Origin of the sequence: Stappia albiluteola, assembly GCF_014050225.1 — a bacterium.
GTDB lineage: Bacteria > Pseudomonadota > Alphaproteobacteria > Rhizobiales > Stappiaceae > Hongsoonwoonella > Hongsoonwoonella albiluteola.
Genome location: NZ_JACFXV010000065.1, coordinates 1 through 56728 on the forward strand (window position 1 = coordinate 1; position 56728 = coordinate 56728).

The 56728-nt window shown below is 63.6% G+C and carries 53 protein-coding genes and 1 riboswitch (1 of these 54 cut by a window edge); of the genes, 35 read left to right on the top strand and 18 right to left on the bottom strand.

Annotation, left to right across the window (positions count from 1 at the left end):
- The first annotated feature begins 1176 nt into the window (after nt 1–1176).
- Complete coding sequence (locus tag H2509_RS17825) at nt 1177–2079, top strand: pirin family protein (protein WP_182167819.1); 903 nt, start codon at nt 1177–1179, stop codon at nt 2077–2079.
- Between the two features lie 383 nt (nt 2080–2462).
- Here the strand turns inward: H2509_RS17825 and H2509_RS17830 are convergent, their stop codons facing one another.
- Nucleotides 2463–4019 (bottom strand): 2-isopropylmalate synthase, encoded by a 1557-nt coding sequence (locus H2509_RS17830; RefSeq protein ID WP_182167820.1) that lies wholly within the window; start codon nt 4017–4019, stop codon nt 2463–2465.
- Between the two features lie 560 nt (nt 4020–4579).
- Here H2509_RS17830 and H2509_RS17835 point away from each other — a divergent pair.
- The 6 genes from H2509_RS17835 (at nt 4580) to H2509_RS17860 (ending at nt 9366) form a co-directional block, all read left to right on the top strand.
- On the top strand, nt 4580–5857 hold the full coding sequence (locus tag H2509_RS17835; protein ID WP_182167821.1) for a GGDEF domain-containing protein: 1278 nt from the start codon (nt 4580–4582) through the stop codon (nt 5855–5857).
- A gap of 85 nt (nt 5858–5942) precedes the next feature.
- Nucleotides 5943–6200: a type II toxin-antitoxin system Phd/YefM family antitoxin gene (locus H2509_RS17840; RefSeq protein ID WP_182167822.1), complete on the top strand. Its 258-nt coding sequence runs from the start codon at nt 5943–5945 to the stop codon at nt 6198–6200.
- Nucleotides 6197–6592 (top strand): type II toxin-antitoxin system VapC family toxin, encoded by a 396-nt coding sequence (locus H2509_RS17845; RefSeq protein ID WP_182167823.1) that lies wholly within the window; start codon nt 6197–6199, stop codon nt 6590–6592. Before H2509_RS17840 ends, H2509_RS17845 begins: the two co-directional genes overlap by 4 nt.
- Nucleotides 6593–6610: 18 nt before the next feature.
- A complete protein-coding gene (ubiA, locus tag H2509_RS17850) occupies nt 6611–7561 on the top strand; it encodes a 4-hydroxybenzoate octaprenyltransferase (RefSeq protein ID WP_182167824.1) in 951 nt (316 codons plus the stop codon).
- A 77-nt stretch (nt 7562–7638) separates the two neighbouring features.
- Nucleotides 7639–8511 carry a patatin-like phospholipase family protein gene (locus tag H2509_RS17855; RefSeq protein ID WP_182167825.1) on the top strand — a complete coding sequence of 291 codons (873 nt, stop codon included), beginning with the start codon at nt 7639–7641 and terminating at the stop codon, nt 8509–8511.
- A gap of 51 nt (nt 8512–8562) precedes the next feature.
- A complete protein-coding gene (locus H2509_RS17860) occupies nt 8563–9366 on the top strand; it encodes an MBL fold metallo-hydrolase (protein ID WP_182167826.1) in 804 nt (267 codons plus the stop codon).
- Between the two features lie 22 nt (nt 9367–9388).
- Here the strand turns inward: H2509_RS17860 and H2509_RS17865 are convergent, their stop codons facing one another.
- On the bottom strand, nt 9389–9733 hold the full coding sequence (locus tag H2509_RS17865; RefSeq protein ID WP_182167827.1) for an antibiotic biosynthesis monooxygenase family protein: 345 nt from the start codon (nt 9731–9733) through the stop codon (nt 9389–9391).
- Between the two features lie 73 nt (nt 9734–9806).
- The gene (locus tag H2509_RS17870) at nt 9807–10235 is read right to left on the bottom strand and encodes a nucleoside deaminase (RefSeq protein ID WP_182167828.1); all 429 of its coding nucleotides are present in this window, start codon (nt 10233–10235) and stop codon (nt 9807–9809) included.
- A 154-nt stretch (nt 10236–10389) separates the two neighbouring features.
- Between H2509_RS17870 and H2509_RS21200 the strand changes: the two genes are divergently transcribed.
- From H2509_RS21200 to H2509_RS17890, 4 genes are all read left to right on the top strand, one after another.
- Nucleotides 10390–11988: a pseudouridine synthase gene (locus H2509_RS21200; RefSeq protein WP_182167829.1), complete on the top strand. Its 1599-nt coding sequence runs from the start codon at nt 10390–10392 to the stop codon at nt 11986–11988.
- Entirely contained in the window at nt 11985–12545 is a 561-nt protein-coding gene (gene rsmD, locus H2509_RS17880) for a 16S rRNA (guanine(966)-N(2))-methyltransferase RsmD (protein ID WP_182167830.1), read from the top strand. Before H2509_RS21200 ends, rsmD begins: the two co-directional genes overlap by 4 nt.
- A 126-nt stretch (nt 12546–12671) precedes the next feature.
- Nucleotides 12672–13409 (top strand): autoinducer binding domain-containing protein, encoded by a 738-nt coding sequence (locus tag H2509_RS17885; protein WP_182167831.1) that lies wholly within the window; start codon nt 12672–12674, stop codon nt 13407–13409.
- Between the two features lie 158 nt (nt 13410–13567).
- Complete coding sequence (locus H2509_RS17890; protein ID WP_182167832.1) at nt 13568–13966, top strand: helix-turn-helix domain-containing protein; 399 nt, start codon at nt 13568–13570, stop codon at nt 13964–13966.
- Nucleotides 13967–13995: 29 nt separating this feature from the next.
- Here the strand turns inward: H2509_RS17890 and mutL are convergent, their stop codons facing one another.
- The gene (mutL, locus tag H2509_RS17895; RefSeq protein ID WP_182167833.1) at nt 13996–15843 is read right to left on the bottom strand and encodes a DNA mismatch repair endonuclease MutL; all 1848 of its coding nucleotides are present in this window, start codon (nt 15841–15843) and stop codon (nt 13996–13998) included.
- A 151-nt stretch (nt 15844–15994) separates the two neighbouring features.
- Between mutL and H2509_RS17900 the strand changes: the two genes are divergently transcribed.
- Nucleotides 15995–16867, top strand: a complete 873-nt coding sequence (locus H2509_RS17900) for a TIGR01459 family HAD-type hydrolase (protein WP_182167834.1) — start codon at nt 15995–15997, stop codon at nt 16865–16867.
- 137 nt (nt 16868–17004) lie between these two features.
- The gene (locus H2509_RS17905) at nt 17005–18735 is read left to right on the top strand and encodes an alkaline phosphatase family protein (RefSeq protein ID WP_182167835.1); all 1731 of its coding nucleotides are present in this window, start codon (nt 17005–17007) and stop codon (nt 18733–18735) included.
- A 16-nt stretch (nt 18736–18751) separates the two neighbouring features.
- Here H2509_RS17905 and H2509_RS17910 read toward each other — a convergent pair whose 3' ends face one another.
- Together H2509_RS17910 and H2509_RS17915 are read right to left on the bottom strand one after the other, a co-directional pair.
- Complete coding sequence (locus H2509_RS17910; RefSeq protein WP_182167836.1) at nt 18752–19432, bottom strand: protein phosphatase CheZ; 681 nt, start codon at nt 19430–19432, stop codon at nt 18752–18754.
- A 207-nt stretch (nt 19433–19639) separates the two neighbouring features.
- A complete protein-coding gene (locus tag H2509_RS17915; protein ID WP_182167837.1) occupies nt 19640–20023 on the bottom strand; it encodes a response regulator in 384 nt (127 codons plus the stop codon).
- A 347-nt stretch (nt 20024–20370) separates the two neighbouring features.
- Between H2509_RS17915 and H2509_RS17920 the strand changes: the two genes are divergently transcribed.
- The 9 genes from H2509_RS17920 to H2509_RS17960 all read left to right on the top strand — a co-directional run bounded on the left by H2509_RS17920 (nt 20371) and on the right by H2509_RS17960 (nt 31049).
- A complete protein-coding gene (locus tag H2509_RS17920) occupies nt 20371–20811 on the top strand; it encodes a MaoC family dehydratase (protein WP_182167838.1) in 441 nt (146 codons plus the stop codon).
- 114 nt (nt 20812–20925) lie between these two features.
- Nucleotides 20926–21927 carry a bifunctional riboflavin kinase/FAD synthetase gene (locus tag H2509_RS17925; RefSeq protein WP_182167839.1) on the top strand — a complete coding sequence of 334 codons (1002 nt, stop codon included), beginning with the start codon at nt 20926–20928 and terminating at the stop codon, nt 21925–21927.
- On the top strand, nt 21924–22898 hold the full coding sequence (locus H2509_RS17930; RefSeq protein ID WP_182167840.1) for a DMT family transporter: 975 nt from the start codon (nt 21924–21926) through the stop codon (nt 22896–22898). The genes H2509_RS17925 and H2509_RS17930 overlap by 4 nt, the downstream gene beginning before the upstream one ends.
- A 38-nt stretch (nt 22899–22936) precedes the next feature.
- The gene (locus tag H2509_RS17935) at nt 22937–23380 is read left to right on the top strand and encodes a MaoC family dehydratase (RefSeq protein WP_182167841.1); all 444 of its coding nucleotides are present in this window, start codon (nt 22937–22939) and stop codon (nt 23378–23380) included.
- A 271-nt stretch (nt 23381–23651) separates the two neighbouring features.
- Nucleotides 23652–26639, top strand: coding sequence for an isoleucine--tRNA ligase (gene ileS / locus H2509_RS17940; RefSeq protein WP_182167842.1), 2988 nt, complete (start codon nt 23652–23654; stop codon nt 26637–26639).
- A gap of 23 nt (nt 26640–26662) precedes the next feature.
- On the top strand, nt 26663–27328 hold the full coding sequence (gene lspA / locus H2509_RS17945) for a signal peptidase II (protein WP_182167843.1): 666 nt from the start codon (nt 26663–26665) through the stop codon (nt 27326–27328).
- Nucleotides 27312–28028 carry a hypothetical protein gene (locus H2509_RS17950; RefSeq protein ID WP_182167844.1) on the top strand — a complete coding sequence of 239 codons (717 nt, stop codon included), beginning with the start codon at nt 27312–27314 and terminating at the stop codon, nt 28026–28028. The genes lspA and H2509_RS17950 overlap by 17 nt, the downstream gene beginning before the upstream one ends.
- Before the next feature lie 166 nt (nt 28029–28194).
- Nucleotides 28195–29652, top strand: a complete 1458-nt coding sequence (locus tag H2509_RS17955; RefSeq protein WP_328805118.1) for a M16 family metallopeptidase — start codon at nt 28195–28197, stop codon at nt 29650–29652.
- Nucleotides 29653–29684: 32 nt separating this feature from the next.
- Nucleotides 29685–31049 (top strand): M16 family metallopeptidase, encoded by a 1365-nt coding sequence (locus H2509_RS17960; protein WP_235975092.1) that lies wholly within the window; start codon nt 29685–29687, stop codon nt 31047–31049.
- A gap of 26 nt (nt 31050–31075) precedes the next feature.
- Here H2509_RS17960 and H2509_RS17965 read toward each other — a convergent pair whose 3' ends face one another.
- On the bottom strand, nt 31076–32509 hold the full coding sequence (locus H2509_RS17965) for an EAL domain-containing protein (protein ID WP_182167845.1): 1434 nt from the start codon (nt 32507–32509) through the stop codon (nt 31076–31078).
- A gap of 246 nt (nt 32510–32755) precedes the next feature.
- On the opposite strand from H2509_RS17965, the gene H2509_RS17970 reads away from it, so the two are divergent.
- The 3 genes from H2509_RS17970 (at nt 32756) to H2509_RS17980 (ending at nt 35365) form a co-directional block, all read left to right on the top strand.
- The gene (locus H2509_RS17970; RefSeq protein ID WP_182167846.1) at nt 32756–32962 is read left to right on the top strand and encodes a heavy-metal-associated domain-containing protein; all 207 of its coding nucleotides are present in this window, start codon (nt 32756–32758) and stop codon (nt 32960–32962) included.
- A 122-nt stretch (nt 32963–33084) separates the two neighbouring features.
- A complete protein-coding gene (locus H2509_RS17975) occupies nt 33085–34512 on the top strand; it encodes a sigma-54-dependent transcriptional regulator (RefSeq protein ID WP_182167847.1) in 1428 nt (475 codons plus the stop codon).
- 280 nt (nt 34513–34792) lie between these two features.
- Complete coding sequence (locus H2509_RS17980; RefSeq protein ID WP_182167848.1) at nt 34793–35365, top strand: hypothetical protein; 573 nt, start codon at nt 34793–34795, stop codon at nt 35363–35365.
- 67 nt (nt 35366–35432) lie between these two features.
- Here H2509_RS17980 and H2509_RS17985 read toward each other — a convergent pair whose 3' ends face one another.
- Nucleotides 35433–37052, bottom strand: a complete 1620-nt coding sequence (locus tag H2509_RS17985; RefSeq protein ID WP_182167849.1) for a pilus assembly protein TadG-related protein — start codon at nt 37050–37052, stop codon at nt 35433–35435.
- A gap of 368 nt (nt 37053–37420) precedes the next feature.
- On the opposite strand from H2509_RS17985, the gene groES reads away from it, so the two are divergent.
- The 5 genes from groES to H2509_RS18010 all read left to right on the top strand — a co-directional run bounded on the left by groES (nt 37421) and on the right by H2509_RS18010 (nt 41970).
- Nucleotides 37421–37708, top strand: coding sequence for a co-chaperone GroES (groES, locus tag H2509_RS17990; protein WP_182167850.1), 288 nt, complete (start codon nt 37421–37423; stop codon nt 37706–37708).
- 240 nt (nt 37709–37948) lie between these two features.
- Nucleotides 37949–39583 (top strand): chaperonin GroEL, encoded by a 1635-nt coding sequence (groL, locus tag H2509_RS17995; protein WP_182167851.1) that lies wholly within the window; start codon nt 37949–37951, stop codon nt 39581–39583.
- A gap of 155 nt (nt 39584–39738) precedes the next feature.
- Nucleotides 39739–39951, top strand: a complete 213-nt coding sequence (locus H2509_RS18000) for a SlyX family protein (RefSeq protein WP_182167852.1) — start codon at nt 39739–39741, stop codon at nt 39949–39951.
- 174 nt (nt 39952–40125) lie between these two features.
- Nucleotides 40126–41397, top strand: coding sequence for an MFS transporter (locus H2509_RS18005; protein ID WP_182167853.1), 1272 nt, complete (start codon nt 40126–40128; stop codon nt 41395–41397).
- Between the two features lie 77 nt (nt 41398–41474).
- Nucleotides 41475–41581: riboswitch (SAM-I-IV-variant riboswitch) on the top strand.
- A 56-nt stretch (nt 41582–41637) separates the two neighbouring features.
- Nucleotides 41638–41970 (top strand): hypothetical protein, encoded by a 333-nt coding sequence (locus H2509_RS18010; protein WP_182167854.1) that lies wholly within the window; start codon nt 41638–41640, stop codon nt 41968–41970.
- On the opposite strand, the gene H2509_RS18015 is transcribed toward H2509_RS18010, so the two are convergent.
- Together H2509_RS18015 and H2509_RS18020 are read right to left on the bottom strand one after the other, a co-directional pair.
- Entirely contained in the window at nt 41963–42355 is a 393-nt protein-coding gene (locus tag H2509_RS18015; protein WP_209002047.1) for an acyl-CoA thioesterase, read from the bottom strand. The genes H2509_RS18010 and H2509_RS18015 overlap by 8 nt on opposite strands.
- A gap of 85 nt (nt 42356–42440) precedes the next feature.
- Nucleotides 42441–42887: a group III truncated hemoglobin gene (locus tag H2509_RS18020; protein ID WP_182167855.1), complete on the bottom strand. Its 447-nt coding sequence runs from the start codon at nt 42885–42887 to the stop codon at nt 42441–42443.
- A 102-nt stretch (nt 42888–42989) separates the two neighbouring features.
- On the opposite strand from H2509_RS18020, the gene H2509_RS18025 reads away from it, so the two are divergent.
- Nucleotides 42990–43427, top strand: a complete 438-nt coding sequence (locus tag H2509_RS18025) for an Rrf2 family transcriptional regulator (RefSeq protein ID WP_182167856.1) — start codon at nt 42990–42992, stop codon at nt 43425–43427.
- Nucleotides 43428–43448: 21 nt separating this feature from the next.
- Here the strand turns inward: H2509_RS18025 and H2509_RS18030 are convergent, their stop codons facing one another.
- The 4 genes from H2509_RS18030 to H2509_RS18045 form a co-directional block, all read right to left on the bottom strand.
- A complete protein-coding gene (locus tag H2509_RS18030; protein ID WP_182167857.1) occupies nt 43449–44138 on the bottom strand; it encodes a Crp/Fnr family transcriptional regulator in 690 nt (229 codons plus the stop codon).
- A 286-nt stretch (nt 44139–44424) separates the two neighbouring features.
- Entirely contained in the window at nt 44425–45213 is a 789-nt protein-coding gene (locus tag H2509_RS18035) for a ChbG/HpnK family deacetylase (protein ID WP_182167858.1), read from the bottom strand.
- 49 nt (nt 45214–45262) lie between these two features.
- Nucleotides 45263–46774, bottom strand: a complete 1512-nt coding sequence (locus H2509_RS18040; RefSeq protein WP_182167859.1) for a glycosyltransferase family 39 protein — start codon at nt 46772–46774, stop codon at nt 45263–45265.
- Nucleotides 46771–47919 carry a glycosyltransferase gene (locus tag H2509_RS18045; RefSeq protein ID WP_182167860.1) on the bottom strand — a complete coding sequence of 383 codons (1149 nt, stop codon included), beginning with the start codon at nt 47917–47919 and terminating at the stop codon, nt 46771–46773. The genes H2509_RS18040 and H2509_RS18045 overlap by 4 nt, the downstream gene beginning before the upstream one ends.
- Before the next feature lie 193 nt (nt 47920–48112).
- On the opposite strand from H2509_RS18045, the gene hisS reads away from it, so the two are divergent.
- Genes hisS through H2509_RS18065 form a run of 4 tightly spaced genes read left to right on the top strand, consistent with a single transcriptional unit; the run spans nt 48113 to nt 53274 of the window.
- Nucleotides 48113–49717, top strand: a complete 1605-nt coding sequence (gene hisS / locus H2509_RS18050) for a histidine--tRNA ligase (protein ID WP_182167861.1) — start codon at nt 48113–48115, stop codon at nt 49715–49717.
- Between the two features lies 1 nt (nt 49718).
- Nucleotides 49719–50837 carry an ATP phosphoribosyltransferase regulatory subunit gene (locus tag H2509_RS18055; protein WP_182167862.1) on the top strand — a complete coding sequence of 373 codons (1119 nt, stop codon included), beginning with the start codon at nt 49719–49721 and terminating at the stop codon, nt 50835–50837.
- Between the two features lie 7 nt (nt 50838–50844).
- Nucleotides 50845–51819: an ATP phosphoribosyltransferase gene (hisG, locus tag H2509_RS18060; RefSeq protein WP_182167863.1), complete on the top strand. Its 975-nt coding sequence runs from the start codon at nt 50845–50847 to the stop codon at nt 51817–51819.
- Nucleotides 51820–51846: 27 nt separating this feature from the next.
- Nucleotides 51847–53274, top strand: coding sequence for an amidase (locus H2509_RS18065; protein WP_182167864.1), 1428 nt, complete (start codon nt 51847–51849; stop codon nt 53272–53274).
- On the opposite strand, the gene H2509_RS18070 is transcribed toward H2509_RS18065, so the two are convergent.
- The 4 genes in view from H2509_RS18070 to H2509_RS18085 are tightly spaced (at most 51 nt apart) and all read right to left on the bottom strand, a layout consistent with a single transcriptional unit that may run on beyond the window.
- Nucleotides 53271–54140: an isocitrate lyase/PEP mutase family protein gene (locus tag H2509_RS18070; protein ID WP_182167865.1), complete on the bottom strand. Its 870-nt coding sequence runs from the start codon at nt 54138–54140 to the stop codon at nt 53271–53273. The genes H2509_RS18065 and H2509_RS18070 overlap by 4 nt on opposite strands.
- A 20-nt stretch (nt 54141–54160) precedes the next feature.
- Complete coding sequence (locus H2509_RS18075) at nt 54161–55435, bottom strand: TRAP transporter large permease (RefSeq protein WP_182167866.1); 1275 nt, start codon at nt 55433–55435, stop codon at nt 54161–54163.
- Nucleotides 55436–55450: 15 nt separating this feature from the next.
- Complete coding sequence (locus tag H2509_RS18080; protein ID WP_182167867.1) at nt 55451–55957, bottom strand: TRAP transporter small permease; 507 nt, start codon at nt 55955–55957, stop codon at nt 55451–55453.
- Between the two features lie 51 nt (nt 55958–56008).
- Nucleotides 56009–56728 carry the 3' portion of a TRAP transporter substrate-binding protein gene (locus H2509_RS18085; protein ID WP_182167868.1) on the bottom strand. Its footprint extends 279 nt past the window's final position, so the window shows 720 of its 999 coding nt (coding positions 280–999); its start codon lies beyond the right edge, outside the window; its stop codon occupies nt 56009–56011.

The window sequence follows — 56728 nt, forward strand, 5'->3', positions numbered from 1 at the left end:
GTTACTGGATGCCCGGTCGAGCCGGGCATGACAGGATATGCTGCGGCCTTCGGGTGGATCGCCGGATCTGGGCCCGGCGAAGACGAGCGGAGAGGCACTCCCCCAACACATGCGCCCGAATGAATGTGACCACCAACCGGGAGTTGCGCTTTTCTCCGTATATTTCTCAGGATAGAATGCGCACAGGGTCGGCGAAAAAGGCTGGCCCGGGGGCTTAGCAACCCCTACCACAACGGCTGGCATCAGCCGTATTGATGCCTCCTCGACCTCAGGGGTCCAAACCCTCATGGCCGGGGAGGCGATGGCGCATGTCCAAGGGCTTGCCCTAAAGGCCATCGCGGCCGCCTTGTGGTCGGCTTGCTAACTCCCCGGTCGCCAGAGGTCTTCCTCTGGCGTTCACCGTTTCATTCGGGGAGGAAAGCCATGGCCGTCACCGCCTTTGGCATCACCACCATTTCATTGGTCACCGCATGGCTCGACTACCGCCTGCGACGCTACCAACTCACCCTCGCCGACAAGCACCACGCACCGCCTGCTGAGGCGGCTGTCTCCTTTTCCCCTCACCCGGCGCATTCGCGCCGACCTCTCACCCAACCGGGGTGTTCCCCGGTTGGTCGATTGAAAAACCGAAGTCGGAAACATCCGACTTCGAATGGGAGAGGTGAGGAGTGCGTGGGGACCGCCCTTACGGAAATAGTCGGCCGCTCCGGTCTGGGAACTGCTGATTGAAGCCGGCCGTGCCTCCTGCGCCCCCTCTCCCGATCGGGAGAGGGTTGGGGTGAGGGGTTCCCTCTCCGCCAATTCACGAAACACGCCCTGACGGGCGAAGGAATCGTCATGTCCGGGTCTTGCCGGACACCCGCTCGCCCCATCGAACCACCCGCACCTCAACGGTGCACAACGAGCGGGTCGCCGGTCAATGGCCCGGCGATGACGACCCCGTCTTTTTTGCGGCGCACTGCTAATCCCTCGTATCCCTTCGATTCTTCATAGGTGGGCTCGACCCCCTGACCCTGTGGCCTGACCTCGGCCGGTAGGATCGCGGCGGGGCGGTGTGTGATGCCACGCCATCGCCGGTGAACACACCGTTCCCGTCCGTGCCACTGGAACGTCCTCCCGCCTTGCCCTACCTTTGCGCCAAGCTGCCCGCAGGGTGCCAAGAAGGAACCAAGGCCCATGTCCATCCGTCCCGTCCGCCAGATCTCGTCCGCTCAGGCCACCATGGAAGGCGCCGGCGTGCACCTGCATCGCGCCTTCGGCTTCCAGGATCCGACGATGGCCGATCCCTTCCTGCTGTTCGACGATTTCCGCAACGAGCGGCCGGCCGACTATATGGCGGGCTTCCCATGGCATCCCCATCGCGGCATCGAGACGATCACCTATGTGCTGGCGGGAACCGTCGATCACGGCGACAGCCTCGGCAATGCCGGAACGCTCGGCGCGGGCGACGTGCAGTGGATGACGGCCGGGCGCGGCATCCTGCATCAGGAAATGCCGAAGGGGGACCAGCAGGGCCGCATGCACGGTTTCCAGCTCTGGGCGAACCTGCCCTCCTCGCTGAAGATGACCGAGCCGCGCTACCAGGACGTCAAGGGCGCGGATATTCCGGTCATCGTCGACGATGACGGCACCATCGTGCGCGTCGTCTGCGGCGAGTTCTGGGGCAAGCGCGGGCCGGTCGACGGCATCGCCGCCGAGCCGCAATATCTCGACATCTTCGTGCCGGCCGGCAGGCGCAAGGCGTTTCCTGTAGACACGCGGCGGCAAGCCTTCGCCTATATTTTCGAGGGCTCCGGCAGCTTCCGCGATGCCTCCAATCCCTTCGGCGTGCTGACGGAAAAGGAATTCGCCGGCGAGGAACTGACGATCCGCGACGAGTCCGGCAACCGGACGCTCGTCCTCTTCGACGCCGGCGACGAGGTGGTCGTGCAGGCGGGCGAACAGGGCATCCGCTTCCTGCTCGTTTCCGGCGCGCCGATCCGCGAGCCGGTCGCCTGGCACGGGCCCATCGTCATGAACACCCGCGAAGAGCTGATCCAGGCGGTGACGGAACTGCGCAACGGCACGTTCATAAGGTAGGCGCCAGCCCTTCCGGTTTGCCTCACGTTCCCGTCATGCCGGACAAGCGAGGCGCAGCCGAGCGCCGATCCGGCGATCCACGGAAGGCTGCGGCTAGCCGAAGCGCTGCGTGGATACGCGGGTCAGGCCCGCGTATGACGACCCGGGAGGTTACGGCAAAAAGCGTCCGCAAACTCTGTCATGCCCGGCTCGGTCGGGCATCCAGTAACCGCCGTGGCCGGATATCCAGCCGCCAACCCATGTGTCTACTGGTTCCCCGCCTGCGCGGGGATGACACCCGAGTATAGGGCAAGCACCCTGCCACAAACTCCCGTCATGCCGGACCGCGTGCGCGGCAACGCGCATCGCTCGCCCGGGATGACGGCCAGGCGTGAGATCGCCCCTCAAATCGCCCTGAGTTCCTGATGGTCCGGGCGGTTCTGGCGGGCCAGCAGCTTGTTCAGCGCCGAGACATAGGCGCGGGCGGAAGCGACCAGCGTGTCGGTATCCGCGCCCTTGCCGGTGGTGATGCGGCCATTGGCTTCCAGCCGCACCGAAACCTCGGCCTGCGCGTCCGTGCCTTCGGTGACCGCGTGCACCTGATAGAGCGACAGCGTCGCCTGATGCGGCACGATCGCCTTGATCGCGTTGAATGTCGCGTCCACCGGGCCGTCGCCGGTTGCCTCGCGGGTCTCGTGGCGACCGTCGATATCCATGGTCAGGATCGCCTTCTGCGGCCCGCCGGTGCCGGCGATGACGGTCAGCGCGATCACCTTGATATGCTCGCCCTGGGTCGCGATCTCGGTCTCGACCAGCGCCTCGATATCCTCGTCATAGACGTGCTTCTTGCGGTCGGCCAGATCCTTGAAGCGGCGGAAGGCGTCCTCGAAGGCATTGTCGCCGATCTCGTAGCCCAGCTCCTTCAGCTTGTCGCGGAAGGCGTGGCGGCCGGAATGCTTGCCCATGACCAGCGAGGTCGACTTCACGCCCACATCTTCCGGCTTCATGATCTCGTAGGTCTCGGCATTCTTCAGCATGCCGTCCTGGTGGATGCCGCTTTCATGCGCGAAGGCATTCTTGCCGACGATCGCCTTGTTGTACTGGACCGGGAAGCCGGAGACGGCGGAGACCAGCTTGGAGGCGCGCGTCAGGAACTTCGGATCGATGCTGGTCGCGTAGGGCAAGGCGTCGCCGCGCGTGCGGATCGCCATCACGATCTCCTCCAGCGCCGCGTTGCCGGCCCGTTCGCCGAGACCGTTGACGGTGCATTCGATCTGCCGCGCGCCGCCGGCGACACCGGCCAGCGAATTGGCGACCGCCAGGCCCAGGTCGTCATGGCAATGCACGGAGAAGATCGCCTTGTCGGCATCCGGCACGCGGTTGCGGATCTCGACGAACATCGCCTTGTATTCGTCCGGCGTGGCGTAGCCGACCGTATCCGGCAGGTTGATCGTCGTGGCGCCCGCCCTGATCGCCGCTTCCACGCACTTGCACAGATAGTCGATCGGCGTGCGGGTGGCGTCCATGGCCGACCACTCGACGTCGTCGATCAGGTTGCGCGAGCGCGCCACCGTATCGGTGATGATGGCGAGCACCTGCTCTTCCGTCTTGTTCATCTGGTACTGCAGATGGATCGGCGAGGTGGAGACGAAGGTGTGGATGCGGCCGCGCTCGGCCAGGCGCACCGCCTCGCCGCAGCGGTCGATATCGGCGTGGATCGCGCGGGCCAAACCGGCCACGACGGAGTTGCGGGTGCGCTTGGCGATCTCGCTGACCGCCTCGAAATCGCCGTTGGAGGCGATCGGAAAGCCGGCCTCGATGATATCGACGCCCATTTCGTCGAGGATCTCGGCGACCTGCAGCTTCTCCTCCAGTGTCATGGAGGCGCCCGGCGACTGCTCGCCGTCGCGCAGGGTGGTGTCGAAGATGCGTACGTGGTCCTTGGTGCTGTCAACGCTCATGGATCGGTGTCCCTGGCTCTGGCGCCCTCGCCGCTTGCCGGCCATTCAGGCGGAGGGGACGGGCGCGAAAAATCGTGTCGGATGATTTCGGCTTCTCTCCCCTAAGTGCCCGCCTTCTCGAAACGAAGGCTGCCGACGCTCAGGGGCATCTAAGGAGAAGAAGGTCGCCGATAAGAAGAAGGCCGCGCGAAAGCCGCGCATCGATCGCGAAGGATGCGTCAATCGCAACAGCGGCAGAGCGGCCATCGGCGATCATCGTGCGATCTCGTTCCCTTCTCCGGCCTCGTCCGCCCGTCTTGAAATGGGGCACCGAGCCGTATCCATGCACTTGAACGGAGGCCGAAAGGCGCTGCCCGTTCCGGTTTCAACACTTCTGGTAACCGATCCCCGGCCGTTTCGCAAGACCGCTGCCGGCGCATGGCGCACCGCGGAATTCAAAAGCGAAGCAAACCGACATGTCAGACATACGAAGGCTTGCGGACGACTCGCGGGCATGCTGAACTCCGCGCAAATCACCAATGCCTGCCCTCCCGAATCCTTTTCCTTACGCAGTTGACGAGATGCAGTTCTACAATCTTCTCCTTCTTATCGGCCAGGCGATCCTCTATTTCACCGTCATGGTCTGCCTGTTGCAGTCACGTCACCGGATCGGGCTCGGCGTCTTCCTCTGTGCGCTCGGCGTGATGCACTTCCTGGAGACCTACCTCGCCAGCGTCTTCTACATCGCACTGCCCTTCGGCGTGATTTCGCCAGGCTCCACCGTGCTTTTCTCCGGCAAGCTGATGATGATCCTGCTCCTCTACATCAAGGAGGATGCGGCCATCGTCCGCCAGCCGATCTACGGCCTGCTGGTCGGCAATTTCCTGCTTGTCGGCCTGGTGATGATCCTGCGCAATCACCAGACGCTGCCGCTGATCGACGGCAAGGTGCCGGATATCGCCTTCATCGACGAGATCGGCTGGCTGATGATCTGGGGCACGACGCTGCTGTTCGTCGATTCGATCGGCATCATCCTGCTTTACGAACGCATCGGCTCGTGGTTTCGCGCCTTCCCGGCCTTGCGCATCCTCATTTGCGCCATGGCGGTGCTGACCTTCGACCAGCTCGGCTTCTACGTGGCGCTGCGGGTGATTTCCGGCGCGCCGATCGAAGTGCTCTATGGCGGCTGGATGGCCAAGATGGGCGCGGCAGCCGTCTATACCGTGCTCTTCGTGATTTTCCTGCGGCTGACGCGGCACCACGAGGCGCGCAGCGTCGTCAGCCTCGGCGTCGGCGACATCTTCCATGTGCTGACCTATCGCGAACGCTACGAGCAGTTGCTTGAGGCGGCGGGCCGCGACCACCTGACCGGGGCCTATGGCCGCAGCCGCTACGACGCCGAGGGCCCGCGCATCATCGAGGCCGCCGTCCGCCGGGGCCAGCCTCTCAGCATGCTGGTGATCGACATCGACAATTTCAAGCTGATCAACGACAGCCTCGGCCATACCGCCGGCGACCGTATCCTGAAGAAAGTGTCCGACGTGCTGATGGCCAATCTGCGCAGCGATGACCACCTGTTCCGCTACGGCGGCGAGGAATTCGTCGTGATCTGCGAGAGGCTGCCCAAGGAAGCGGCCCACTCCATGGCCGACCGGCTGCGGCGCACGATCAGCGACGCGATCCTGAAGGACGAAGGCAGCGAGGTCACGGTGAGCGTCGGCATCTCCGCCGCCCCCGCCGACGGCCGCAGCCTGCTGCAGCTCTTCGAGCATGCCGACCGCCGCCTCTACAGCGCCAAGCAGAGCGGCCGCGACCGCGTCTGCGCCGATGATGCCGCCTACGCGTCCGCCCCGGCGTGACGCCTGAAAATTGCAACACGATTGAATTGGACCATCTAATGGTCTATTTTTCTGTTTTGGGAACGACTCCGGAACAGGGCGAGCAATGCGCGTCTCCGTGACAGAGGCCAAAGGCCAACTGACCGAATTGGTGCGGCGCGCCGAAGCCGGGGATGAGGTCATCCTTACGCGGCATGGGCATGCAGCCGTGCGCCTTGTTCCGATGAAGGAGACGCCGGACCGCAAGTCACGCCGGGCCCTGCTTGAAGCGGTGAAGGCTGCGGGCGCTGCAAAGGCGGCGGCGGGGCCAAAGGCGGCCCGCAGCCAGGATTTCCTCTACGGCGACGACGGCATGCCCGAATGATTGCCGTCGACACGTCCGCGCTCATGGCGATCGTGCTCGGGGAAGCGGAAGCCGATGCCTGCATCGCCGCATTGGAAGCCGAGGACGAACTGCTGATTTCCGCCGGCACCGTCGCCGAAGCCCTGATCGTCGCCGCGCGGCGCAATGTCGGCGAGGAAATGCAGCGCCTGATCGATGGACTGGGCTTCGAAGTGGTGAGCGTGACGCCGGCCTCGGCCCGGCGCATCGCGCAGGCTTACGCCCGTTGGGGCAAGGGTGCCCATCCCGCCGCGCTGAATTTCGGCGACTGCTTTGCCTACGAAATTGCAAGCGAGCGCGCCTGCCCTCTCCTTTTCGTCGGCGGGGATTTCAGGGCCACGGATGTCAAAAGCGCTCTTTCGCCCGGCGCCTGAAAGGCTTATCACCGGAGCATGACCAGACAGTACGACACGTTCGGCGGGCGCGTTGCCGATGCGGTGAAGGGCCACTGGGTCGACACCCATGCGCCCGAATGGCTGCGCCCCTATGCAAGGCTCGCCCGCTGGGAACGGCCGATCGGCTGGTGGCTGCTTTTGTGGCCCTGCTGGTGGTCGGCGGCCCTTGCGGCGATCGCTTCCGGCAGCGCCATCCCCAATCCGTGGCATCTCGCGCTCTTCATGATCGGCGCCATTGCCATGCGCGGCGCGGGGTGCACCTACAACGATCTGGTCGACCAGGATATCGATGCGAAGGTCGCCCGCACCCGCTCGCGGCCGATCCCGTCCGGCCAGGTCACGCCCTTCATGGCCAAGGTGTTCCTCGTGGCGCAGGCGCTGGTCGGCCTCGCCGTGCTCCTGAGCTTCAACCGCTTCTCGATCATCCTGGGCTTCGCCTCGCTGCTGCCGGTCGCGATCTATCCCTTCATGAAGCGGGTGACGAACTGGCCGCAACTCTTTCTGGGTTTTGCCTTTTCCTGGGGCGCGCTGATGGGCTGGGCCGCCACGTTCGGCAGTCTCGGCCTTGCGCCCGTGCTGCTTTATGTGGGCGGCATCCTGTGGACGATCGGTTACGACACGATCTACGCGCATCAGGACAAGGAAGACGACGCGCTGGTCGGCGTCAGGTCCACCGCGCGCCTGTTCGGCGAGCGGACCAAACCCGCCCTCGTGCTGCTCTATGGCGGCGCGACCCTCCTCTTCACGCTCGCCGCTGCAGCCGCCGATGCGGGCCCGCTCGCCTTCGCGGGACTGGCTCTCGGCGCCTTGCATCTTGCCTACCAGGTCGTCCGGCTCGACATCGACGACGCGGACCAGTGCCTCGCCCTCTTCCGCTCCAACACCCGCTACGGCTGGATCGTCTTTGCGGGCTTCGTTCTGGACGCGATGGTCGCAAGGCTGCTTTAGGGTCCAAATTCCTTGCGCCCCGCCGACGCCGGTGTCACGCTTGGCTCCTCGCAAGTCAGCGATGAAGGCCAGCCCAGATGACCCAGCCACGGATTGGACTTGCCCTTGGCGGCGGCGGTGCGCGCGGCCTTGCCCATATCCCGGTGCTCGAGGCCTTCGACGACCTGGGCATCAGGCCGCACGCCATGGCGGGCACCTCCATCGGCGCGCTGCTGGGGGCGGCCTATGCGGGCGGAATGGCGGGCGAAGCGATGCGCAGCTTCGCGGAGGACACTTTCCGCGACCGCAATGCGGTGCTCGCCAAGCTGTGGAAGCTTCGGCCCAAGCGCTTCGCCGATCTATTCGGCGGCGGCGGGCTGATGCAGTTCGAGGCCCTCAAGGTGCTTGAGGTCTTCATCGGCGACGCCATCCCGGCGACCTTCGCCGACCTCAGGCTCCCGCTTGCCGTCATCGCCACCGATTTCTACGGCTGCAAGGAACTGGACCTGCGGACGGGCAACCTGCATGCGGCCGTCGCCGCGTCCATCGCCATACCCGCCCTTTTCCGCCCGGTCACCATCGACGGGCGCATCGTCATCGACGGGGGGGTGGTCAATCCCCTTCCCTTCGACGCCCTGCCGAAAACCTGCGACATTATCGTCGCCGTCGACGTGGTCGGCTCGCCGAGCCCGCGCCGCAAGCGCCAGAACCCGAGCGCCACGGATGCGCTTTTCGGCGCCACGCAGATCCTGATGCAGACCATCACCTCGCAAAAGCTCAGAAGCCGCAGGCCGGACATCCTGGTAAAGCCGGATATCGATTCCTTCCGCGTCCTCGACTTCCTCAAGGCCGACAAGGTGCTGGAAGCCGCCGAGCCGATCCGCGAAACGGTGAAGCGCCAGGTCGCCGACGCGATCGAGGCACACGACAAGGCCGCCGCCAAAGGCGAACGCCACCGCCTGCAGGCTTGAAGGCGGGCAGCGCGCTCCTATCCTTCGGAGAGGATCTCGGGAGAACCGCTCATGCTTCAGCGTCTTGCCTGCGCAATCCGGCTAATCCTCGCGGCGCTTTTGATGTCGCTCCTCGGCGCCGGTCCTTCCCTCGCGATCTGCCAGCTCGTTTCGCAGAACGGCTTCGAGGGTCTGGTGCCCCTGAAGACCGCTCTTGCGCCCAACCAGCTCCAGATCCGCTACATCGGGCACTCGACCTTCGAGATCGAGACGCCGACAGGCCTCAGGATCGCCACCGACTACAACGGCACCATGAAGCCAGACCGCATCCCGAATGTCGTCACCATGAACGGCGCGCACGGCACCCATTTCACCTTCAATCCGGAACCGGAAATCGAGCATGTGCTGCTCGGCTGGAACCCGGAAGGCGGGCCGATGGACCACGACCTGACAATCCGGGACGTGCGCATCCGCAATATCCAGACCAACACGCGCGGCTGGGACGGCGAGACGCGGAGGCTGGGCAACTCGATCTTCATCTTCGAGACCGCCGAGCTTTGCATCGCCCATCTCGGCCACCTGCATCAACGGCTGACGGACGAGGACCTGACCCGGCTCGGACGCATCGACATCGTCTTCGTGCCGGTGGACGGCTCGGTGACGCTCGGCCACGACAGCATGGCCGAAGTGCTGCAGGCGATCGGCCCGCGCGTGGTGATCCCCATGCACGCCTTCACCTACGGCTCGCTGCAGTCCTTCAGCGCCAGGCTGGCGCTGGCCGGCTATCAGGTCGAACTGTCCGACAGCCCGGTCTATATCGCCAGCCGGGCGACCCTGCCGGCGGCCCCGACGCTGCTTGTCCTGCCGGGCAGATAGCCTGGGGATCAGGATTTACCGCTCAGCCGTGGATGGCGAGGCTGTCCTCGGGCGTCGCCTCGCGCTCCTCCAGGCCATAGTCGCGCAGCACCTGCGTCACGCGCAGCCGGTAGGCGGAAAAGATCTTGTTGCGGCCCATGGCCTGCGCCTTGCGGTGCTCGGCCGTGTTGCGCCAGGCTTTCACCGCTTCCTCGTCGCGCCAGACGGAGAGCGACAGGATCTTGCCCGGATTGGTGAGGCTCTGGAATCGCTCCACCGAGATGAAGCCATCGATCGTTTCAAGAATGGGCTTCAGGTCGGCGGCAATATCCAGATATTCCGCGCGGTGTTCGTCCCTGGGTTCCACTTCGAAAATCACGGCAATCATCGTTATTGTCCTTGATGGGGTGCATTCGCTGCAGTGGATGCGGGGGCGGCGGGATTTGCAAGCCAATCCCGCGTTATCGCCGCTCCTTGAAGAAGGTCTTCAACAGCTCCGCCGCATCCTTCTCGCCGATGCCGGAATAGACGTCGGGCGCGTGGTGACAGGTCGGGCTCGCGTAGAAGCGCACGCCATGCTCCACCGCGCCGCCCTTTTCGTCCGCCGCGCCGAAATAGAGCCGGCGGATACGGGCGAAGGAAATCGCCGCCGCGCACATCGGACAGGGTTCGAGCGTCACATAGAGATCGCAATCGACGAGGCGCTGCGAGGAAAGGCGTTTGCCCGCCGCACGGATCACCTGGATCTCCGCATGGGCGGTCGGGTCGTCGAGTTCGAGCGTCCGGTTGCCGTCGGCCGCGATCACCTCGCCCTTGCAGACGAGGACGGCGCCGATCGGCACCTCGCCGCGGGCGGCCGCCTTTCGCGCTTCATCCAGCGCCAGATCCATGAAGCCCGGCGATGTCTTCGCAGGTTTTTCGAATGCATTCGACATGGCGAGCGAAAATAGGGGGGTCCAGGTCGCTTGTCACGATATGGCCGCAGAGCTGTCTCCCGCATTTCTCGCGTTCCGTTTCCCTCGCCGCTCTGGTATGACGCGCGCCATGACGAAAGATGACACTCCCAAGGGACCGAGAGGCGGCAAGCGCCCCTCTCATTCTTCCCGCAATTCGGCGCCCCGCAAGCCGGGCCCCGGCCGTCCGCAACGCACCTGGAGCCGCGACGGCGCTCCGGAGCGCGAACCGGGGCGTTCGGATGAGCGCGGCGGCAAGCCCGCCTTCGCCAAGCACCCCCGGCCCGAGCGTGCCCGGCCCGAGCGTGAGGGCGGCCGGTTCGCCGACAGGCCGCGCGACGAGCGCAAGCCCTTTGTGAAGCGCGAGCGGCCGGACCGTGCCAAGCCCGCGCGCCCGAGGCCCGCTGTGGCGGAGGTCGCCCAAGCGGTGGAAAAAACCTCCGCCTATGAGGGCGAGCGTATCGCCAAGGTGATGGCGCGCGCCGGCCTCTGCTCGCGCCGCGATGCCGAGGAATGGATCCGCGCCGGACGGGTGAGCATCAACGGCAAGGTGCTGGAAACCCCGGCGATGACGGTCGCCGAAGGCGACACGGTGCTGGTCGACGGCGAGCCGCTGCCCCTTCGCGAACGCACCAGGCTCTGGCTCTTCCACAAGCCGCGCGGCGTGGTGACCACCAGCCACGATCCGGAAGGCCGCACCACGGTGTTCGACCGCCTGCCGGACGACCTGCCGCGCGTGATCGCGGTCGGCCGGCTCGACATCAACACCGAGGGTCTGCTGCTGCTCACCAATGACGGCGGTCTTGCCCGCGTGCTGGAACTGCCGGCGACCGGCTGGCTGCGCCGCTACCGCGTGCGCGCCTTCGGCAAGGTCACCCAGGCCGACCTCGACAAGCTTGCCGACGGCATCGCCATCGACGGCGTGCTCTATGGCGCGATCGAGGCATCGCTCGACAAGGAACAGGGCGACAATGTCTGGCTGACACTCGGCCTGCGCGAGGGCAAGAACCGTGAGGTCAAGCGGGTGCTGGAGCATCTGGGCCTTGCGGTGAACCGCCTGATCCGCGTCTCCTTCGGTCCTTTCCAGCTCGCCGACCTCGAGGAAGGCGAAGTGCGGGAGATCCGTGGTCGCGTGCTGCGCGACCAGCTTGGCGAGCGGCTGGCCCAGGAAGCGGGCACGGATTTCGAGGCACCGATCGTGAACGAACCCGTGCAGGCTGCGCCTGCGCGCGGCCGGGCGAAGGATACCCGCGACCGGAAGCCGAAGCCCGATGCCGGCTGGCTGAGCGCCAAGGAAGGCCGCGCCGCCGTCGCAGGCGGCAGGAAGAAGGCCGCCTATCGGTCCGACGACACGCGCGGACCGCGCCCGCGCCGCGACACTCGCGACGGCGATGATGGCGCACGCAGCGAACGACCCCGCCGCGAGGGCCCGAAGCGAGAGGGCAGCCGCGAGGATCGGCCTCAGAAGGTCTCGCCGCGCAGCCGTTTCCGCCTGACGAAGGAGCCGAAACCAAGGTCCAAGCCCGATTTCGACCGGGGCCCGCGAACCAGCCGCCGCCGCATCTGGGACGAGGACGGCAATCTCGTCGAGGTCCAGACCACCGAAGCCCCCAAGGGAAAGTTCCCCGGCAAGCGCGGTGGCCCGGATCGGGGCGGGCCTGATCGGGGTGGTCGGGGCGGCAAGCGATGAGGATCATCGCCGGCCGCTTCAAGGGGGCAGCCCTTGCCACGCCGAAAGGCCAGGGCACGCGTCCGACCAGCGACCGCCTGCGCGAAACGATCTTCAACATCCTCGCCCACGGCCTTGGCGAAGCGAGCGACTGCGTCGAGAACGCCCGCGTCATCGACCTCTTTGCCGGTACCGGCGCGCTCGGCATCGAGGCGCTGAGCCGCGGCGCCCGTTCCTGTCTCTTCGTGGAAGAGGCCGTGGAGCCGCGCGGCGTGATCCGCCGCAATGTCGAGACGCTGGGCCTCAACGGCGTGACCAAGATCTTCCGCCGCGACGCCACCCGTCTTGGCGAGGTGGGCACTATCGAGCCCTTCACGCTGCTTTTTGCCGATCCGCCCTACAACAAGGGTTTCGGCGATAAGGCGCTCGCCTCCGCACTCGCCGGCGGCTGGCTGAAACCCGGCGCGATCTGCGTGCTGGAGGAAGACGCAAGGGCGGCAATCGACATCCCGGCGGGCTTGGCCGAACTCGACCGCCGCACGGTCGGCGACAGCCAGATCCTGTTCCTGAAAGCGTGACGCCGGCACCGACCGGTTTCCGCGATTTGCGCTGGGTTGTACGCTGAAGCAACAGACAACTCTTGTTGGCACGCGAAAAACGCCACCTACTTCAGGCAGGTCTCGAACTTGCGAGAGGGGGAGCCGGTGGCGTCGACATTGGACCAGACACTCGAAATCATTGCCAGGATCGACCGGGCGGTGACGCCCGAGGAAATCTGCGACGGTCTCACATCCTTTACCGCCCGCTTCGGCCTCGGCTCGATGATCGCCGGGACAATGCCGTCGCCAACGGATCGAAGGCGGCAACAGGAGCAACACCTGTTGCTGTCAGGATTTCCGGACGGCTGGATGGATCGCTACCTGAGCCAGAACTACGTCCACATCGATCCGGTGATACGGCGTATCCAGAGCGACCTTGCCCCCTTCGAATGGTCGCAAGCGTTGCCGTATATCAGCAGCCGGACCGCATCGGTTGCCCATCGCATGTTCGGCGAGGCGCGAGAACACAGGCTTGCAACGGGGTTTGCCGTTCCCTTGATCACGCCGGACGGCGCGATTGCGGCGATTTCCTTTGGCGGCGAACGCCTGGAACTGCCGCCCGAGGCGCCGGGCATGATCAGCATGATCGGCTCCTACGCCATAGGTCGCGCCATCGAACTCCGCAGCCGTGAAGCCAGACGGCGCGATGCCGGGCTGACACCACGGGAAATCGAGTGCCTGAAATGGGCTGCCGACGGCAAGACGGAGTGGGAAATCAGCGTCATTCTGACCATCTCCGAGCACACGGCCGACAAGCATCTGGCCAACGCGCAACGCAAGCTGCGCGCGGCAAACCGAGCGCAGGCGATCGCCAACGCCATGCGCCTCGGGCTCATCCTGTAACGGCCGAATCTACTGCGATCGCGGTATCGCTTCCGCCTGCAAGCCGTGATCCAACTTCGCTGCAAGGCCGCGTGAGCCAGCGCCGGTTTCTCCGGCGGCCAGAAGCGCGGTGCGTCAGGCAGGGAGTTGAAGGCGGATTGAAAACGAGAAGCAGGAGCATGCCCGATCCTGTCGACGTTCACGTCGGTGCGCGCATTCGACGGAGGCGGACCGCTCTCGGATTGTCACAGGCAAGCCTTGGACAAAGCATCGGCATCTCGTCGCAACAAATCCAGAAATACGAACGAGGCAGCAATCGCGTCGGCGCGGGCGCACTCTATGCCCTGGCGCGTGTGCTGAACGTACCCATCCCCTATTTCTTCGGGAACGCAGCGCAATCGGCGGAGCCTGAGCCGGGTTCTCAAGAAACTCCCCAGCCCTCGGTCGCACCGTTGGTGATGTCGAAGGACCACATGGTCCTCAACACCGCATTTCAAAAAATCCGCAATCCGCAAACACGCCACAAGATAATCGAACTGGTCGAGCAGCTTGCGAGAGAGTCGGACGAGAGCGAGTAGTCGGCGGCCGTCGTAAGCGGGGCCGCCCTTTACTTCCGCCCGAACAGCCGTTCGATGTCGGAAAGCTTCAGTTCGATCCAGGTCGGGCGGCCGTGATTGCACTGGCCGGAGTGGGGCGTTGCCTCCATGTCGCGCAGGAGCGCGTTCATCTCCTGCGGGCGAAGCCTGCGGCCCGCGCGCACCGAACCGTGGCAGGCCATGGTCGCCGCCACATGGTCGAGCCGCTCCCTCAGCCGCGTGGCGCTGTCCCATTCGGCGATATCGTCGGCAAGGTCCGTCACGAGACCCTGGATATCGATGTCGCCAAGAAGCGAGGGCACCTCGCGCACCACGATCGCGCCGGGGCCGAACGGTTCCAGAACCAGGCCAACAGCTTCGAGTTCGTCCGCCCGTTCGCCAAGGCGGGCGACATCGTCCTCGGCGAGTTCCACGACTTCCGGGATAAGCAGGATCTGGCGGGAAACGCCCTTGGCGGCGAGGGCTTCCTTCAGCCGCTCATAGACCAGACGTTCATGCGCCGCATGCTGGTCGACAATGACGATACCCTTGTCCGTCTGCGCGATGATGTAGGTCTCGTGCACCTGCGCGCGCGCCGCGCCGAGCGGCAGCCGCTGGAGGTCGTCGCCGGGCGCGGCCTCGTGCGCCCGTGCGTCCGCCGAGGGGGCGGCGATATCGAGGAGCGCGTGCTGTTCCTCGGCGAATGCCGGCGCGGCTGCCTCGGCGACACCGACTGCCGATGATACTTGCGGACGATAGGCCGAGGCGCGCCAGTCATAGGACCCGGACGGTCGCGATTGCGTCGCATGGGACGGTTGGCGGGGCGCCTCGCCGGAACGCGCGAGGATATCGATCGCCGATGCCGCATTGCTGGTCGACGAGCGGTGGCCGGCCTCCGTCAGAGCCTGCTTCAGGGCGCCGACGACGAGCCCGCGCACCAGTTGTCCGTCGCGAAAGCGGACGTCGGCCTTGGTCGGATGCACGTTGACGTCGACCTGACGGGGATCGAGGTCAATGAAAAGCACGACGACGGGATGGCGGTCGCGGGCCAGCACGTCGGCATAGGCGCCACGCAGCGCCGAAAGCAGCAGCTTGTCGCGCACCGGGCGGCCGTTGACGAAGAAGAACTGCGACAGCGAGTTGGCCCGGTGGAAGGTCGGCAAACCCGCCAGCCCTTCGAGCCTCACGCCTTCCCGCTCGGCCGAAAGCCGCATGGCGTTCTCGACGAAGGAACCGCCGAGCACCTGGGCGATACGGGCCTCGAGCGCGCCGCTTCCTGCGGCGGCCGGGAAGTCGCTTGCCTGACGGTCCGCGCCGGAGAGCTGGAAGCGGATATCGGGATGCGCGAGCGCGAGCCGCTTCACCACATCCGTGATGGCGGCGGCTTCCGCCCGGTCGGATTTCAGGAACTTCAGGCGCGCCGGCGTGGAGAAGAACAGGTCCCGCACCTCGATGCGCGTGCCTTTTGTCTGTGCGACCGGCTGCAAGGCGGATTTCGCGCCGCCATCGACGGTGATCTGCCAGCCGTGGTCTTCCACCGCATGACGGCTCGCGATCGACAGGCGCGAGACGGAACCGATCGACGGCAGCGCCTCGCCGCGAAAACCGAGCGTGCGGATATCGAAGAGGTCGTCTTCGGAAAGCTTGGACGTGCAGTGCCGCTCGACCGCCAGCGCCAGGTCGTCGCGCTGCATGCCTTCGCCGTCGTCGGTAACGCGGATCAGGGATTTGCCGCCGCCCGCGGTCACCACCTCGACGCGCGAGGCGCCCGCATCGATTGCGTTCTCGACCAGTTCCTTGACGACGCTCGCCGGGCGCTCGATTACTTCACCCGCCGCAATGCGGTTGACCGCTCCCTCGCTGAGTTGCCGGATCTTCATGACAGCTTCCGCCAATGGCCTGTTCGCAATGTCCGTATGGGCGTGAATTCCAATGCCCGCCCCGATCAGTTAATGTCGCGCCCGCATCCGCGAATCTCATTCGTTTGCCCCTGACACTATCAGAGTTGGCCGCACAGGAAGAACCCGCATCATGAACGCCAACACCCCGTTGCTGATTCCCGGTCTCGAGGCCATTGCCGGCGACTATCGCGGCCTGATCTGCGACGTGTGGGGCGTGCTGCACAATGGCGTGACGGGGTTCAGGCCGGCGCGCGACGCTCTCGCCCGCTACCGCCAGGAAACCGACGGCGCCGTGGTTCTGGTAACCAATGCGCCCCGTCCCGCAGGGCCGATACGCGAGCAGTTGGGCAACCTCGGCATCGACCGCGAGGCCTATGACGATGTCGTCACCTCCGGAGACGTGACGCGCCTGCACATCAAGAAATATGCCGGCCGCCCCGTGCTTCACATCGGCCCGGAGCGCGATCTTCCCCTGTTCGACGAGACCGGCGTAACCCTCGGACGGGAAGACGATGCCGCGGCCATCGTCTGTACGGGACTTGTCGACGACACGCGCGAGGTGCCGGACGATTACCGCGAGCAGCTGAAGCGGCTCGCGGCGGCGCGCCTGCCGATGATCTGCGCCAATCCGGATATCGTGGTGGAGCGCGGCAACAGCCTCATCTGGTGCGCCGGAGCGCTCGCCCGCCTCTACGAGGATCTCGGCGGCAGCGTCATGATCCTCGGCAAACCGCACGCACCCATTTATGACGCAGCACTCGACCGCCTGTCGGCCATTACTGGCGCGCCGATCACCCGATGGGACGTGCTTGCCATCGGCGACGGCCTGCCGACCGACATCCGCGGCGCAGTCTCCCAGGATATCGACGTTCTCTTTATCACCGGCGGCATCCATGCCTCCGATTTCGGACCGACGGACACCCCCGACGAAGCGCTGATCCGCCGCCGCCTCGCGGAAGAAGGCCTGAGGGCCCGCGCCGCCCTGCCCAAACTTGCCTGGTGAAGGTCGCCGCGACCGGCGACGTTGAGGTGGTGCGAGGGCGGAAATCCACAACTCACTTGCATTCCGTCGCGTGACGCAACTTAGCGTTCGAAAAAGTTGATTACTTAATTCCGATAATTTCCAGGGGGTTGGGCAGCATGGCAAAAGACAAGCGCGTTCTGGTTATCGGCCTGGACGGTTTCGAGATCAGCCTCGCGGAAGCGATGATGCGCCGGGGCGACCTGCCGAACCTGCAGGCGCTCAAGGAGCGCAGTGCCCGGTTTCTCCTCGATCATGGCGAGGCGAAATACTCGGGCCTCGCCTGGGAGCATGTAAGCACCGGACTGACCCCGGAAGCAATCGACCGTCATGCGGCAGTGAGCTTCGACAGCCAGACCTACACCATGCGCCAGGATCCGACTTCGAATGCGCCGTTTTTTTCGGCGGTAAAGTCGAAGGCCGTCGTCTTCGACCTGCCCTATTGCGACCTGGACAAGGCCGAGGGATTGAAAGGCGTGACCGCATGGGGCGCGCATGACCCCGGCGTAAAGCCGCACTCGCGTCCCGCCGGCCTGCATGAGGAACTGGCGCAGAGGTTCGGGCCCTATCCGGCTCCCGAATTCATCTACGGCTTCACATGGCCCTCGGCGAGAAAGACCGAAGAAGCCGGCGCCGCCCTTTGCCGGGCGGTGCTGAAGCGGCGCGACTGCGCGATCTGGCTGCTGAAGGAGCGACTGCCGGACTGGAACCTTGCGATGGTCGTCGTCAGCGAGGCCCATTCGGGCCTGGAAATCCTGTGGCATGGTGTGGACCGCGATCATCCGCTGCACGAGATTCCGTCGGCCGAGCCCGCGCGCAAGGCCGTCTGCGACCTCTATCATGCGATCGATATTCTGGTCGGCGATCTCGCGGCCGCCTTTTCCGACGCCGAAATCGTAACATTCTCCATGCACGGCATGGGGACGAACGATGCCGATGTTCCCAGTATGGTGCTGCTGCCGGAGCTCATGTACCGCCGCAGCTTCGGCAAGCCTTACATGCGCGCCGGCAGATGGCGGCTGGAGGCCGGCGGCAAGCTCGCCATGCTGGACGACAAGCAGAACTGGGGCGGCGAGATGTATCGCACCATCCCCAAGCTTGCCGAGTTCAAAGACGTTCAAGGCGTGCTCGACGAGCCATTCGCCTACGACCCGGCCCGAGCGGAGCGGCTGGAATGGATGCCGACGCTGCGCTACCGGCCGTTCTGGCCGAAGATGGACGCCTTCGCCATACCCGCCTTCTATGACGGGCAGATCCGCCTGAACATGGCCGGCCGCGAAGCGGCGGGCATGGTGCCGCACGACAGATACCGGGCAAAGCTTGACGAAATAGAGAGGTTCCTCGCGGATTGCCGCGACATCGCAACAGGCAAGCCGGCGATAGCCGACATCGTGCGTACGACCAGCAATCCTTCTGCCATCGGCCCCACGCAGGCCGATATTCGCATCCGCTGGAGCGGTTGCCCGCTGGGATTGCAGCACCCGCAAGCAGGCACAATCGGCCCGGTGCCGATGCGGCGCACCGGCGGCCATTCAGGGCCATATGGATTCGTTTATTTTGCCGGGGACCGCTGGCAAAAAGGCGATGGCGGCATCCGCAACTCTTTCGATGTCGTGCCGACCGTGCTTGCCGGCCTCGGGGAGGCGGAAGCTTTGAAGATCGTATCGGGATCGCCTGTCGACGCCAAGCTGGGCCCGGAGGGCGAACGCCGTGGATTGCCCGGCGAAGGAGACGAGGTTCTGACGGCTGCAACCAGATATGCGCTCGAAACGCCGGACATCTCGCGCGCCGACATGCGGCCTCGTCCGTCGCTCGTAAGCCGGTTGTTCGGACGCAGGCTGTCCGCCTGAAACCGGACCGTCTATTCTAGCCGAACAGGCGGTCGATCTCCGCCTGGGCATCGTCTCCCAGCATGGCATCGACCTGATCCTGGGAGACGCCTTCGCCGGCGTGTTGCGGGCCATAGAGGATCAACTCGCGCTGGCGGCGCTCGGCCTCCGTCTCTTCCCGGTCACCTTCATCGTCTTCATCGGCGACACGCAACCGCTTCATGAAGGCGCTGACCCGCTCGTCGATGTAATTGAGAGTATTCACCACCTTGGAAATGCGTTGGCCGGTGATATCCTGGAACGCGCAAGCCTCGAAGATCTCGACAATCTTGTCGTTCACGGTGGCCTGGTAGGCATCGATGTCGCTCGCGTCGGCCGACATGATGGTCTCGGCGGCTTCCATGATCGTGTGGGTGGCCGATTCCGTCGCTTCGACGATGGCGTCAAGCTCACGACCGGCCTCGGGAATACGATTGTCCTTGATGTCGACGGCGCGAAGCTGGGAAATCTCGCCTTTCATGCGGCTGATTTCTTCACCTATGGCCATCAGTTCCTCGGTCACAGCCGGTTTGACTGAACCGAGAACCTCGCGCATAGACCCCGTCATGACCTGGGCCAGAAGCATCACGTCGTTCAACGTAACATCGCCGCGCCGCGTCCGGTTTTCCTCGAGAAAAGCGATCAGCTTTGCGACATCCGCCTGCTTTCTGGCCGCCATGTATTCCACCCCCTACTCGATACTGCGTGGAACCGCGAATGAAGGGCTGTCTGTTCGGAACCTCTTCGCTCCGCCTCCCCTTCTACAATCCGCCAGTCTGCGGGAATCAGACCCCGTGCGACGATCCGGCGGATGTTCGTTCCCCGTCTGGCGTCAGCCTGCCCCGGTCGGGTCGCTCTCCGGCGATCCGGCACCAGGAGCGGCGGCTTAATCCGAGAATACGGCCTCGATCTTGCCTTTCAGCGTCTGTGCGTTGAACGGCTTGACGATGTAGTTGTTCACGCCCGCCTTTTTTGCGGCGATGACGTTCTCGGTCTTCGATTCGGCCGTCACCATGATGAACGGCGTCTTGCAGAGCCCGGCATCGGAACGCACCTGCTTGAGCAGCTCGTACCCGGTCATCGGCTCCATGTTCCAGTCGGAAATCACCAGACCGTATTTGCGCTGCTTCATCTTTTCCAGCGCTTCGGTCCCGTCCGCCGCATCGTCGATATCCTCGAAACCAAGCTGCTTCAAAAGATTCCGGATGATGCGGATCATCGTCTTGTAGTCGTCCACAACGAGGACCGGCATCTGAAGATCAAGGGCCATCGTTTACTCCATACAGCCTTTGGTGCGCGCCCCGTAGCCGAAGCGCACTTTGACGCGATCTTGCCGAACAGGAGGGTGAAACTGCATCTGTCCCCGCCTCCCCACACATTCCGCAATTTAGACAGAGCCCCTGAAAGTTCGGTTAATTTCACCAACGCCAATCGCGGCCCTATCCTTTTGCCGGATTTTTCGCAGCGCACAAAAATCTGTATGATCAACCTGTCGATTGGCGCGGCAATGGGCGTATCCGTCAAATTGACGGAAGGGACTCAACAGATTGCGTTACAGCGCAGCCGAAAAACGCACGCGTGTCTTTCAAAGGGCCGGTCGACATGGGAGGGCCAACAATGCTGGAATTGCGGACGCTTTATTATGAGGATCTTTCCGTCGGGATGCGCGAAAGCCTCACCAAGACGGTCCAATCTTCCGACGTGGTGGGCTTCGCCGAGGTCTCCGGCGACCGCAATCCGATCCATCTTTCGGAGCATTTCGCGGCCAAGACCCCCTTTCGCACACGCATAGCGCACGGCCTTTATACCGCGAGCCTGATTTCCGCCGTTCTGGGCACGAGGCTTCCCGGCCCCGGCGCGATCTATCTGTCGCAGACGCTCAACTTCAAGGCGCCGGTGAAGATCGACGACGTGGTGACGGTCACCGTCACTGTCACGGAACTGATCGAGAGGGGCAACCGCGCGAAGCTCGCCTGTATCTGCGAGGTGGACGGCACGGTGGTGCTGGAAGGCGAAGCGATGGTCAAGGTACCCACACGCGGCTCTTCCAGGCCTTGATCCAAGGCGGCAAGACGGCTTGACCTTTGCCGTTGGAATGGGCAGGGTCCGCGCGCCTTTTCCTTGCTTCCGCGCCTTCTGCGGAGGCACCTTTGCCAGAAGGTCCGCCTGCCGATGCTCGCCTCGCCGAAGTCTGAATTCGTGACCGTCACGGACATCGCGACCTTTCCCGAAAGGCTGAAGGGCGGTGTCGTGGCGATCGGCAATTTCGACGGCGTGCATCGCGGCCACCAGGCGGTGCTGGAGGCCGCGCGCGAGGAAGCCGCGCGTCGCAATTGCCCGGCTTTCGCCATGACGTTCGAGCCGCATCCGCGCACCGTCTTCAATCCGGACAAGCCCGTGTTCCGTCTGACTCCGCCCGCGGCCAAGGCGCGGCTGATGCGGGCGCTCGGCCTCGACGGGCTGATTTCGGTGCCGTTCACCCGGGATTTCGCGGCGATCGAAGCGCAGGATTTCGTCGATCATATCCTGCAGGAAAACCTGCACATCACCCATGCGGTGACGGGCTACGATTTCCACTTCGGCAGGGCACGCAGGGGCACGCCGGATTTCCTTAGAGCGGCGGGTCTGAGCGACGACTTCGGCGTCACCATCGTCGAAGCGGAAAAGAACGAAGGCGGCGAGACGATTTCCTCAAGCCGCATCCGCGCAGCACTCGCCGAGGGCGACATCGCGCTCGCCAACGCCCTGCTTGGATATCGGTGGTTCTTCAGCGCGACCGTGCAGCACGGCGACAAGCGCGGCCGCGACCTCGGCTACCCCACCGCCAACCTGCAGCTTGCACCGGAAGCGGATCTGGCTCACGGCATCTACGCCGTGCGCGTCAATATCGACGGCCAGACGCATGACGGCGTGGCAAGCCATGGACGCCGACCGACCTTCGACAATGGCAGGCCGCTATTCGAGGTGCATGTCTTCGATTTCTCCGGCGACCTCTACGACCGCGAGGTCGAGGTGACGGTCGCCGCCTATCTGCGCGAGGAGCGTCGCTTCGAGAGCGCCGAGGCGCTGATCGAGCAGATGGATCGCGACAGCGGGGAAGCGCGCGCCGCCTTCGCCTCCCTGCAGCCGCTAAGCCCGCTCGACCTGGCGCTCACTGCGGCCGGCACCCCATGAGCGGCAGCTTCCAGCCAACGGCAATCGAGCAGAACACCCTGCGCGGCATCTCCCTGATGACCGTGGCGATGCTGATCATCCCGCTGATGGACATCGTCGCCAAATATCTGACGGCATCGCTGCCCGCGCTCGAAATCGCGTTCGGACGCTTCTTCTTCCAGTCGATCTTCGCCTTCTTCACGGCCGCCATAGGCCCAGGCATCGCCCAACTTCGTCCGCCGCGCATGTGGCCGCATCTGTTGCGCGGCGTCTTTCTCGCCGGCGCCACGGTGCTCTTCTTCACGGCGCTCAAATACATGCCGGTCGCCGATGCCATCGCCATCTTCTTCATCGAGCCGATGATCCTGACGGTGTTGTCCGCATTTCTTTTGAAGGAGCAGGTGGGAATGCGGCGGTGGATTGCGGTCGCGATCGGTCTGTGCGGCGCGCTGGTCATCATCCGCCCGGGCCTGACGGCCTTCGGGTTGCCGGCGCTGTTGCCGCTCGGCACCGCCTTCCTCTTCGCGCTCTATCTGGTCATCACGCGCAAGCTTTCCGGCGAAGGCTCGATGTTCGCCATCCAGTTCACCACCGGCATCGGCGGCGCCGCGCTGCTCGGCATTTGCGCCATCGCCGCCGCGCTGTTCGGCGTGGAGGAAGCAACCTTCATCCTGCCCGACCTGCCGGGCTTTGCCCTGCTTGCCGTCATCGGCGCCATATCCTTTTTCGCGCATGGTCTGATCGTGCGCGCCTTTGCGGTCGCCCCAGCCTCAGTGCTTGCACCTTTCAATTATCTGGAGATCGTCAGCGCGACGCTGTTCGGTTATCTGGTTTTCGGCGATTTCCCCGACCTCACCACCTGGGTCGGCATTGCCATCATCGTGTCATGCGGCCTCTATATCGCTCATCGCGAGCGGATACATCAGCGCGAGGTGACGGCCGTGCGCGGCAGCCGCAGCGGTGCGGCCGCCGACCCCGTTCCGGAACAATGAAGGCCGCATTCCGTTGAATAGTCCCAGAGCGAGATGACATGACCGTTCAAAAGCCCCTCAGCACCGGTTACGCCTTCGAAGACCTCAAGCCAGGCATGAGCGCCAGCACCAGCGACCTGGTCAGCGAGGACTCCATCCGCCTTTTCGGAGAGGCGAGCGGCGACTTCAATCCGGTCCATTTCGACGAAGACTACGCCGCGACGACCCGCTTCAAGCGGCCGATCGCGCATGGCCTGCTGACAGCCGCCCATCTGACCCGCGTCATGGGCATGCAACTGCCCGGCCCCGGCTCGATCTATGTGGGCCAGACGCTGAATTTCCGCGCGCCCGTCTATCCCGGCGACACTGTCGTTTCCACGGTGACCGTGAAGGCAAAGGATGAAGAGCGCGGATTCGTCACGCTCTCCGTCAAGGCGGAGGTCGACGGCAAGGTCGTACTGGACGGCGAGGCGGTGGTGATGCCGCGCCGCCGCACATCCTGACCTGTCCAATCCGGACTTTATTCCGCATCGCCACACTGCTAAAACGCCGTGCCATGATCTTCGATTTTCCGATCCGCGGCCCCGCGGCAACGCGAATTATCGGCCCGGCCTTCGCCTGATGCGCCCAGTCTGGCGCGTCGCCGAGGGACCGGGCAGCTCGGCTTGACCAGCCAGGACCAATTGCGTGCGGGCTTGAAGGTACAGCTCACCCGGGTTCCGCGCGCCCCCGAACGACACCGCCGCCAAATGGCGCCCCCAGCGGAAACGCACGATGACCGAAACGACTGCCCGCGACTATTCCGAAACGCTTTACCTGCCCAAGACCGATTTTCCGATGCGCGCCGGCCTGCCGAAGAAGGAGCCGGAAATCATCGCCCGCTGGAAGGCGATGGACCTTTATCGCCGCCTGCGCGAAGCCGCGAAGGACCGCGACAAGTACATCCTTCATGACGGCCCGCCATATGCCAACGGCAACATCCATATCGGCCACGCGCTGAACAAGACGCTGAAGGACATCGTCACCCGCTCCATGCAGATGCAGGGCTGGGATTCCAACTACGTGCCTGGCTGGGACTGCCACGGTCTGCCGATCGAATGGAAGATCGAGGAACAGTACCGCGCGAGAGGAAAGAACAAGGACGAGGTGCCGATCAACGAATTCCGCAAGGAATGCCGCGATTTCGCGAACCACTGGATCGGCGTGCAGCGCGAGGAGTTCCGCCGTCTCGGCATCGAGGGCGACTGGGAGAACCCCTACCTGACGATGAATTTCGAGGCGGAGGCGTTCATCGCCGGCGAGATCATGAAATTCGCTACCTCCGGCCAGCTCTATCGCGGCTCCAAGCCGGTGATGTGGTCGGTGGTGGAAAAGACCGCGCTCGCCGAGGCCGAGATCGAGTATCACGACTACCAGTCCGACCAGATCTGGGTGAAGTTCCCGGTGGTCGAGGCCGGCGGGCTTGACGAAAAGGTAACCGAGGAACTGCTCGATGCCGCCGTCGTCATCTGGACGACGACACCCTGGACGATCCCCGGCAACCGGGCGATCTCGTATTCCTCCAAGATCGCTTACGCGCTCTACGAGGTCACCCAGGACGATCTGCCGGAAGACAACTGGGTGCAGAAGGGCGACCGGCTGATCCTGGCCGAGGCGCTTGCCGCCGGCGTCTTCGAACAGTCGCGCGTGCAGCGCTACGAACACCTGCGCCAGGTCGCGGCGGATGAACTGGCCGCACTCACCTGCGCCCATCCGCTGCGCGAGGCGGGCCTTGGCGGCTACGACTTCGACGTACCGCTACTCGACGGCGATCACGTGACCGATGACACGGGTACGGGCTTCGTGCACACCGCGCCCGGCCACGGCACGGACGACTTCGAGATCTGGATGGCGAGCCGCCAGGCGCTGGAAGCGCGCGGGATCTCGGCCGCCATCCCCTTCACCGTCGCCGATGACGGTTTCTACACCAAGGAAGCGCCGGGCTTCGAAGGCGCGCAGGTCATCACCCACAAGGGCGAGAAGGGCGACGCCAACAGGCGCGTCATCGAGGCGCTGAAGGCGAGCGGCAACCTGATCGGCCTCGGTCGGCTGAAACACCAGTATCCCCATTCCTGGCGCTCCAAGAAGCCGATCATCTTCCGCAACACGCCGCAATGGTTCGTCCATATGGACAAGCCGCTGGAGGGTGGCGCCACCGATACACTGCGCTCCCGCGCCCTGCAGGCGATCGCCGATACCCGTTTCGTGCCGGACAGCGGGCAGAACCGCCTGCGCTCGATGATCGAGAACCGGCCGGACTGGGTGCTGTCGCGCCAGCGCGCCTGGGGCGTGCCGATCGCCGTGTTCCGCAACGAGGAAGACGGACGGCTGGCGCCGGGGCCGGATTTTTCCGCCAATGAAGAGCTGATCGCGCGCATCAAGGCCGCGTTCGCCGAGGAAGGCGCGGATGCCTGGTTCGCCGACGGCGCGAAGGAGCGTTTCCTCGACGGCCTCGTCAATGACCCGGAAAACTGGACCCAGGTGCGCGACATTCTCGACGTCTGGTTCGATTCAGGCTCGACGCATGCCTTCTGCCTGGAGCAGCGCGACGACCTCAAGCCGCACCGCCAGGGCCGCGGCGGCAAGGACTATGTGCTCTACCTCGAAGGCTCCGACCAGCATCGCGGCTGGTTCCAGTCCTCGCTGCTGGAAAGCTGCGGCACGCGCGGCGTCGCCCCCTACGATGCGGTACTGACCCATGGTTTCACCATGGACGAGGAAGGCCGCAAGATGTCGAAGTCGTTGGGCAACCAGACGTTCCCGCAGGATGTCATCAAGGACTATGGCGCCGATATCCTGCGCCTGTGGACGGCCTCGGTCGAATATTGGGAAGACCAGCGCATCGGGCCGGAGATCCTGAAGACCACGGTCGATTCCTACCGCAAGCTGCGCAATACCATCCGCTGGATGCTGGGCTCGCTGACCCATTTCACCGGCGAGGAGGTGGCCCTTGCCGACATGCCCGAGCTGGAGCGGCTGATGCTGCATAGGCTTGCCGAGCTCGACGAGCTCGTACGCAAGGCCTATTGGGAGTTCGACTACAAGAAGATCATCCACCACCTGGGCACCTTCCTGACGGTAGAGCTTTCCGCCTTCTATTTCGACGTGCGCAAGGACGCGCTTTACTGCGATCCGGCCTCGTCGGTTCGCCGCAAGGCCGCGCTTTACGTCATCGACAAGCTGTTCAACTGCGTCGTCGTCTGGCTGGCGCCCATCCTGCCCTTCACCACGGAAGAGGCGTGGCTGGAGCGCAAGGGCAGTCAGGAGATCACCATCCACCTGGAGCAGTTCCCGGCGGTGCCGCAGTCCTGGCGCGACGACAAGCTGGCCGAGCGCTGGGCGAAGGTGCGCACCGTGCGCCGCGTGGTGACCGGCGCGCTGGAGATCGAGCGGCGCGAAAAGCGGATCGGCTCCTCGCTGGAGGCGCATCCGACCGTGCACGTGACCGATCCGCAGCTTCTCGCCGCGCTCGAAGGCATCGATGCCGCGGAGATCTTCATCACAAGCCAGGCAACGATAACGGCTGCAGAAGCGCCAGAGGGCGCCTTCACCCTGCCCGAGGTCAAGGGCGTCGCTGTGGTGCCGGGTCTGGCGGAAGGGCGAAAATGCGCACGCTCGTGGAAGATCCTTCCAGAAGTCGGCGCCGATCCGGAATACCCGGATGTCACACCGCGCGACGCCGAGGCGCTGCGCGAATGGGACGCAGCCCGCAACGCCGCCTGAGGCGCTTGCGAGCCTGAGGATCCATGACGGATACGACGCCGAAACCGCGAATCACTGCACGGCCTCTCTTGTGGGGGCCGCGCAGTGCGCTTGTGCTGTCGATTGCGGCAATCGGCCTCGCTCTGGATCAGGCAACAAAACTCTGGCTGCTCTTCGTCACCGACCTGCCTTCCATAGGCCGGATCGAACTGCTGCCGTTTCTCGACCTGACGATGGTCTGGAATTACGGCATATCCTACGGCCTCTTCCAGCAGGGCTCGCCTGTCGGGCGGATCGCGCTCATCGTCCTGACGCTTGCTGCGACAGTGTTTTTATGGATCTGGGGCGCGCGGGCGAAGGACCGGCTCTCGGCCGTCTCTCTCGGCCTCATCGTCGGCGGCGCGATCGGCAACGGCATCGACCGCATCGCCTATGGGGCGGTGGCCGACTTCTTCCATTTCCACGTCGGCACCTTCTCCTGGTACGTGTTCAATCCGGCGGATGCCTGGATCGTTGCCGGTGTGGCCGGTCTCATGTATGACAGTTTCGTCGCCGGCCCTAAAGAAGCCGCATTGCAGCCTCATGCAGAGCCTGACGAAAAACGTCCGGTCAATGAGGAGGTTGCCGGCGGAAACGGGAGCCGAAGGACAGCCCGCGACGGCGGGATGCCGGTTTCGGAACGAGGGATTGAGAATGACGAAGATCGTTGAGACCCTGGCTCGCGAGACCGCCGTGCCAAAAAGGCGGCGGACGATCGCGTTGGCCAACGCGCCTCTCGTTGCGGTCCTCGCCGGATTCCTCGGCGCATGCTCGACCGGCTCCGACGGCTATAATGACGGCACCGTCGTGGAGGCGCCGGACAAGGCTCTCGTTCGCAGCATTTTGGGCGGGCTCGGCGCTGTCGACCCCTCCGAAAAGCCGATCGAATATGCTCCGCGCGCACCACTCGCCATGCCGACGAACCTGCATGCCGACCTGCCACCGCCCGAAAAGGCGGAGACCGCCGCCAATTGGCCCCAGGCGAGCGACGCCGAATTGCAGAAGCTTCGGGAAGCCTATGCTACAAGCCCGCTGACGGGCAATCGCCTGACGCCGGAGCAGTTGCGCGGCCTGCCGCAACTTGCCTCCAGCAACGAGCGCGATCTGGTGGCCGAACGCAAAGCCCAGGACGAGATCGACGGCAAGCGCCTCTCGCCGGACGAACTGACCAAGAAGCGGACCTTGACCAAGGTCGACACCTCGAAGCTGCTTGACGCGAACGGCCAGCCGATTCGCCGCTACCTCATCGAGCCGCCGGTTGAATATTCGACGCCGGCCGGAGATGCGCCGCTTGTCGCACCGGAAAAGAATGAGAAGCCGGTCGACCTCAATGAATGGGAACGGACCGCGCGGCCGATTCCGCTCAACTGACAATCGGCTGCCAGCGGCATAGATACCAAGGCCCCTTCGCGGGGCCTTTGTCGTTTCAGGAGCGGAATTTCCGCCACCTTACGAAAAGTTCACGCGCCTTCGCCTCGTTCCGGCCTATATCTAGAGGCTGTTAGGGTCCTGTGACGACTGTTTTTGGAGAATTTTCGTGGCACCGATTTCCGGCCGGCCGCAGCGCCGTACGTCTCTCGTCCGGGCGCTGGCCCTTGCAGTCCTTCTTGCTTCGCAGGCCGCACCTTCCGTTGCCAACGCGGAAACGCAGGCGGCCGCCACGTCGAGCGATTTCGCGGACATTCGCGTCGGCGGGGATGTCTCCTCCTTCACTCTTGAAAACGGCCTCCAGGTGGTGGTCATCCCGGATCACCGCGCGCCGGTCGTCACCCACATGATCTGGTACAAGGTGGGGTCGGCCGACGAATTGCCGGGCAAGTCCGGCATCGCGCATTTCCTCGAACACCTGATGTTCAAGGGCACGAAGAACCATCCCGAAGGTGCGTTCTCGAAGCGCGTCGCCGAGATCGGCGGCAGCGAAAACGCTTTCACCAGCAACGACTACACCGCCTATTTCCAGAAGATCTCCAAGGATTACCTGCCCGAAATGATGGCCTTCGAGGCCGACCGGATGCAGAACCTGGTGCTGACCGACGAGGTGGTTGCGCCCGAGCGCGAAGTGGTGCTGGAGGAGCGGCGTCAGCGTATCGACAATGACCCCTCCTCGAAGCTGAGCGAGACGCTCGATTCCATTCTCTACGTAAACCACCCTTATTCCGTGCCGGTTATCGGCTGGAAGGACGAGATCCGGGCGCTCAACAAGGAAGACGCCTTCGCCTTCTACGACCGCTACTACACGCCGAACAATGCGGTGCTGGTCGTGGCCGGGGACGTGACGCCCGAAGAGGTCAGGGCCAACGCCGAAGCAACCTACGGCAAGCTGCAGCGCCGCGCGGAACCGGGCGAACGCACGCGCCCCAAGACGCAGACGCCTCCGGGGGCACGGGAAGTCACTCTCGTCGACGAACAGGTGAACCAGCCGATCCTCCGCCAGGCCTGGCTCGTGCCAAGCTATACGGTGGCCGAAGGCAATGAGGGGGCAAGCCTCGACGTTCTGGCGCAAATCCTCGGTGGCGGCGCGACGAGCAGACTCTACCGGGAGCTTGTGGTCGAAGGCGGCATCGCGTCGTCTGCCGGCAGCTGGTATCAGTCCACCGCGCTCGACGACACCCGCTTCATGATCTACGGCGTGCCGCGCGACGGCAAGGACCTGAACGACGTCTCGGCGGCCATCCGCGCGACTGTCGACGACATCATCGAAAACGGTGTCGGCGAGGAGGAACTGGAACGCGCCAAGAAAGGCATGCTGGCGGAAGCGGTCTACGCGCAGGACAGCCAGTCGACCCTGGCGCGCATCTTTGGCGCCGCGCTGACGACCGGCGGGACGATCGAGAGCGTGCAGCAATGGCCGCGCCAGATCGCCTCGGTAACAGCCCGGGATGTGCAGGAGGTTGCGCGCAAGTACCTCTCCGACGCACCGGTAACCGCCAATCTGCTTGGCTCGCCGCCTCCAGCCGCTTCGGAAGCCGCCGGCAAGTCCGGCAAGAAGTCCTGAGCCCGTTCGCAATCGCCCGAAGGAAGCAGTCCATGCGCCTATTTGCTCGCGCCGACATGGCCGCCGAAGGCCGCCACTCCCTCTTCCGCCAACTGGGCAACGGGATCGCCGGCCTCGCCGGACTGATGCTGGTTGCCCTTTACCCCTTCTCGGCCAACGCCACTGAAATTCAGGAAGTGACGACCCCGGCGGGCATCAATGCCTGGCTGGTCGAGGATCACACCGTGCCGATCGTTGCAATCGACTTCGCCTTCCAGGGCGGTTCCGCTCAGGATCCGGAGGGCAAGGAAGGATTGGTGAACCTGTTGTCGCGCTCGCTCGATGAAGGCGCAGGCGACCTCGATTCCCAGGCATTCCAGGCGCGAATGGAAGACCTGGTGATGCAGCTTTCCTTCGACGAGGGACGAGATGCCTTCTACGGCTCGATGCGCACCCTGACGCCGAACGCGACGGATGCCTTCGAAATGCTCCGTCTTGCGGTGACCGAGCCGCGATTCGACGACGAGGCGATCAATCGTATGAAGACCCAGACGATTTCCGGCCTCAGGCAGGACCTGAAGGACCCGGATGCGATCGCGGCGCGCCGCTGGTCGGAACTGGCCTTTCCAGGACACCCCTACGGCAGGCCTTCCAAAGGCACCGAAGAGACCGTTTCCAAGCTGGCGCCGGCCGACCTGAAGATGATGCACGAGCGCCTGTTCGCCCGCGGCAATCTGAAAGTCGCCGTCGTCGGCGACATTGACGCGGCAACCCTCATTCCGCTTCTCGACAAGGTCTTCGGCGCCCTGCCGGCTGCGCCGGATCTCACGCCGGTCCCGGAAGTCGAGCCGAAGAGCGGCATCGTCGAGGCCGTCGCCTTCAACGTGCCGCAGACCTCGATCCGCTTCGGCCTGCCGGCGTTGAAGCGCAGCGATCCGGATTTCATTCCCGCCTTCGTCATGAATCATATCCTGGGCGGCGGCTCCTTCTCCTCATGGCTCTATGAGGAAGTGCGGGAAAAGCGCGGGCTCGCCTATTCCGTCGGCTCCTATCTCGTCCCGTTCGACCATGCCGGCCTTTTGATGGGTGCGACGGGAACCCGGGCTGAAAAGGCTGGCGAGACGCTGAAGATCATCGATGAGCAGCTGACCCGGATGGCGAGCGACGGTCCCTCCGAGGAAGAACTGGCCAAGGCGAAAAGCTACCTGACAGGTTCCTATGCGCTGCGCTTCGACACGTCGGGCAAGATCGCCAACCAGCTTGTCGGCCTTCAGCTGGAAGGTTTCGGCCCCGACTATATCGAAAATCGCAACGCGACGATCGAGGCAGTGACGCTGGATCAGGTAAAGGCAGTCGCCAAACGCATTCTGGACGGCAAGAAACCGACCGTCGTTACGGTTGGCCCGAAAGGAGCGTAAGCTCCAATTGGCTTAGCGCGCCGCCCTTATTCGGCGGCGCGCCGGGCTGCCCGCGGAGGATTTCCCTGCAGCACTTCAGGGCGAACCGGTCGGGGCGGCGAGAAGAGATAGCCCTGCGCCATCTTCACCTCCAGATCGAGGATATCGAGCACCTGGGCTTCGCTTTCCACGTGGTCAACGATCAACTCGATGCCGTAGCGCTGTAGCAGATCGCCGAAATCCTCCGGATGGATATCGCCGGCCATCGCCGCGCCTTCGCCAAGAATTCGTTCGGCCCGGAACTTCGCATAGCGGAATCCCCGATCGGCCAGGCGGCGGAAATCCATCTTGAGATCGGAGATCCGGTCGACCGAGAACCGAAAGCCCAGATCGGACAGCGCCGCGAGGCTTTCGAGCTCCAGCACGCCCATTTCAGCAACATCGGCTTGCGAGAATTCGAAGACGAGAAGATCGGCATAGCCGTGGTGCGTGCGCACGAATTCCAGGAAACCGGGGAAGAACGTTTCGTCCACCAGCGTTGCCGCTGAAATATTCACGAAAAGCCCTGCCTCACGGTTGCGGCTCGACAGGCGCCTCAGCACCTGGATTGCGCGAAACAGCAGCAGGTTGTCGATCCTCGGCAGAAGATGCGCCCTCGCCGCCTCATCCAGAAAGTCGACGGGTTCGATGATCGTCTCATTGACGTCACGAATGCGGCTGAGCGCCTCGTAAAAACGGACACGACGTTGCGGGAGCGTAACGATCGGCTGCAGATAGAGATCGACGCGATTGGACTCCAGCGCATCGAGGATCGTCTGGCGCAGGCCCGGATCGGAGCGGCCTTTGCGCGATACGCGGCTGGAGCGGAACGGGGCTTCCTCCGCCCGCCTGTCGAGCCCTTCTTCCCGAGATGAAATGCGGTCGTCCGGCCCCGGGGTGCGAACCGTGCCGGCGCCACGGTTCCGCGCCTCCGGCACCTGCGGCGCGCCTTCGCCGCCCTGATAGGACAGGCTGCGCGGCGGTTCGGCATAGTGGGCAACCCGGGTCACTTCGGGCGGCGGCGGCAGATATTGGCGCCCCTCCTGCTCCTCGATCCGCGTTTCCATGTCGGCCATCGTCTCGGCCATTTGCTTGACGAGCGAGCCCAGGATCTCGATTTCCGCAAACAGCGGATCAATCTCTTCCTGCGTGCGGCGCGGGATCGTCGTCTCCACACCCGTCAGGCGGCCCTCGAGATTGCCGACATCCTCATCGATTTCCTGCAACCGCCCTTCGATGCGGTCCACGACCTCCGCGACCTGACCCCTCTCGCGCGAGCGCGCGAAGACGAGATGGGCGACGGCCATGGTGCACAGCAGCGCCAGTGTCAGGGAGACCGCTTCCGCGAGGGGCCTGCCGAACTGAAAGACAAGAACGGCGCCCACCGACACGGCGATGACCGCCATGCAGAGAAAGACGAAGAATGTAGCTATGCGCGCCATGTCACACTGTGGCCCCAGCCGAATCATGAACGGCTTTCGAATTGTGCATGATTAAGGTGATTCTTCCGAATCTTCACCGTTTACCGTCTTTGATTGACGAAGACCGTCACCCGGCTGCGACATTCTTGCCGCGCATGCGTCGATGATGTCCTTGACCTTCCAGTGGCGGGAAGCCCTATTCATTTGATGGTCCGCCGCCATATTGCCGGGCGGCCGGCGCTCAAGCGACGCCACAGGAGGAAAGCTATGGAGAAACATGAAATCCGGATCGATGGCATGACCTGCGGTGGCTGCGTGCGGGCCGTCGAGAAAGCAATCGCCACCGCGGATCCCTCGGCAGACGCCAAGGTCGACTTGAACGCCGCGCTGGCCGTCATCCAATCCGATTTACCCAAGGCCATCTTCGTCGAAGCCATCGAAGGCGCCGGATATGACGTTGCGTCAGGGTCTTAGGCAGACCCAGAGACGGAAAATTTCAACCTTTTGTTTACCATAACCGGGCCAGATTCTCCCATGACATCAATCCGGTATCTCCCTGAACGGTGATACGAGGAGCCTTGGGGGGAAGCGCGGGCATGGATCCCATGCATGGCAGGGGGCTGCCGATCCGTCTGGCCGTACTGGATGCCGGCGGCACCACGGTCGATCTGGCAAGTCGGGTCGTCGCAAAACTTGGGCGACCGAGCGAAGATGCACTGGTCTTTCGCGACAAGGCCTCCCTCTTCATTACCTGTCTGCAGGCCCGTCCCGATCTCTTCTTCATCGATATCGACTGCCTTGGCGACGAAGGCGAGCTCGCCCGCCTCGCAGCTCAGCATCCCGACGCATTTCTTGTCGCGACGGCGTCCAGAGGCGGCGTATCCCGCATGTTCGCCGTGCTGGAGGCCGGCGCGCACGAGTTCCTGACGCCCCCATTCGATACCGCACAGATTGCAGCAACGATCGAACTTCGCCTCGCTCAGCGGATGCGCGGCACCAGGAGACCGGCATCGACCAGCGCCGGCGGCGACCTTCATGAAACCCGAGCCGAACTCCCCGCTCTTCAGGCCGAACCCGCGTTCGATGCCTTCGTGGGCAATTCCGCGCGCATGAAAGCAGTCTATGCGCAGATTGAGCGGATATCGGCTTCAAACGCGCCCGTTTTCATTACAGGCGAGACCGGCAGCGGAAAGGAAATGTGCGCCCGCGCTATTCATAGCCGTTCGAACCGCGCCGGACAGCCGTTCGTCGTTTTCGACGGCTCGGCCGATGCGGACGATCAGGCGAATTGCAGTCTGTTTGGCGGGCCGCATGGTGCGAGAGGTGCTTTCGAACTGGCGGACGGCGGCACACTCTTCCTCGACGAGGTCAGCGAGTTGGAGCTTTCGACGCAGTCGAGGCTCCTGCAGTTTCTCCAGACCGGCGAAGCCGGCGCAGCAGAGAGCAACGTCCGGCTCATCTGCTCGACCAGCCGCAATCCGGCCGAGGAAATTGCGCAGGGCCGGCTTCGTGAGGACCTCTTCTATCGGCTTCATGTGCTGACGGTCAAAATGCCCCCGCTGCGCGAGCGCCGTGATGATATCCTGTCCCTTGCCGCCTTTTTTCTGCGGCAGGCAAGTGCGCAAGAAGGCCGCGCCTTCACCCGGCTCGACGCCGCCGCTCAGGAGTGCCTCGTCACCTATGAGTGGCCCGGCAATGTCAGGCAGCTCGAAAATACCATTCGCCAGGCGGTCGTGATGAACGAAGGCAGCATTCTTCGCCCGACGATGCTGCCGGCACTTCTCGGCGCCGGCGAAGGCGCGTCAAGCCAGCTTCGCGGCCCCGTTCTGCATCGCACATGGTCGCGCCAGCTGCCCCAGCCGATTCCCACCGTCGAACCTCTTTGGATGCAGGAACGACGCATCATCGAGGATGCACTCAACGCTTTCGACGGCAATATCTCGCAAGCTGCGGCGGCGCTGGAGATCAGCCCGTCGACGATCTACCGCAAAAAACAGTCCTGGGCGGAGCGCCTCGTCGGATAGCGCGTTGTAAGGACTAAGCAAATCTTGCGACCTCCGACAACGACCGCCATATGACGGCCGGCAGGAATGACCGCCGCCGTCGATGGATCGACCGAGTGAGGCCGGCACGCATTTCTTCGAGAAACTTGTGACGTTTACCGCGCAAAGCCATGGATATTGTGGTTTTCCCGCACTCGGTCTATATGGACCGCCGCAGCATGATCAATCCGCCTTCGTCCTGAATGCGGTTTCGGGTCGCTAAAAACATCAACAACGCTTGCGGGCTACGGGGCGTCCTTAGATGACCATTTGGAAGAACTCCTGGCGGCGAGGCCTTCTCGTCGGCGCCAGCGTCAGTGCGATTTGCCTGATAGCGGCTACAGCCGGCCATGCCAATGCCTCGGTACCGGCGCCATCCGGCGAACTGACCGCCGCGCTCTCGGAGCTGGACGCCGCCTGGCAGGCAGCCCCGCTGGGCTTCACCAAGGCGCTTTTCGTTGAGGCTCCCGCAACCGGGTACGGTTCCTACGAACCGCGCCGGAACACCAGCTTCCATCCCGGCGAAACGATCGTGGTTTATGCCGAGCCGGTCGGATACGACTATCGGCACGGCGATGACGGCTACCGCTTCGAACTGGCCGTCGATTTCGAGATCCTGACGCCGACGGGCCAGGTGCTGGCGTCGCAGGCTGATTTCGCCAAGGTCGGCAGCGCATCGCGCGAGAAGCTTCGCGAGTTCCAGACCAGCCTTAGCTTCCGCTTCGAAGGTCTTCAGGCAGGCGACTACATCCTGCTTGCCCGCTTCCGTGATACGCTCGGCACCAAGGCGGGCGAATTGCGCATGCCGTTCTCGGTCGTGCCCGCGGCGCAATAAGCTTCCGATGCGCACAAGCGAAGCAACGCCCCCGGCATTTGCCGGGGGCTTTTTGTTTGCGAGCTGATCAGCGGTTCAGCCTGAGCTTGGTGATTTCTTCTGCGATACGCTCGAAGGCTTCCTTCAGGGCGGCATTAGAAGAAGCGGTATAGGCCATGTCCGGGCGCGTCGCGCAATTGCGCATCATGTTGACGGTCGCCGTGTCGCTGATCTGGAAAGCAATGGTGAAGATGTCGACCTCGCCTTGCGATTTGGCATTGGCGCAGGCAAGCGACGTGCGCTGATCCATCGTCGCTTCAATTTCATTCGCTCGATCGATACCCGGACCAAGTCTCTGTTCGGCGCCATAGCCATAGGCGTGTATCCTGGTGCGATTGAACGAATTCTGATTTTCATAGGTATTCGCACCATCGGTCATCACGATCATGATGCGTTTGTGGTCTTCGTCGCGATACTCACCTTCTGGGATTTCACGCCCGCCGGTGAAAGGTTCCTGCGGAGAGAGCACGCGCCAGCCCCAAACGACACCCTGATGGATATTCGTGTAGCCATTTGCCACCATACTATTGATCGCATTGAGAATATCGTTTTTTGTCGTCGTCAGCGGAATGATCGGCTGCGTCGTGCACAGATAATTCGGCCCACGACTAGTCCCCGTGTAGTAATACTTCTGATTATTATATTTGCAAATACGTTTTTGGGCGTACTCGTATCGCGGAAGTCCAGAAGATTTGTAAGCCTTATTTACGGACTCACTGCATACGCCTCGGTCGTCATCTAAATAGTTGTTATAATAACGATCATAATCCTTCTCATAGTTTTCGCTTGGTTCATCCGGCGCGAATTCCGGTACAAACATAGTCGCCGGATTGCTGGCGTTTGCCGGATCATCCGTCACGTCATAGGGCGAAGGGCGGGCTTCCACGCACCCTCTCCAGGGAGTTCCAGCCAATTGCTTGTAAAGAGAGAAGCGGCTTGGCTGGCCATTGTGGAGATAGGCCGGATTGAACATTCCCGGATCCGGTTTGCCGTTGGCCTCGGTCTCGAAATTCGTCCAGTGGATCGGGGAGCGTCCCTCCCGGTCCATCCAGCTCGCATCGTCCTTGTCCGTTCCCACGTTCACGAAGGCGGTGAACGGCACGAGACCGATTTTCACCCGGTCCTTCTTCTCGCTCACATCATTGATCTTGAACAGCGTCTCGGAAAGATCCTTTGCAGCCTGTTTCAACGTGTAGATCTTGCTACCCCCCATCGAACCGGAATTATCGAGCACCATCACAACGTCAAACGAGACCTTGCCGATCACCGTTTCGGATACGACGTCGATATCCAGCCTGTCGATACCGGCCAGGCTGCCGAAATAGGTCGGCATATTGATATGGGCCTTGACCTCGATCTTGCCCTGATTGACGCTGACCTCGGGCTCGATGCTGTAACCGGCAGGCACATCCATCGTCGCCTCGAAATAGGCTTCCGCCTTTTCGATGACCTTGTCGTTCGACAACCCGTTGGAATCGTAATTTGCCGCCAGGGCGGTTGCGTCAACAACCGTCTGCACCTTTGATTTTATATGTATTGCTCGCGTAAGGTCTATACCGAAGCCGACTGCTGCCACGAGTACTATAGCAAGCATGCCGAACAATATTGCTATGCTTCCCTGGCGGTCAGATAAAAATTTTTCAAACATCGCGCACCTACCCTGGTTTCTGGCGCACGATAGCCGCTATATATTTCGAAAATCTTTAATCAATTGGATAGTGAACAGTATATAAGGTTACCGATTGGCAAAGATTGCGGGACAAAATCGGCCAGGACGTGGCACCCCCTTGCGTCGATCGGCTTCAGGCCTTCAAACCGGACGAGAAAAAATTCTGCGCCTGCCGGCATTGTCAAACCATTGACACCATCAGCCTCTCATCCTACATCGGCAGCGTCGTTGGCACTCGGCAACACTGAGTGCTAACACATGCGGAACCACCTGCATTGGTCATTCAATCACTATTGCAACGCCCGTGACGCCAAGGGGCGCACGGCTTTGAGAGGAAACAACACGTCATGACGTTTCGTCCGCTGCATGACCGCGTCGTCGTCCGCCGCGTCGGATCGGAGGAGAAGACCGCCGGTGGCATCATTATTCCGGATACCGCCAAGGAAAAGCCGCAGGAAGGTGAAGTCGTCGCAGTCGGCCCCGGCGGCCGCAAGGATAGCGGCGAGCTGATCGCCCTCGACGTCAAGGTCGGCGACCGGGTCCTGTTCGGCAAGTGGTCCGGCACCGAGGTGAAGATCGATGGCGAAGACCTTCTGATCATGAAGGAAAGCGACATCATGGGTGTGATCGGCTGATGACGCCTGTTTCGGCTCTTCCGGCCGAACCAGTGGCGCAGGCCGACATCATGTAACGCAAGCCGGGGGCGGCGGCGAGGTTCGTACCTTCGCCCGCGATATCTGCACCCGGTTTTCATACCGGCCTTGATACCCGACTTTCTCCGCGTGCCCGGCGCCACTGTTTGAACGGCAGCTGGCACGAAGGCCGAGAGAGGGTGCAGCAAGGCCGGAGCCACGGATCAACAAGGAGCTTATAAAATGGCTGCCAAGGAAGTGAAATTCTCCTCCGACGCCCGCGACCGCATGCTTCGCGGCGTCGATATCCTCGCCAATGCCGTCAAGGTCACGCTGGGTCCGAAGGGCCGCAACGTCGTGATCGACAAGGCTTTCGGCGCTCCGCGCATCACCAAGGACGGTGTCTCCGTCGCCAAGGAAATCGAGCTTGAGGACAAGTTCGAGAACATGGGCGCCCAGATGGTCCGCGAAGTCGCTTCGAAGACCAACGACATCGCCGGTGACGGCACCACCACCGCGACCGTGCTCGCCCAGTCGATCGTCAAGGAAGGCGCCAAGGCGGTTGCCGCCGGCATGAATCCGATGGACCTGAAGCGCGGTGTCGACCTCGCCGTCGCCGCTGTCGTTAAGGATCTGGAAGGCCGCTCCAAGACCATCAACACCTCCGAGGAAGTTGCCCAGGTCGGCACCATTTCCGCCAATGGCGAGACCGAAATCGGCAAGATGATTGCCGAGGCCATGCAGAAGGTCGGCAACGAGGGCGTCATCACTGTCGAGGAAGCCAAGTCTCTCGAGACCGAGCTTGAAGTCGTCGAGGGCATGCAGTTCGACCGCGGCTACCTGTCGCCCTACTTCGTGACCAACGCCGAGAAGATGGTCGCGGATCTCGAGAAGCCCTACATCCTGCTGCACGAGAAGAAGCTCTCCAACCTGCAGGCCATGCTGCCGATCCTGGAAGCCGTGGTGCAGAGCGGCAAGCCGCTTCTCATCATCGCCGAGGACGTCGAGGGCGAGGCCCTGGCCACGCTCGTCGTCAACAAGCTGCGCGGCGGCCTCAAGATCGCTGCCGTCAAGGCTCCGGGCTTCGGCGACCGCCGCAAGGCCATGCTTGAGGACATCGCTGTCCTGACCGGCGGCACCGTGATTTCCGAGGACCTCGGCATCAAGCTCGAGAACGTCACGATCGACATGCTCGGCACCGCCGAGAAGGTCTCCATCTCCAAGGAGAACACCACGATCGTCGACGGCGCCGGAGAGAAGGAAGCGATCCAGGCCCGCGTCGCCCAGATCAAGGCCCAGATCGAGGAAACCACCTCCGACTACGACCGCGAGAAGCTGCAGGAGCGTCTTGCCAAGCTCGCCGGCGGCGTCGCCGTCATCCGCGTCGGCGGCGCGACCGAAGTCGAGGTGAAGGAGAAGAAGGACCGCGTTGACGATGCGCTGAACGCCACCCGCGCCGCGGTTGAGGAAGGCATCGTCCCGGGCGGCGGCACGGCTCTGCTGCGTGCCAAGAAGGCCGTCGAGGCCCTCACCTCCTCCAACTCCGACATCAGCGCCGGCATCAAGATCGTCCTGCGCGCTCTTGAGGCTCCGATCCGCCAGATCGCCGAGAACGCCGGCGTGGAAGGATCGATCGTCGTCGGCAAGATCCAGGAGAACTCCAGCGAGACCTTCGGCTTCAACGCCCAGACGGAAGAATTCGTCAACATGGTCGAGGCCGGCATCATCGATCCGACCAAGGTCGTCCGCACGGCGATCCAGGACGCGGCTTCCGTCGCCGGTCTGCTGATCACCACCGAGGCGATGGTCGCCGAGCTTCCGAAGAAGGAAGCTGCTCCGGCGATGCCGGGCGGCGGCATGGGCGGCATGGACTTCTAAGAAGTCTATAAAGCCGCCCATCAGCGGGTATGCCAAAGTCGGCAACAGCAGACTTCGGTGGCGGCATGGACTTCTAGGAAGTTCGAATCCGTTGCAAAACAAAGGGCGGCCCTCGGGTCGCCCTTTTCATTTCACCGCAACGCCCGGAGGCATGAATGTCGGCGGAGATCGAATCGCGCATCACCGATCTGGAAACCCAGATCGCCCATCAGTCCCGCACCGTGGAGGAATTGAACGAGGTCGTCATCGCCCAGGCCGAGCTGATCGACCGCATGCAGCGCCGCCTCGATGCGCTGGAAGAGGAATTCCAGGATCTCGCCGACCTCGCCAACCCTGGCCATCCGGTTACGCGCCCGCCGCATTATTGAGGCGAAAGGGACTGCCGAAAAAATCTACGCGGCCCGCCTTCAAATTGCCAAGGATGGCGAGTGGAAAGGCGATGCCGCTGCGGCATATGGTTCGCGATGCGGCGCGTCTTTTGTTATGTTACCGTTGTGATTTGCACGCAGCGGTTTCATTTCCGGATTGTCCAAGCCTCCTAGATGACTCACCTGATCCCGATCGCCGCCCTCCTGCTCGGTTCCGGCCTGCTGCTGCTCGCGGGCGGCCTGCACGGACTTCTATTGCCGCTGCGCGGCTCCATAGAAGGGTTTTCCGACACCGCCCTCGGCCTGCTCGGAACCGGATGGGCAATTGGCTATGTCACAGGTTGCCTGTTGACGCCGGTGATCGTGCGCCGCGTCGGCCATATCCGCACCTTCGGCGTTCTGTGTTCGCTCGCGGCGATCGTGATGCTGCTGAACCTGCTTTTCATGCTGCCGGCTGCATGGATCCCGCTTCGCGCCCTGTCCGGTTTCTGCTTCGCGGGTGCGGCGATGGTGGTCGAAAGCTGGCTGAACGAGCGGGCGACGCCGGAAAACCGGGGACGCATCTTCGGCTTCTACACAATGATCAATCTGGGAGCGACAACCGCCGGCCAGATGCTGCTGACAACCGGCGATCCCGCCGGCTTCCTCTTCTTTGTTCTCGGCTCGATCATCTACTCGACGGCGCTGCTGCCGACCGCCCTTTCCACGGCAGCCGCGCCGATGCCGCTTGCCAAGGCGCGACTTGACATCAGGGCGCTGTGGCGGAATTCGCCGGTCGCCGTCGTGGCTGTCCTGCTCGTCGGCATCTCGAACAGCGCCTTTGGAACGCTTGGCGCCGTCTATGGCCGCAAGATCGGCCTGTCGGTCACCAACATCGCCGGCATGATGTCGCTTGCGCTGCTGGCCGGCTCGCTGATCCAGATCCCGGTCGGCATTCTATCGGACAGGATGGACCGCCGCGTCGTTCTGATCATCATCGCGGCGATCGGCTGTGCGTGCGGTACCGCCCTGAGCCTCGACGGCATGCTGACGCCACTCATGGTCACGCTGCTCGTGACCAGCTTCGGCGGGATGATCTATTCCATGTATCCGGTCATCGTGGCCCATGCGAACGACTACACGCCGGCAGGCGAATTCCTGAAGACCAGCGGCGGCCTGCTTCTGCTTTATGGCATCGGCTGCATTATCGGCCCGCTGGCGGCAGCGCTGATAATGAGCGCCACGGTACCCAGCGGCCTCTTCATGGTAACTGCAAGCGCCCACGCCTTGATTATCCTCTTTGCAGTCTGGCGGATTACCCGCCGCAGGGCCATTGCGCCGGAGCTGCGCGAAGATTTCGTCATCATGCCGTCGGTCACGCGTTTCGCCACCCCGGAAACGATGGCGCTGGATCCCCGGGCGGAAGAAAACTTCGCCGACCTGGACGATCTGGCCAGGGCAACCTGAAATCCCGGCCTCTCTCTTCGGTGAACGATCTGCCTGCCGATCCCCCTTGTTCCCGCCGGGCTCTTGTGGCATATCGGCGCCTTCATCAAGAGAAGGGCTGGCGCCCTCGCCAACCTGCCTGACCGGGCAAGGTGGTTTCCGCAATAGGGATGTGGCCGGGAAACCGGCAACCAAGCGGTTCTTTGCTCCAAGAGAGCTTTTTGCGCCAGTCCTCCTCGGGAAACCGAAGGAGGATTTTTTATGTCTGTCGAACCATTTCCGCGCGATGTGCTGTCAGGCGCAGGGGGTCAGGCCGCTCCGGCAAGTGCAGGCGGCGAGCCGTCGCGAGACTTCGAACTCTATGCGCTTGCACGCCTGCTTTCGCACCGGCTGATCGGCGGCTGGCGTGCGAAGGCGGCTCCACTCTCCGACGAGCTACTCCAGGAGCGTCTGACAGGGATACTGGCCTTGTGGAATTCCGGTTGCCCGCATGCCATCGACGAAGGGCTGCTCGCCGACCTGGCCAGACGCCATCCGGCGGAGACCGAAGCCTTTCGCCGCACAAGGCGCAGGAATCCTGCCGGTATCAGTTAACCCCTGGGACCGGACGCGGCCGGCCGTCGTCATCGACTGCGACGAAGGTAAACATCGCCTCGGTCACCTTTTCGCGGTGGCCGAAACGGTGCCGCCGCGCCCAGGCTTCGATCTTGATTTTCATCGAGCTTCGTCCGATCGCGCCGATATCGCAATAGACGCAGAGAACGTCACCCACGTGGACGGGACGGATGAATTTCATCGTATCGACGGAAATGGTGACGACGCGCCCGGACGCCCTCTCGCCGGCCGCGATACCTCCCGCCAGATCCATCTGCGACAGCACCCAGCCGCCGAAAATGTCGCCCGCCGCATTGGTGTCCGCCGGCATCGCCATGGTTCGGAGCGTCAGTTCGCCCAGGGGCTGTTCTTCATCTCCTGCCATCGGCGATTTTTCCCTTTTCCCGCTCACCTGCCTTCGCCTCCCCGACCGCGCCTCGCCGAGGCGAATCCCTTTCAGGCAGGGTGATCTATCCGCCGGACGATTTCAACGCGCCCGGAACATCCGAACCGGCAAAGCCGAAAGTCGCCAGCCACAGACTCTGGGCAATGCGCTCGGCGACTTCGATGACCGCTTCCGCCGCTTCGGCCTCGAAGACCTCGTGCGCCACCGGGCGGAACACCGCCAGCCATTCGCCGTAGTCGCTGGACACGATCGATTTCAGCGCGAGATGCGTTGGTACAGGCCGTCCCTTGTAGGCTCCGCTTTTCAGCAACACGGAGTGCCAGAAGAGTTTCATCTTCTGCAGATGCGGGGTCCAGTTTCCCTCCAGCTTCGCCTCGAAGATCGGCCCAAGACGGGGATGTTCCCTGATCCGACCATAGAATGTGTCGACCAGACGCGAGATGCCGTCGGCGTCGATAGACGGGTGAACCGCATTCCTGGCACCTGCCGGACGAATATCGATCTCTGTCATGAAGCCTCGGCAACGAATTTATGCATTTAAGATGCATCTTTCATTTGCCATTACCGCACCGTAAATTCAATATCGTATATGAATGTTTTATGGATAGCGGCAATGCGTCTCAGCCAGGCTAGCGATTTTTCGCTGCGAGTTCTCCTTTTACTGGGCCAATCGGAGACAGCCCAGACGGTTGAGTCCGTCAGCCGCCGGCTTGGCCTTGCTCGCTCCCATGTCATGAAGATAGTGGCGAAACTCGGCCGTCTGGGTCTTGTCGAGACGAACCGCGGACGCGGCGGTGGTATCAGGCTCGGTCGGCCAGCGGACCAGATCCGCGTCGGCGACGTGGTACGCAAGATGGAGCCCGATCTTGGCGTGGTCGATTGCCTGCGCGAGGGAGGCTCCTGCGCCTTCCTGCCCGCGTGTGCGCTCAGGCCCGCCATGCGCAAGGCGTCTGAAGCTTTCCTGGAAAGCCTCAATGAACAAACGCTGGCGGCGCTGCTGAGCAAAACACAAGTGCTCGGGGAAATTCCCCCGGAAATCCGGCGGCAGTGACAATGCCGGCCCGGCGGATGCTCAAAGCGTAGCCGCCTGCTCCAGCAATTTGGGCTGTTCAAGGCAATAGTAGCCGGAAATGCGGCTGATCGTGCCGGAGCGTTTCCAGTCGTTCAGTACCCGGCTGACATTCTCACGCGCTGCACCGGCCATATTCGCAATGTCGGCTTGCGACAGCTTGTAGTGGATCAGGATACGCCCGTTGTCGATCGGCTTGCCGAAACTGTCGGCAAGCTGAAGCAGCGTCTGCGCGACCCTGCCCGGCAGCGGCAGGAAGGAACGTGCGGCCAGCACGTCGTTGGCCTGCCTGAGCCGCTTGCCGACGATGGAGAGCATGTGCCGGTAAACCGCCGGATTCTCGTCCGCGAAGCGCTCGAAGGCGTGCTTCTCGATGAAGGCGAGCCGCGTCGGCTTCAGCGCGGTAACCGTTGCCGAGCGGGCGCGTCCGTCGAGAAGCGCCAATTCTCCGACGATATTGCCGGGGCCCATCACGGCCAGAAGCTGTTCATCCCCCTCCACGCTCATGATCGACACCTTCAGAGATCCTTCCAGGATCGCATAGCAGCCGTTTCCCGGATCGCCTGCCTCGAAGAGGATCGCACCCCCCTTTGCCGTAATTGGACGGGCAAGCGCCGCAAGACGCTCGGCCAGATCCATCGAAAGGCCTTCGAGCGAAAAGCTGTTTTCCAGGAAATGCTGCAGTTCGACCATCGGCGTGATCCCCGTGAGGATTAGAGCCCATCCTACACGGCACGCGACGCATTACCACGCGTCTTCTGTGGTTTTGGCCACATGCCGCTGCGCAACATTGCCGAATGGACCGCTTTCGGGAAAGAGGCGAAACTGTGATTGTCGTCACTTAAGAAAAATGAGCAGGATGCTAGCTTAGTTCATGTCGGCAGCGCGTCCCGCAATCTTCCTCCCGATTGCGAATTGCCGACGGCCTCCCTGATCCAGACGACGAAAGCCCCTGTCCCCGCGGGGGCTTTTGTCGTTGTCAAAACAGGAACAGGTCCTTGTTGAGCAACAGGATATTGAAGCGATCGCTGGCAAGGAACTCGCTCTGGCGCCTGCGTGCCTCGACCCTCGCAACCGGCTCCAACCGGCGCAGCCGGTCGTCCGCTTCTGCCGGAAAGCAGAAGGAAACCGCCTGATCGGGCAGGCCGTCGAAGCCGTTCCAGACATGGGCCTCGAGCTTGTCCCGCTCGGAAGCCATTGGCAGATCCCGGCCGCGCGGCAGATGCTCGAGACCCGCTTTCTCTACCCTGCGGCGGAAGCGGCGCGCCGGGCCGTCTTCCGTGAACGGCGACACGATCATCGGCGGTTTGCGGCGGCTTGCCGCCACTTCCATCACGATTCTCGCCAGCCGCGAATACGCCATCAGTTCGTCGGCGAGCAGCAGGAAATCCGGCGCCTTGCCGTAATAGTCCTCGAACCGGTCGATCTGGGCCGCAATCTCGGCAGCGAGCGCATCTTCCGGCAGGAGGTGCAGCCGGCTGCGCCAGCCGTACCAGCGGCGCGAGGGAAAGCCCTTCTCGAAGTAGCGCGCGGCCTCGTCGGATACCGGAGCCCATGGCTGGGTAAGCGCCAGCGTGACACCTATCAGCGTGGCGTGCCCGGCCTTGTCGATCGTCTGGCGCAGCGGCAGATACTCGCGCGACCACAGGTCGGACGCGGCAATACAGCCCACTGCCGACAGCAAACCGGCGGCCGCCAGGTCGCGGATCGAGCGGTCGACGCCGAAGGCCAGGCCGTATTCTGCCGAGGTCAGGGTGATGCGTTTCATGTCGCAGGACTTTCCGTCAAAAGGCTTTCGGCCGCAACTGCAACATCGCTCAGCCTTCGGCGGGAAACACCGGATCGCGCGGATCGCCGACCGGATCGGCTACCCGATAGACCACGAGATCCTCGATCGGGGTACCAAGAGATTGCCGCGTCAGGTCAGGAAGCCGCTCCACGCTGCCGAAGCGCTGCCTCAGGTAGTCCGCCCCCGGATCGTTGCGCGCCCGGGTGATGAAAAGAGCTGGCTTGGCTACGATGTCCTCATCCAGCGGAGCCTGCATCACATAGCGGATGCGCTCGTTGAGCTGCTCGACGGGAAGCCTGCCACGCAAAGCGAAGGCGAGCTGCGAAGCCGGAGCATAGTTATTGGACGCGACCCATGCGGCCCCCTGATCGGCGGCGATCCTCTCGACGCCGGCCGCGATTTCCTCCCAGCCCCGGGTCTGATGCGTTGGATCGCGGCGGGCGAAGGCACCGGTGAAAGGCATCGCCGCATGCAGCATCACCAGCAGCGACACGACGATCCCGAGCGGCACTGCCGCCTGCCTCACGCCCCGCCAGAAACGCGGCAGGGCTTTCGGCAAATTGGCGGCCGCGACACCGGCCATCATCGCAAAGGCGGGAAAGAGCGGCGCCGGCCAGTTGCCCTGCACGCGCGCGTGGAAGGAATGAAAGACCAGATAGGCGATGAAGGGCAGGACGCCGAGCACGATCAGCCCGGCCTTCTCGTCGCCCTGCCGCATTTGCCCGACGAGCTGCACAAAGCCGGCAACCGCGAGAAGGGCCACCAGAGGATTGAGCAGGCCGGCGAGAGCGCCGACAAATTCCGCGAGATATTTCAGCGTGAAGCCTTCCGGCACCGCACGGCCGAACTGCTTGGCGAAGGACGCCCATTCATGCCCGGCATTCCACAGCAGCACGGGCAGGAAAACGAGGACCGCCAGCGCACCGCCCACCCAGAGCTGCCACGCGGTCAGCCAGCGCCGCCCCTTCGCCATGAAAAGCAGCCAGAGCACCAGCCCGGCACCGAAGAAAAGCACCGAGTATTTCGACACGAGGCCGAGGCCCGCGAACAGCCCGACCGCCAGCCACCAATAGGGATTTTGCGAGCGGATCAGTTCGGCAACCGCCCACAGGCCCAGCCCCCAGAAGAAGACCGACGGGGCATCGGGCGTCGCGATCAGGCTGCCGACGCCGATCAGGACGGTGGCGTTGAACAACAGCACCGACCACCCAGCGACCGTACGTCCAAAGAGGATGTCGGCCGTCCGCCACAGCACCAGCGAGCCGAGCGCCGCGGCGAGGATGCCGGTGATCCTCACGGCAAGGGCGGTATCGCCGAGGAAGGTCTGACCGAGCGCGATCCACCAGCCAACCATCGGCGGATGATCCAGATAGCCGAAGGCAGGCGACAGGCCCCAAAGCCGATAATAAGCCTCGTCCTCGGCAAGACCGGCCTGCGACCCGACCCATAGCCGGACAAGCGTCAGCGCCAGAACGATAGCGACAAGGGCGGCGGGACGAAGATAGGCCGGCAGGGCGATATCCCTTTGCGTGGTTTTCAAGCCCGGCGCCACGTGAGAACCGAGCTCGCCGCGTAGTTCCAAACCGCGCCCATGGCGGCACCCGCCGCACCGGCAAACCACCAGACGGGCTGGTTTTCATAGATCAGGTTCGCCACGCCGACATTGGCCAGCACGCCGACGCTGCAGACGGCATAGAAGGTCAGAAGCCCGCGCAGCGCCGCCATGCCCGTCAGTCGCCGGTCGCGGTAGGTCAGCCGGTTGTTGAGGAAGAAGTTCCACGTCATCGCCACGAAGGTCGCGATCGTCTGCGCGGCGTTGAACGGGGCACCCAGAAGATCGAGCGTGAATTTCAGCGCCGCCAGATGCACGACGACGCCCGAGGCGCCGACCATGCTGAACATCAGGAAACGGATGGAAACGAAATCGCCGAAAAGCTTGGACACGAGAAGCCCCAGATAGTCGAGCGTCACCAGCGTGTCGAGCTTGCTCTCGCCGTGAATGCGCTCGCGGAAAACGAAGGGAAGTTCGACGATGCGCAGGCTTCCCCTGGCGCTCGCCACGATGTCGAGAAGGATCTTGAAGCCCTGCGTCGAAAGCGAGGGCGCAAGCCGCTCCGCCTCGCTGCGGGAAATCATGAAGAAACCGCTCATCGGATCGGACAGCGTCACGCCGAGCAGCTTGCGGGCAAGGCCATTGGCAAGGTTCGAGCCGGCGGCGCGTATCTTCGTCAAGCCATGGCCGATATTGCCGCCTTCGACATGCCGGCTGGCGACCGCGAGGTCCGCCTCGCCGCTTTCCAGATGCGCAAGCATCTTCGGCAACAGCGTCTCGTCATGCTGCAGGTCGGCATCCATCACCGCGACGAAGCGCGCCGAGGATGCCAGCATGCCCTCGATGCAGGCGCCGGAGAGCCCGCGCCGGCCGATCCTGCGGATGACGCGGACGCGCGGATCGTGCCGCGCCACCTTGCGGGCGACGTCCGAGGTGCCGTCCGGCGAATTGTCGTCGACGACGATCACCTCCCAGTCGACGCCCTTCAGCACCGCGTCGAGCCGGGCGATCATCACCGGCACATTGTCGCGCTCGTTGTAGGTCGGCAGCACGACGGTGAGCGTGGGCGCGGCCCCGCTCCTGTTTTCTGTCAGCGTCGCGACGTCGCCGCTTGCGCCCGTGCCTGCCAGCATGAATGCTCCTGTCGCGGCCCTGCCCGCCCGGGCATTTCTGGCCGATTTCGCGGCGGACCATATTCGGAACGCCGGGCAATGCAAGTCCCCTCGCCGCCTTGCCCCTCAAACCGCAATCGTCTAGAGCATGTTCGCAATGAAAATACGGTCTTTATGAGCCGGAATTGAACTTATCGACGGACCCTATCGAGACATGGCGAAAGTAAAGCAAGACAAGCTCAGGGCGCGCCTGCCGCGCGGCTTCGTGGACCGGTCGGCGGCCGATATCCGCGCGACCGACGCGATGGTCGCCCGCATTCGCCAGGTCTACGAGCGATACGGCTTCGACCCGGTCGAAACGCCGGCTTTCGAATATACCGACTGCCTCGGCAAGTTCCTGCCCGATACCGACCGTCCGAATGCCGGCGTCTTCTCCGTGCAGGACGACGACGAGCAGTGGATGAGCCTGCGCTACGACCTCACCGCGCCGCTTGCCCGCCATGTCGCGGAAAACATCAACGAGATCCAGCTTCCCTATCGCACCTATCGCGCCGGCTGGGTGTTCCGCAACGAGAAGCCGGGGCCGGGCCGCTTCCGCCAGTTCATGCAGTTCGACGCCGACACGGTGGGCGCCGCCGGCGTCCAGGCGGATGCCGAAATGTGCATGATGATGGCCGACACGATGGAAGCGCTTGGTATTGCGCGCGGCGACTACGTCATCCGCGTCAACAACCGCAAGGTGCTCGATGGCGTGATGGAGGCAATCGGTCTGGGCGGCGACGAGAATGCCGAGCGCCGGCTGACCGTGCTGCGCGCCATCGACAAACTCGACAAGTTCGGTCCGGAGGGTGTCGCGCTGCTGCTCGGCGAGGGCCGCAAGGACGAGAGCGGGGATTTTACGAAGGGGGCGGGGTTGAATTCCGATGCAATTGAGAAGGTGATAACCCTTCTCGACGTCGGCAATATTAGCGAGGAGGTCATCAAAGAACATCCGGCAGCCCAAGCTCGCCGCGCTCAAGGTGGAATGGCAGGCTCTGAGTATGAAGCACATCGTGCAGACTTGGTTTTTGGCGGCTATTCGCGACTTCTCTATAGCAGCTCGACTGGCCTGTCTGGGCAGGCAGAGCTTCGAACAATTTGGGATCTGGTGAAAGCTGCTGGATACGGAGATGGCCGCATCCGCATCGACCCTTCCGTCGTGCGTGGCCTCGAATATTACACCGGCCCGGTCTACGAAGCGGAGCTGCTGTTCGACGTCACCAACGAGAAGGGCGAAGTCGTCCAGTTCGGCTCGGTCGGCGGCGGCGGGCGCTATGACGGCCTGATCAAGCGCTTCACCGGCCGCGACGTTCCGGCAACAGGCTTTTCCATCGGCGTGTCGCGCCTGATGACGGCGCTGAAGAACCTCGGCAAGCTCGGCGACGAAGACGTGCTCGCGCCTGTGCTCGTCACCGTGATGGACGGCGATACCGGAGCGCTTGGCCGCTACCAGCAAATGACGCAGACTTTGCGCGCCGCAGGCATCCGCGCCGAGATGTATCAGGGCAACTGGAAGAAATTCGGCAACCAGCTGAAATATGCCGACCGGCGCGGCTGCCCGCTCGCCATCATCCAGGGCTCGGACGAGCGCGCCGCCGGCGAGATCCAGATCAAGGACCTGATCGAGGGCAAGCGGCTTTCCGGCGAAATCACCGACAACGTCACCTGGCGCGAGAGCCGGCCGGCGCAGGTCACCGCGCGCGAGGCGGATCTCGTGGAGACCGTGCGCGCCATGCTGGCCGCCCAGGCCGAAGACCGCCGCGCGGCGAAAGGAAACTGACATGGCGACGATGGAGGAGCGGCTTTCCGGGCTTGCCGGGCTCTTTCAGGAGCGGGGTTACGCACGCATTTCCCCGCCGATCCTCCAGCCCGCCGACGTGTTCCTCGACCTCACCGGCGAGGATATCCGCCGCCGGCTCTATCTCAGCGCCGATCAGGACGGGCGCGACCTGTGCCTGCGTCCGGACTTCACCATTCCCGTCTGCCGCCAGCACCTTGAGGACGGCAAAGCGGCACGGCTTGCCAATTACAGCTATGGCGGTCCGGTCTTCCGCCAGCGGCCCGGCGAAACCGGCGAATTCCTGCAGGCGGGTGCCGAAAGCATCGGCCGGACGGATTGCGAGCAGGCCGACGCAGATATTCTAGCGCTTGCCCTCGATGCCCTGTCGAAGCTTGGCGCGAAAAACGTTGAGGTGCGGATCGGCGACGAGGCCCTCTTCACCGCCGTCATCGACGGGCTGTCCATCCCGGCGGTGTGGAAACGACGGCTGAAGGATCTATTCGGCGAGCGTGCGCAGCTTGATCAGGCCATCGCCCGCATGGGCGGCAATGTTGACGGCAACGGCGACGCGGTAAAGGCCGAGCGCATAGGCTTCCTCGCCGCGCTGGAGGGCTCCGACCCGGAAGCCGCGCAAGCTATCGTCGAGGATCTCCTTTCGATTGCCGGTATCGAAACGGTCGGCGGACGCACCGCCGGCGAGATCGCCGAACGGTTCCTGGAGCAGGCCGCCCTTTCCAGCAGCGCCGGCGTCGCCGACGAGGCTGCCAGCCTCCTCACCCGCTTCCTCGATATCTCCGGCAAGCCGGTAGAAGCGCTGGCAAGGCTTGAAGTCTTCGCTTCGGAAACCTCGATTGACCTTGCCGAACCGATCGCCCATTTCCGCGCCCGTCTCGCGGCGATCGAGGCGAACGGCACCGATCTCGACACGATCCGCTTCGCCGCCGATTTTGGCCGCCGGCTCGACTATTACACCGGCTTCGTCTTCGAGGTGCACGACGCGAAGCGCCGTCAGGCCGGCCAGATCGTCGGCGGCGGCCGCTACGACCGTCTGCTGCAGCTTCTTGGCGCCAGCGCGCCGGTACCGGCCGTCGGCTTTTCGATCTGGCTCGACCGTATCTGAGGGTGACATGACGAAACTCACCATCGCCATCCCCTCCAAGGGTCGCCTGCAGGACAATACCCACGCCTTCTTCGCGCGAGCCGGGCTCACCATCGAGCGCCCGGGCGGCGACCGCAACTATCGCGGCACGATCAAGGGCTTCGACGGCGTCGAGATCGCCTTCCTCTCGGCCTCCGAGATCGCACGCGAGATCGCCGACGGCTCCGTCCACATGGGCATTACCGGCATCGATCTGGTCGAGGAGAACATCGCCGAACCCGAGGCGAAAACCCATCTCGTGACCGCGCTCGGCTTCGGCCATGCCGATGTGGTGGTGGCGCTGCCCTCCGCATGGATCGACGTTTCGACGATGGCAGACCTTTCCGATGTTGCTTCGGATTTCCGCGCCCGCCACGGCCGGCGCATGCGCGTCGCCACCAAATATGTGAACCTGACGCGGGCCTTCTTCGCCGCGAACGGCATTGCCGACTACCGCATCGTGGAAAGCGCGGGCGCCACGGAAGGCGCGCCGGCCGCTGGCAGCGCGGAGCTGATCGTCGACATCACCTCGACCGGCTCCACCTTGAAGGCAAACAATCTCAAGGTGCCGGAGGATGGCGTCATCCTGCACTCACAGGCCCACCTTGTCGCCTCGCTCACCGCAACCTGGTGCGAGGAGGCGCTTGCCGCCGCCCGCTCCATCCTCGATCAGGTCGCGGCCGAAGAAAACGCCCGCACCTGCAAGGAAATCAAGGCATTGCTGCCTGATCCGGAAGCGGCGGCCAAGCTCGCCGTCGCCGAACACGGCTGCACCACGCCCTTCGGCGCGCGGGCGGAAGAAATCCTGCTGCTGCACTGCCCCGCCTCCCGCGTGCCTGCCTGCGCCGCCATGCTCAGGGCGCAAGGGGCGGGACATGTCGCCGTGTCGACGCTCGACTATGTATTCGGCACCACCAATCCGCTTTACGACCCGCTGCATGCGCGCGTTTCGGCCTTGGGCTGAGGCATCGCCGACAGAAAGGAATTCCTCATGGAATTGACGTCGCTTTCGGCTCTGGAGCTTTCGCAAGGCATCAGGGAGCGGCGCCTTTCCTGCCGGGAGGTGATGCAGGCCTATCTCTCGCGGATCGCCGGGTTCAATCCGAAGATCAACGCGATCGTCAGCCTGCGCGACGAGGACCGCCTCCTAGCCGAAGCAGACGAGCGCGACCGGGAATTGGCAGCAGGGATGTATCGCGGCTGGCTGCACGGTATTCCGCAAGCGGTGAAGGACCTCGCCGCAACGAAGGACATTGTGACCACCTTCGGCTCGCCGATCCTGAAGGATTTCCTGCCGCCGGAAGACGCCATCCACGTGGAACGGCTGCGCTCTGCCGGGGCGATCCTGATCGGCAAGACCAACACGCCGGAATTCGGCCTCGGCTCCCATACCTTCAACCCGGTGTTCGGGCCGACCCGCAATCCCTGGGATTCGGCGAAATCGGCCGGCGGGTCCAGCGGCGGCGCGGCTGCCGCCCTTGTCGCCCGCCTCCTGCCGGTAGCCGATGGCAGCGACATGATGGGTTCGCTCAGGAACCCCGCCGCCTATAACAACGTCATCGGCCTGCGCCCCAGCTACGGCCGGGTGCCGTCCGGCCCGTCGCCGGAAGTCTTCTTCGACGGCATGGCGACGGATGGTCCGATGGGGCGCTCGGTCGCCGATGTCGCGATGCTGCTTTCCACCCAGGCCGGCTACGATCCGCGCGCGCCGCAGTCGTTTGAAGGCGACGGCTCGGAATTCGCCGGCCCGCTCGCGGCCGACATGTCCGGCAAACGCATCGGCTGGCTCGGCGATCTCGGCGGACACATTCCCTTCGAGCCCGGCGTCCTGGATCTCTGCGGCAATGCCCTGAAAGTCTTCGAGGATCTGGGCTGCACGGTCGAACTCGCATCGACCGGTTTCGACATGGAACGGGTGTGGACCTCCTGGCTGACGCTTCGCCACTGGCGCGTGCTCGCCCGTCTTGCGCCGCTCTACAACGATCCTGCGAAACGCGCCCTGCTCAAGCCGGAGGCGATCTGGGAAGTCGAGGGCGGCCTTGCCTTATCGCTTGCCGACATCCAGGCGGCCTCGGAGGTGCGCAGCCAATGGCACCGTGCGGTGCTTCGCGTCTTCGCCAGTTACGATTACCTGATCCTTCCCGCCGCCCAACTCTTCCCCTTTGACGTCGATCTGCACTGGCCGAAGGAAATTGGCGGCAAGACAATGGACACCTATCACCGCTGGATGGAGGTCGTGGTGCCGGCAAGCCTTCTCGGCCTGCCCGTCCTCGCCGTGCCGGCCGGCTTTTCGGACAACGGCTTGCCCATGGGCTTCCAGATCATCGGCCGCCCGCGCGCCGATCTAGACGTGCTGAAACTCGGCCACGCCTACGAACAGGCTACGGACTGGCTGGGCCGCACTCCGCCGGGATTCTAGTCCCGCCGGTCGGCGTAGCGCTGTTCGGCCTCGTAATAGGCGTTGAAGCCAACACGGTCGCGCAATTCGGCGAAATCGAGCAGCAATTCATCCGGGTGGCGCCCTTCCGCCATGGCGGCCAGCGCATCGCGCATTGCCTTCATCGCGGCCGATAGCAGCGTCAACGGATAGGCAGCGAGCCGGTAGCCGATCGCCGCCAGTTCGTCCCGCGGCAGGATCGGCGTTTCGCCGCCTTCCACCATGTTCGCCATATGCCAGCCTGGCACCTCGCGGCAGATCGTTTCCATTTCCGCGCGCGACTTCGGCGCTTCCACGAACAGGATATCCGCGCCCGCCTCCTTGAACAGCCGCGCGCGCTCCAGCGCCTCGTCCAGCCCAAGGCCGTGTCTTGCGTCGGTTCTGGCCAGGATCAGGATATCGGCCCCCTCCTCGCGTGCGTCCACGGCCGCCTTGATGTGATCGACCGCATGCGCCCGATCGACGACGAGCTTGCCCTTGGTATGGCCACAACGTTTCGGCGCCACCTGATCCTCGATCATCACAGCGGCGAAACCCGCCTGCGCGTAGCCCTTGACCGTGCGCTTGACGTTCAGCGCGTTGCCGTAGCCCGTATCGCCGTCGCCGATCACCAAAGCCCTTGTTGCGGCACAGACGTTGCGGCCCGTGTCGACCATCTCGCCGTAGGAGATCAATCCCGTATCCGGCGCGCCGATGCGCGTCGCCGAGACCGCGAAGCCCGACATGAAAGTCACCGGAAATCCGGCATCGCCGATCATCTTGGCCGACAGGCCGTCGAAGCAGCAGGGCATGACGGTGAAATCGGTCGCCGCGAGATGGGCGCGCAGGCGTTCGGCGGGGCTGGGCATTGTGGACCTCAAAACAGATTTCAGAGCTTGAAGGGGATGTAGAGCGCCACGTCCGGCCAGGCGAAAATGACGGCAACACTGACCAGCATCATGGCGAGGAAGGGCCAGACGCCACTCGCCACTTCCGTCATGGATGCCCGCCCGACTGCCTGAATTACATAGAGGTTCAGCCCCACCGGCGGCGTGATCAGTGCGCATTCCACCATGATGACGAAGAAGACGCCGAACCAGATCGGGTCGAGCCCTAGCGCGAAGAGCGCGCCCGACAGCACCGGCACCATGATCAGCATCATCGACAGCGCTTCCAGCACCAGCCCCATCACCAGCAAGACCACGCCGACGACGAGCACGAACATACCGGCCGTCGAGACGTGCTCGGTCAGGAATACGGAGATGTCCTGCGGGATGCGGTAGAGCGTGATCGCCTTGCCGAAGACCTTTGCCCCGGCGATGATCAGCAGGATCGCCACCGTCGTCGTCATCGCCTCCAGCACCGCATCGCGCAGCTTCGCCCAGTCCAGCGTCCGCAGGATGACGCCGACCACGACGAGAGCGCCGAGAAATCCGATTGCAGCGGCCTCCGTCGGCGTGAAGACGCCGCCATAGATGCCGGCAATGACAAGCGCGGCCAGCAGGATGGTCGGTGAGGCGCGCCCGAGCGTCGACCACCGCTCGCCCCAGGAAGCTTTCGGGCTCGGCCGATAGTCCACCGCGAACCGCGCGAAAAGCATCGAGTAGACGATGAAGAAGGCGATCAGCAGCAGTCCAGGTCCGATCCCGGCGAGAAACAGCGAGATGATCGATTCCTCGGTGATGACGCCGTAGACGATCATCGGGATCGACGGGGGAATCAGAATGCCGAGCGTGCCTCCCGCCGCTAGCAGACCCAGCACAAAACGGCGGGGATAGCCGCGCTCGGTCATTTCCGGGATCGCCACCGTACCGATCGTGGCGGCAGTAGCGACGGACGAGCCGGAAATGGCGGCAAAGATACCGCAGGACAGGATCGTGGCGACAGCCAGCCCGCCCGGCCAATGACCGACCCACGACTGCACGGCGGCAAAGAGGTCGCGTCCGACGCCCCCCTTCAGCAGCACGTTGGACATCAGCAGGAACAGCGGCACTGCGATGAGCACGAAGCTGTCCGTCGACGAAAGCAGCCCTTGCGGCAGCATCAGCGGCGAGAAGCCTCCCAGCGCCAGCATGCCAAAGCCGAGGCCCGCGAGCGCGAATGCCACCGGAACCCCGACGAGGAGCAGACCAAAAAGCGCAGTCAGGATGAGGATTGTCGTCAAGGGACGCTCGCGGTCTTAGTGGACGTTGTTTTCGGGCAGGGTATCGCGCGGGCCTTGCATTGCCGTGCGGATCGCTTCGACAAGCGACTGCACGCACAAAAGGCTGAAACAGATCGGCAGCGCCGCCTCGTTCCACCAGGCCGGCACATCGAGCATTGACCCGGTGGTGCGGCCCCGCTCGAAGGAGTCGAGGGCAATCTCGCCCGCGTACCAGACGACCACCGCTGCAAGAGCGGCGATGAAGAGCAGCACGACCGTCTGCTGAAGATGGCGCACCGAGGCCGGCAGCATGTCTGTCAGCACGGTGATCGCGATATGCTGGCGGCGATGCACAAGGATAGCAGCCCCGGCAAAGGTCCCCCAGACCAGAAAAAGCCTTGAAAGCTCTTCGGCCCAGATGGTCGGTGCAATGAAGACGTAGCGCATGAAGACCTCGTAGCCGAGCATCAGGGCCGTGGCGAAATAAGCCCAGGCAGCGAATTGCCCCAGCAGCGAGGAAAGCCGGTCGATCAATCGAAACATGGAGGCTCCGGGAAGCGGCGGGCCGCATCTGACCGCGGCCCGCGCGTCTCGTCAGTTCTGCAGGGCCTTTGCGGCGTCGAGAACCTTGGCGCCGAGTTCCCCGGACGCTGCCAGGAACTGATCGTAAACCGGCTGGGCGGCGGCCTGCCAGGCGGCGATCTCCTGCTCGGTCGGTTCGTAGACAGTCATGCCGTTTTCCTTGGCAGCACGGTAGGATTCCGCCTCGATCGCCGCCATCGCATTGCGAACGTCGGCTTCTGCCGTCAACGCGGCTTCCTCGATGATCTTGCGATGGTCTTCCGGAAGGCCGTCCCAGAATTTCTGGTTTACCACCACGATGAACTCGATATCCGCGTTGTTGGTAACGGTAATCGTGTCCATCACTTCCCACAGTTTGCGGCTGTCGACGCCGGAAACACCGGTCATGCCGATGTCGACGGTGCCCCGCTGATAGGCGATATACTGCTCGGAGCCGGAAATCAGCGTCGGAGCGCCGCCTGCCGCCTCGATCCATGTGCCCAGGGTCTTGCCGAAGACCCGGACCTTCTTGCCCTTGATGTCGTCGGGCGTCTTGATCGGGCCGCCCTTGGAAAGGAGGATCGAGCCGCCATAGGCCTGCCACCAAAGAACCTTGGCGCCGGTTCCGGCGATAGCCTCGTCCAGCGGCGTGCGAACGGGGCTGCCGGGAGCCGTCGCCTTGCGCACCAGTTCTTCCGTATTGAAGAGGAACGGAAGATAGAAAACGTCGACGGCAGGTATATCACCAACGTA

Bases quoted from the DNA above. Each gene is read 5' to 3' on its own strand.
- H2509_RS17825 (WP_182167819.1), top strand. From the start codon at position 1,177: ATGTCCATCCGTCCCGTCCGCCAGATCTCGTCCGCTCAGGCCACCATG.
- H2509_RS17830 (WP_182167820.1), bottom strand. From the start codon at position 4,019: ATGAGCGTTGACAGCACCAAGGACCACGTACGCATCTTCGACACCACC.
- H2509_RS17835 (WP_182167821.1), top strand. From the start codon at position 4,580: ATGCAGTTCTACAATCTTCTCCTTCTTATCGGCCAGGCGATCCTCTAT.
- H2509_RS17840 (WP_182167822.1), top strand. From the start codon at position 5,943: ATGCGCGTCTCCGTGACAGAGGCCAAAGGCCAACTGACCGAATTGGTG.
- H2509_RS17845 (WP_182167823.1), top strand. From the start codon at position 6,197: ATGATTGCCGTCGACACGTCCGCGCTCATGGCGATCGTGCTCGGGGAA.
- ubiA (WP_182167824.1), top strand. From the start codon at position 6,611: ATGACCAGACAGTACGACACGTTCGGCGGGCGCGTTGCCGATGCGGTG.
- H2509_RS17855 (WP_182167825.1), top strand. From the start codon at position 7,639: ATGACCCAGCCACGGATTGGACTTGCCCTTGGCGGCGGCGGTGCGCGC.
- H2509_RS17860 (WP_182167826.1), top strand. From the start codon at position 8,563: ATGCTTCAGCGTCTTGCCTGCGCAATCCGGCTAATCCTCGCGGCGCTT.
- H2509_RS17865 (WP_182167827.1), bottom strand. From the start codon at position 9,733: ATGATTGCCGTGATTTTCGAAGTGGAACCCAGGGACGAACACCGCGCG.
- H2509_RS17870 (WP_182167828.1), bottom strand. From the start codon at position 10,235: ATGGATCTGGCGCTGGATGAAGCGCGAAAGGCGGCCGCCCGCGGCGAG.
- H2509_RS21200 (WP_182167829.1), top strand. From the start codon at position 10,390: ATGACGAAAGATGACACTCCCAAGGGACCGAGAGGCGGCAAGCGCCCC.
- rsmD (WP_182167830.1), top strand. From the start codon at position 11,985: ATGAGGATCATCGCCGGCCGCTTCAAGGGGGCAGCCCTTGCCACGCCG.
- H2509_RS17890 (WP_182167832.1), top strand. From the start codon at position 13,568: ATGCCCGATCCTGTCGACGTTCACGTCGGTGCGCGCATTCGACGGAGG.
- mutL (WP_182167833.1), bottom strand. From the start codon at position 15,843: ATGAAGATCCGGCAACTCAGCGAGGGAGCGGTCAACCGCATTGCGGCG.
- H2509_RS17900 (WP_182167834.1), top strand. From the start codon at position 15,995: ATGAACGCCAACACCCCGTTGCTGATTCCCGGTCTCGAGGCCATTGCC.
- H2509_RS17905 (WP_182167835.1), top strand. From the start codon at position 17,005: ATGGCAAAAGACAAGCGCGTTCTGGTTATCGGCCTGGACGGTTTCGAG.
- H2509_RS17910 (WP_182167836.1), bottom strand. From the start codon at position 19,432: ATGGCGGCCAGAAAGCAGGCGGATGTCGCAAAGCTGATCGCTTTTCTC.
- H2509_RS17915 (WP_182167837.1), bottom strand. From the start codon at position 20,023: ATGGCCCTTGATCTTCAGATGCCGGTCCTCGTTGTGGACGACTACAAG.
- H2509_RS17920 (WP_182167838.1), top strand. From the start codon at position 20,371: ATGCTGGAATTGCGGACGCTTTATTATGAGGATCTTTCCGTCGGGATG.
- H2509_RS17925 (WP_182167839.1), top strand. From the start codon at position 20,926: ATGCTCGCCTCGCCGAAGTCTGAATTCGTGACCGTCACGGACATCGCG.
- H2509_RS17930 (WP_182167840.1), top strand. From the start codon at position 21,924: ATGAGCGGCAGCTTCCAGCCAACGGCAATCGAGCAGAACACCCTGCGC.
- H2509_RS17935 (WP_182167841.1), top strand. From the start codon at position 22,937: ATGACCGTTCAAAAGCCCCTCAGCACCGGTTACGCCTTCGAAGACCTC.
- ileS (WP_182167842.1), top strand. From the start codon at position 23,652: ATGACCGAAACGACTGCCCGCGACTATTCCGAAACGCTTTACCTGCCC.
- lspA (WP_182167843.1), top strand. From the start codon at position 26,663: ATGACGGATACGACGCCGAAACCGCGAATCACTGCACGGCCTCTCTTG.
- H2509_RS17950 (WP_182167844.1), top strand. From the start codon at position 27,312: ATGACGAAGATCGTTGAGACCCTGGCTCGCGAGACCGCCGTGCCAAAA.
- H2509_RS17960 (WP_235975092.1), top strand. From the start codon at position 29,685: ATGCGCCTATTTGCTCGCGCCGACATGGCCGCCGAAGGCCGCCACTCC.
- H2509_RS17965 (WP_182167845.1), bottom strand. From the start codon at position 32,509: ATGGCGCGCATAGCTACATTCTTCGTCTTTCTCTGCATGGCGGTCATC.
- H2509_RS17970 (WP_182167846.1), top strand. From the start codon at position 32,756: ATGGAGAAACATGAAATCCGGATCGATGGCATGACCTGCGGTGGCTGC.
- H2509_RS17975 (WP_182167847.1), top strand. From the start codon at position 33,085: ATGGATCCCATGCATGGCAGGGGGCTGCCGATCCGTCTGGCCGTACTG.
- H2509_RS17980 (WP_182167848.1), top strand. From the start codon at position 34,793: ATGACCATTTGGAAGAACTCCTGGCGGCGAGGCCTTCTCGTCGGCGCC.
- H2509_RS17985 (WP_182167849.1), bottom strand. From the start codon at position 37,052: ATGTTTGAAAAATTTTTATCTGACCGCCAGGGAAGCATAGCAATATTG.
- groES (WP_182167850.1), top strand. From the start codon at position 37,421: ATGACGTTTCGTCCGCTGCATGACCGCGTCGTCGTCCGCCGCGTCGGA.
- groL (WP_182167851.1), top strand. From the start codon at position 37,949: ATGGCTGCCAAGGAAGTGAAATTCTCCTCCGACGCCCGCGACCGCATG.
- H2509_RS18000 (WP_182167852.1), top strand. From the start codon at position 39,739: ATGTCGGCGGAGATCGAATCGCGCATCACCGATCTGGAAACCCAGATC.
- H2509_RS18005 (WP_182167853.1), top strand. From the start codon at position 40,126: ATGACTCACCTGATCCCGATCGCCGCCCTCCTGCTCGGTTCCGGCCTG.
- H2509_RS18010 (WP_182167854.1), top strand. From the start codon at position 41,638: ATGTCTGTCGAACCATTTCCGCGCGATGTGCTGTCAGGCGCAGGGGGT.
- H2509_RS18015 (WP_209002047.1), bottom strand. From the start codon at position 42,355: ATGGCAGGAGATGAAGAACAGCCCCTGGGCGAACTGACGCTCCGAACC.
- H2509_RS18020 (WP_182167855.1), bottom strand. From the start codon at position 42,887: ATGACAGAGATCGATATTCGTCCGGCAGGTGCCAGGAATGCGGTTCAC.
- H2509_RS18025 (WP_182167856.1), top strand. From the start codon at position 42,990: ATGCGTCTCAGCCAGGCTAGCGATTTTTCGCTGCGAGTTCTCCTTTTA.
- H2509_RS18030 (WP_182167857.1), bottom strand. From the start codon at position 44,138: ATGGTCGAACTGCAGCATTTCCTGGAAAACAGCTTTTCGCTCGAAGGC.
- H2509_RS18035 (WP_182167858.1), bottom strand. From the start codon at position 45,213: ATGAAACGCATCACCCTGACCTCGGCAGAATACGGCCTGGCCTTCGGC.
- H2509_RS18045 (WP_182167860.1), bottom strand. From the start codon at position 47,919: ATGCTGGCAGGCACGGGCGCAAGCGGCGACGTCGCGACGCTGACAGAA.
- hisS (WP_182167861.1), top strand. From the start codon at position 48,113: ATGGCGAAAGTAAAGCAAGACAAGCTCAGGGCGCGCCTGCCGCGCGGC.
- H2509_RS18055 (WP_182167862.1), top strand. From the start codon at position 49,719: ATGGCGACGATGGAGGAGCGGCTTTCCGGGCTTGCCGGGCTCTTTCAG.
- hisG (WP_182167863.1), top strand. From the start codon at position 50,845: ATGACGAAACTCACCATCGCCATCCCCTCCAAGGGTCGCCTGCAGGAC.
- H2509_RS18065 (WP_182167864.1), top strand. From the start codon at position 51,847: ATGGAATTGACGTCGCTTTCGGCTCTGGAGCTTTCGCAAGGCATCAGG.
- H2509_RS18070 (WP_182167865.1), bottom strand. From the start codon at position 54,140: ATGCCCAGCCCCGCCGAACGCCTGCGCGCCCATCTCGCGGCGACCGAT.
- H2509_RS18080 (WP_182167867.1), bottom strand. From the start codon at position 55,957: ATGTTTCGATTGATCGACCGGCTTTCCTCGCTGCTGGGGCAATTCGCT.